Annotated in this window: 46 protein-coding genes and 2 pseudogenes (2 of these 48 running past the window's edge); 22 read left to right on the top strand and 26 right to left on the bottom strand. The window is 73.4% G+C overall.

Features of this window, described 5'->3' with window-relative positions:
* The 6 genes from ABT048_RS16370 to ABT048_RS16345 form a co-directional block, all read right to left on the bottom strand.
* Positions 1-1,366, bottom strand: partial view of an ABC transporter ATP-binding protein gene (locus ABT048_RS16370; RefSeq protein WP_350522056.1) — the 5' portion only. It extends 233 nt beyond the left edge of the window; only the first 1,366 of its 1,599 coding nucleotides appear in the window; its start codon is at positions 1,364-1,366; its stop codon lies off the left edge, out of view.
* Entirely contained in the window at positions 1,363-2,223 is an 861-nt protein-coding gene (locus ABT048_RS16365; protein ID WP_350522055.1) for an ABC transporter permease, read from the bottom strand. Before ABT048_RS16365 ends, ABT048_RS16370 begins: the two co-directional genes overlap by 4 nt.
* A gap of 4 nt (positions 2,224-2,227) precedes the next feature.
* Positions 2,228-3,172 carry an ABC transporter permease gene (locus ABT048_RS16360; protein ID WP_350522054.1) on the bottom strand — a complete coding sequence of 315 codons (945 nt, stop codon included), beginning with the start codon at positions 3,170-3,172 and terminating at the stop codon, positions 2,228-2,230.
* A gap of 24 nt (positions 3,173-3,196) precedes the next feature.
* A complete protein-coding gene (locus tag ABT048_RS16355) occupies positions 3,197-4,795 on the bottom strand; it encodes an ABC transporter substrate-binding protein (RefSeq protein ID WP_350522053.1) in 1,599 nt (532 codons plus the stop codon).
* 157 nt (positions 4,796-4,952) lie between these two features.
* Entirely contained in the window at positions 4,953-5,948 is a 996-nt protein-coding gene (locus tag ABT048_RS16350) for a TauD/TfdA dioxygenase family protein (protein WP_350522052.1), read from the bottom strand.
* A gap of 532 nt (positions 5,949-6,480) precedes the next feature.
* Complete coding sequence (locus ABT048_RS16345; RefSeq protein WP_350522051.1) at positions 6,481-6,702, bottom strand: hypothetical protein; 222 nt, start codon at positions 6,700-6,702, stop codon at positions 6,481-6,483.
* A 377-nt stretch (positions 6,703-7,079) separates the two neighbouring features.
* On the opposite strand from ABT048_RS16345, the gene ABT048_RS16340 reads away from it, so the two are divergent.
* Complete coding sequence (locus ABT048_RS16340) at positions 7,080-7,565, top strand: cysteine/serine endopeptidase inhibitor (RefSeq protein WP_350522050.1); 486 nt, start codon at positions 7,080-7,082, stop codon at positions 7,563-7,565.
* Between the two features lie 320 nt (positions 7,566-7,885).
* Positions 7,886-8,623, top strand: coding sequence for a hypothetical protein (locus tag ABT048_RS16335; protein WP_350522049.1), 738 nt, complete (start codon positions 7,886-7,888; stop codon positions 8,621-8,623).
* Positions 8,624-8,810: 187 nt separating this feature from the next.
* Here the strand turns inward: ABT048_RS16335 and ABT048_RS16330 are convergent, their stop codons facing one another.
* Entirely contained in the window at positions 8,811-9,359 is a 549-nt protein-coding gene (locus ABT048_RS16330) for a TIGR03086 family metal-binding protein (RefSeq protein ID WP_350522048.1), read from the bottom strand.
* Positions 9,360-9,541: 182 nt separating this feature from the next.
* Here ABT048_RS16330 and ABT048_RS16325 point away from each other — a divergent pair, with 182 nt between their 5' ends.
* Positions 9,542-9,913 carry an ArsR/SmtB family transcription factor gene (locus ABT048_RS16325; RefSeq protein ID WP_350522047.1) on the top strand — a complete coding sequence of 124 codons (372 nt, stop codon included), beginning with the start codon at positions 9,542-9,544 and terminating at the stop codon, positions 9,911-9,913.
* Positions 9,910-10,350 (top strand): SRPBCC family protein, encoded by a 441-nt coding sequence (locus tag ABT048_RS16320; protein WP_350522046.1) that lies wholly within the window; start codon positions 9,910-9,912, stop codon positions 10,348-10,350. The genes ABT048_RS16325 and ABT048_RS16320 overlap by 4 nt, the downstream gene beginning before the upstream one ends.
* A gap of 79 nt (positions 10,351-10,429) precedes the next feature.
* Here ABT048_RS16320 and ABT048_RS16315 read toward each other — a convergent pair whose 3' ends face one another.
* Positions 10,430-11,656, bottom strand: coding sequence for a GNAT family N-acetyltransferase (locus tag ABT048_RS16315; protein WP_350522045.1), 1,227 nt, complete (start codon positions 11,654-11,656; stop codon positions 10,430-10,432).
* Positions 11,657-11,882: 226 nt separating this feature from the next.
* Here ABT048_RS16315 and ABT048_RS16310 point away from each other — a divergent pair, with 226 nt between their 5' ends.
* Positions 11,883-14,138, top strand: a complete 2,256-nt coding sequence (locus ABT048_RS16310) for an FUSC family protein (RefSeq protein WP_350522044.1) — start codon at positions 11,883-11,885, stop codon at positions 14,136-14,138.
* Positions 14,139-14,211: 73 nt separating this feature from the next.
* On the opposite strand, the pseudogene ABT048_RS16305 reads toward ABT048_RS16310, so the two are convergent.
* The 3 genes and pseudogenes from ABT048_RS16305 to ABT048_RS16295 form a co-directional block, all read right to left on the bottom strand.
* Positions 14,212-14,566, bottom strand: a pseudogene (locus ABT048_RS16305) (hypothetical protein).
* A 73-nt stretch (positions 14,567-14,639) separates the two neighbouring features.
* Positions 14,640-15,158, bottom strand: coding sequence for an NUDIX domain-containing protein (locus ABT048_RS16300; protein WP_350522043.1), 519 nt, complete (start codon positions 15,156-15,158; stop codon positions 14,640-14,642).
* Positions 15,155-16,417, bottom strand: a complete 1,263-nt coding sequence (locus ABT048_RS16295) for a helix-turn-helix domain-containing protein (RefSeq protein WP_350522042.1) — start codon at positions 16,415-16,417, stop codon at positions 15,155-15,157. Before ABT048_RS16295 ends, ABT048_RS16300 begins: the two co-directional genes overlap by 4 nt.
* A gap of 215 nt (positions 16,418-16,632) precedes the next feature.
* On the opposite strand from ABT048_RS16295, the gene ABT048_RS16290 reads away from it, so the two are divergent.
* The 6 genes from ABT048_RS16290 (at position 16,633) to ABT048_RS16265 (ending at position 20,955) form a co-directional block, all read left to right on the top strand.
* Positions 16,633-17,103: an ATP-binding protein gene (locus ABT048_RS16290; protein ID WP_350522041.1), complete on the top strand. Its 471-nt coding sequence runs from the start codon at positions 16,633-16,635 to the stop codon at positions 17,101-17,103.
* Positions 17,104-17,120: 17 nt separating this feature from the next.
* Positions 17,121-17,612, top strand: coding sequence for a flavoprotein (locus ABT048_RS16285; RefSeq protein ID WP_350522040.1), 492 nt, complete (start codon positions 17,121-17,123; stop codon positions 17,610-17,612).
* Positions 17,613-17,718: 106 nt separating this feature from the next.
* Positions 17,719-19,110 carry an NAD(P)/FAD-dependent oxidoreductase gene (locus ABT048_RS16280; protein ID WP_350522039.1) on the top strand — a complete coding sequence of 464 codons (1,392 nt, stop codon included), beginning with the start codon at positions 17,719-17,721 and terminating at the stop codon, positions 19,108-19,110.
* 315 nt (positions 19,111-19,425) lie between these two features.
* Entirely contained in the window at positions 19,426-19,737 is a 312-nt protein-coding gene (locus ABT048_RS16275; protein ID WP_350522038.1) for a hypothetical protein, read from the top strand.
* The gene (locus ABT048_RS16270) at positions 19,734-20,285 is read left to right on the top strand and encodes an acyl-CoA thioesterase (protein WP_350522037.1); all 552 of its coding nucleotides are present in this window, start codon (positions 19,734-19,736) and stop codon (positions 20,283-20,285) included. The genes ABT048_RS16275 and ABT048_RS16270 overlap by 4 nt, the downstream gene beginning before the upstream one ends.
* 274 nt (positions 20,286-20,559) lie before the next feature.
* Positions 20,560-20,955 carry a DUF2267 domain-containing protein gene (locus ABT048_RS16265; protein ID WP_350522036.1) on the top strand — a complete coding sequence of 132 codons (396 nt, stop codon included), beginning with the start codon at positions 20,560-20,562 and terminating at the stop codon, positions 20,953-20,955.
* An 89-nt stretch (positions 20,956-21,044) separates the two neighbouring features.
* Here the strand turns inward: ABT048_RS16265 and ABT048_RS16260 are convergent, their stop codons facing one another.
* The 6 genes from ABT048_RS16260 to ABT048_RS16235 form a co-directional block, all read right to left on the bottom strand.
* On the bottom strand, positions 21,045-21,977 hold the full coding sequence (locus tag ABT048_RS16260; RefSeq protein WP_350522035.1) for an ROK family protein: 933 nt from the start codon (positions 21,975-21,977) through the stop codon (positions 21,045-21,047).
* 85 nt (positions 21,978-22,062) lie between these two features.
* Entirely contained in the window at positions 22,063-25,107 is a 3,045-nt protein-coding gene (locus tag ABT048_RS16255; protein ID WP_350522034.1) for an alpha-mannosidase, read from the bottom strand.
* A 102-nt stretch (positions 25,108-25,209) separates the two neighbouring features.
* Positions 25,210-26,466: a glycoside hydrolase 5 family protein gene (locus tag ABT048_RS16250; RefSeq protein WP_350522033.1), complete on the bottom strand. Its 1,257-nt coding sequence runs from the start codon at positions 26,464-26,466 to the stop codon at positions 25,210-25,212.
* Between the two features lie 42 nt (positions 26,467-26,508).
* On the bottom strand, positions 26,509-27,462 hold the full coding sequence (locus ABT048_RS16245) for a carbohydrate ABC transporter permease (protein WP_350522032.1): 954 nt from the start codon (positions 27,460-27,462) through the stop codon (positions 26,509-26,511).
* A 4-nt stretch (positions 27,463-27,466) separates the two neighbouring features.
* Positions 27,467-28,339: a carbohydrate ABC transporter permease gene (locus ABT048_RS16240; RefSeq protein ID WP_350522031.1), complete on the bottom strand. Its 873-nt coding sequence runs from the start codon at positions 28,337-28,339 to the stop codon at positions 27,467-27,469.
* Positions 28,340-28,453: 114 nt separating this feature from the next.
* Entirely contained in the window at positions 28,454-29,743 is a 1,290-nt protein-coding gene (locus ABT048_RS16235; RefSeq protein WP_350522030.1) for an ABC transporter substrate-binding protein, read from the bottom strand.
* A gap of 148 nt (positions 29,744-29,891) precedes the next feature.
* On the opposite strand from ABT048_RS16235, the gene ABT048_RS16230 reads away from it, so the two are divergent.
* From ABT048_RS16230 to ABT048_RS16215, 4 genes are all read left to right on the top strand, one after another.
* Positions 29,892-30,974 (top strand): LacI family DNA-binding transcriptional regulator, encoded by a 1,083-nt coding sequence (locus ABT048_RS16230; RefSeq protein WP_350522029.1) that lies wholly within the window; start codon positions 29,892-29,894, stop codon positions 30,972-30,974.
* 151 nt (positions 30,975-31,125) lie between these two features.
* Positions 31,126-33,603: an endo-beta-N-acetylglucosaminidase gene (locus tag ABT048_RS16225; protein WP_350522028.1), complete on the top strand. Its 2,478-nt coding sequence runs from the start codon at positions 31,126-31,128 to the stop codon at positions 33,601-33,603.
* A 39-nt stretch (positions 33,604-33,642) separates the two neighbouring features.
* Complete coding sequence (locus ABT048_RS16220; protein ID WP_350522027.1) at positions 33,643-38,007, top strand: glycoside hydrolase family 38 N-terminal domain-containing protein; 4,365 nt, start codon at positions 33,643-33,645, stop codon at positions 38,005-38,007.
* Positions 38,004-38,702, top strand: coding sequence for a DUF7158 domain-containing protein (locus ABT048_RS16215; protein ID WP_350522026.1), 699 nt, complete (start codon positions 38,004-38,006; stop codon positions 38,700-38,702). The genes ABT048_RS16220 and ABT048_RS16215 overlap by 4 nt, the downstream gene beginning before the upstream one ends.
* Before the next feature lie 89 nt (positions 38,703-38,791).
* Here the strand turns inward: ABT048_RS16215 and ABT048_RS16210 are convergent, their stop codons facing one another.
* Positions 38,792-39,304 carry a GNAT family N-acetyltransferase gene (locus ABT048_RS16210; protein WP_350522025.1) on the bottom strand — a complete coding sequence of 171 codons (513 nt, stop codon included), beginning with the start codon at positions 39,302-39,304 and terminating at the stop codon, positions 38,792-38,794.
* On the bottom strand, positions 39,301-40,383 hold the full coding sequence (locus ABT048_RS16205; protein ID WP_502894017.1) for an NsdA family TPR-like regulatory protein: 1,083 nt from the start codon (positions 40,381-40,383) through the stop codon (positions 39,301-39,303). Before ABT048_RS16205 ends, ABT048_RS16210 begins: the two co-directional genes overlap by 4 nt.
* 170 nt (positions 40,384-40,553) lie before the next feature.
* Between ABT048_RS16205 and ABT048_RS16200 the strand changes: the two genes are divergently transcribed.
* Positions 40,554-41,237, top strand: coding sequence for an ATP-binding protein (locus tag ABT048_RS16200; protein WP_350522023.1), 684 nt, complete (start codon positions 40,554-40,556; stop codon positions 41,235-41,237).
* A gap of 27 nt (positions 41,238-41,264) precedes the next feature.
* Here the strand turns inward: ABT048_RS16200 and ABT048_RS16195 are convergent, their stop codons facing one another.
* Positions 41,265-41,789: a DUF6879 family protein gene (locus ABT048_RS16195; RefSeq protein ID WP_350522022.1), complete on the bottom strand. Its 525-nt coding sequence runs from the start codon at positions 41,787-41,789 to the stop codon at positions 41,265-41,267.
* Between the two features lie 68 nt (positions 41,790-41,857).
* Positions 41,858-42,508: a DUF6368 family protein gene (locus ABT048_RS16190; protein ID WP_350522021.1), complete on the bottom strand. Its 651-nt coding sequence runs from the start codon at positions 42,506-42,508 to the stop codon at positions 41,858-41,860.
* A 121-nt stretch (positions 42,509-42,629) separates the two neighbouring features.
* Here ABT048_RS16190 and ABT048_RS16185 point away from each other — a divergent pair.
* Both ABT048_RS16185 and ABT048_RS16180 read left to right on the top strand, forming a co-directional pair.
* Positions 42,630-43,238: pseudogene (locus ABT048_RS16185) on the top strand (DJ-1/PfpI family protein).
* A 116-nt stretch (positions 43,239-43,354) separates the two neighbouring features.
* The gene (locus ABT048_RS16180; protein ID WP_350522020.1) at positions 43,355-44,764 is read left to right on the top strand and encodes a hypothetical protein; all 1,410 of its coding nucleotides are present in this window, start codon (positions 43,355-43,357) and stop codon (positions 44,762-44,764) included.
* 73 nt (positions 44,765-44,837) lie between these two features.
* Here the strand turns inward: ABT048_RS16180 and ABT048_RS16175 are convergent, their stop codons facing one another.
* The gene (locus tag ABT048_RS16175; protein ID WP_350522019.1) at positions 44,838-46,556 is read right to left on the bottom strand and encodes an FAD-dependent monooxygenase; all 1,719 of its coding nucleotides are present in this window, start codon (positions 46,554-46,556) and stop codon (positions 44,838-44,840) included.
* A gap of 87 nt (positions 46,557-46,643) precedes the next feature.
* Here ABT048_RS16175 and ABT048_RS16170 point away from each other — a divergent pair, with 87 nt between their 5' ends.
* The gene (locus tag ABT048_RS16170; protein WP_350522018.1) at positions 46,644-47,264 is read left to right on the top strand and encodes a CGNR zinc finger domain-containing protein; all 621 of its coding nucleotides are present in this window, start codon (positions 46,644-46,646) and stop codon (positions 47,262-47,264) included.
* A gap of 278 nt (positions 47,265-47,542) precedes the next feature.
* Here the strand turns inward: ABT048_RS16170 and ABT048_RS16165 are convergent, their stop codons facing one another.
* The 4 genes from ABT048_RS16165 to ABT048_RS16145 all read right to left on the bottom strand — a co-directional run bounded on the left by ABT048_RS16165 (position 47,543) and on the right by ABT048_RS16145 (position 52,683).
* Positions 47,543-48,913: an NUDIX hydrolase gene (locus ABT048_RS16165; RefSeq protein ID WP_350522017.1), complete on the bottom strand. Its 1,371-nt coding sequence runs from the start codon at positions 48,911-48,913 to the stop codon at positions 47,543-47,545.
* A 147-nt stretch (positions 48,914-49,060) separates the two neighbouring features.
* Positions 49,061-49,972: a DUF4253 domain-containing protein gene (locus ABT048_RS16160; RefSeq protein ID WP_350522016.1), complete on the bottom strand. Its 912-nt coding sequence runs from the start codon at positions 49,970-49,972 to the stop codon at positions 49,061-49,063.
* Positions 49,973-50,461: 489 nt separating this feature from the next.
* Entirely contained in the window at positions 50,462-51,883 is a 1,422-nt protein-coding gene (locus ABT048_RS16150) for an MFS transporter (protein WP_350522015.1), read from the bottom strand.
* On the bottom strand, positions 51,880-52,683 hold the full coding sequence (locus ABT048_RS16145; protein ID WP_350522014.1) for a glycerophosphodiester phosphodiesterase family protein: 804 nt from the start codon (positions 52,681-52,683) through the stop codon (positions 51,880-51,882). The genes ABT048_RS16150 and ABT048_RS16145 overlap by 4 nt, the downstream gene beginning before the upstream one ends.
* Before the next feature lie 967 nt (positions 52,684-53,650).
* On the opposite strand from ABT048_RS16145, the gene ABT048_RS16140 reads away from it, so the two are divergent.
* From ABT048_RS16140 to ABT048_RS16130, 3 genes are all read left to right on the top strand, one after another.
* On the top strand, positions 53,651-55,687 hold the full coding sequence (locus ABT048_RS16140) for a PEP/pyruvate-binding domain-containing protein (RefSeq protein WP_350522013.1): 2,037 nt from the start codon (positions 53,651-53,653) through the stop codon (positions 55,685-55,687).
* A 174-nt stretch (positions 55,688-55,861) separates the two neighbouring features.
* The gene (locus ABT048_RS16135) at positions 55,862-57,217 is read left to right on the top strand and encodes an ATP-grasp domain-containing protein (RefSeq protein ID WP_350522012.1); all 1,356 of its coding nucleotides are present in this window, start codon (positions 55,862-55,864) and stop codon (positions 57,215-57,217) included.
* A 32-nt stretch (positions 57,218-57,249) separates the two neighbouring features.
* On the top strand, positions 57,250-57,671 hold the beginning of the coding sequence (locus tag ABT048_RS16130; protein ID WP_350522011.1) for a nucleotide disphospho-sugar-binding domain-containing protein. 718 nt of this gene lie beyond the right edge of the window; 422 of the gene's 1,140 nt are visible here — the first part of the coding sequence; the start codon lies at positions 57,250-57,252; its stop codon lies beyond the right edge, outside the window.

Below are 57,671 nucleotides of genomic sequence, written 5' to 3'. Positions count from 1 at the left end.
GGTCGATCACCTGGGCCTGGACCGAGACGTCGAGCGCGGACACCGGCTCGTCGCAGATCAGGACGCTCGGTTCGGGAGCCAACGCCCGGGCGATGCCGATGCGTTGGCGCTGGCCGCCGGAGAAGGCGCGCGGGTGGCGGTCGGCCGCGGCCGGGTCCAGTCCGACCTGGGTCAGCAACTCGGCGACCCGCTCGGCGCGCCGGTCGCGGTCGCCGAGGCCGTGGGCGATCAGCGGCTCGGCGATGATCTGCCCGGCGGTCATCCGGGGGTTGAGCGAGGAGTACGGGTCCTGGAAGACCAGTTGGACCTCACGGTGCGGCCGCGGGCCGGGGTCCTGGCCGCGGAAGCGGATGCTGCCGGCCGAGGGCGCGTGGGCCCGGACCAGCGCCCGGGCGAGGGTGGACTTGCCGGAGCCGGACTCGCCGACCAGGCCGAGCGTCTCGCCGGGGTGGAGGTCCAGGTCGACGCCCCGCAGGGCGGCGGCGGGGCGGCGCCGGGAGCCGTAGCTCTTGGTCAGGCCCCGGACGGTCAGCAGGGGCCGGGAACCCGGCGTGCTGTTGGCGGCGGCCCGGGAGGGCTCGTCCAGGCGCGGGACGGCGGCCAGGAGTTCGCGGGTGTACGGGTGCCGGGGTTCGCTGAGGAGCCGGGCCGTGGAGCCCTGCTCGACCACCCGGCCGTGGCGCATGACCAGGAGCCGGCGGCAGGTCCGGGCGATCACACCGAGGTCGTGGCTGATCACCACCAGCGCGGTGCCCTTCTCCTGGTTGAGCCGGGTGAGCAGGTCGAGGATCTGCCGCTGGACGGTCGGGTCGAGGGCGGTCGTCGGCTCGTCGGCGACCAGCACCTCGGCGTCGTGGGCGAGCGCGAGGGCGATCATGATCCGCTGGCGCTGGCCGCCGGAGAACCGGTGCGGGTGGTCGCGCAGCCGCCCGGCGGCGTCCGGGATGCCGACCAGATCGAGCAACTCGACTGCCCGGGCGGTGCGTTCGGCCTTCGGTCGACGCTCGCCGTGCGCCCGCAGCGCCTCGTCCAGCTGCCTGCCGACGGTGAGGACGGGGTTGAGCGAGGACATCGGGTCCTGGAAGACCATGGCGATCCGGCGCCCGCGCAGGGTGCGCAGCGCCTCCTCGGGGAGGGCGCCGAGGTCCTGTCCGGCGAGTTCGACGGAACCGGCGGTGATCCGGCCGCCCGGCGGCAGCATCCGCAGCAGGGCGAGGGCGGTGGTGGACTTGCCGGAGCCGGACTCGCCGACGATGCCGAGGGTGTCGCCCGCCGCGAGCCGGAAGTCGACGCCGTCCACGGCGGTGGTGTCGTCGAACCGTACGGTGAGGCCGCTGACGTGCAGCACGTCGGGCACGGTGGTCATCGGCGGATCCCCCGGTTCAGGGCCTCGGCGATCAGCGTGAAGCCGAGCACCAGCGCGGTGGTGGCGGCCAGTGGGGCGGCCGCGAAGGTCGGGTCGGTGGCGAGGTAGCCGACGGACTGGCCGAGGATGCTGCCGAGGGTGGGCTCCGGCGGGCGGACCCCGAGGCCGAGGAAGCTCATGGCGCCCTCGATGAACACGCCGAGCGAGAGCGCGACGGCGGTCTGCACGACCAGCGGGTCGACGGCGTTGGGCAGCACGTGCCGCAGCAGCACCCGGCTGCGGGAGGCGCCTGAGACGCGGGCCGCCACGGCGTACTCGCGTTCCCGCTGGACCAGGATCCCGGCGCGCAACTGCCGTCCGAAGCCGGGCACTTCGGCCAGGGCGATGACGATCACCACCGGCCAGCGGCCGGGGCCGAGGACGGCGGTCACGGCGAGGGCGAGGATCAGCCCGGGGAAGGCGAGCAGCAGGTCGAAGGCGCGCTGGACGGCGAGGTCCGCCCACCTGGAGGTGGCCGCGAGCAGCGCCGCCGAGCAGCCGAGCAGCGCGCCGGCCGGGACGGCGGTGACGATCAGTGCGAGGTCGGTGCCGATGCCGTGCAGCACCCGGCTGCAGAGGTCGCGGCCGAGGTCGTCGGTGCCGAAGGGATGGGCGGTGCTCGGGCCGGCCAGGGCGAGCGCGCTCTGGGCGTTCGGGTCGGACCCGGTGAGCAGCGGTGCGAGCAGGCCGGCGAGGGCGACCACGCCCACCAGGACGAGGCCGGTCAGGCCGCGCCCGGTGAGCAGGGCGGAGAGGTGACGGTGCTTCGTCGCGGGGGAAGCGGTCGCGGGGGAAGCGGTGGCGGTGGTGGTGGTCATCGGGTCACTCCCAGCGGATCCGGGGGTCGAGCCAGGCGTACGCGAGGTCGGTGAGCAGCTGGACGGCGACGTAGACCGCCACCACGAGCAACAGCAGGTCCTGCACCACCGGGTAGTCCCGGCGGGCGACTCCCTGCTCGATCAGCCGGCCGAGTCCCGGCCAGGCGAAGATCCGTTCCACCAGGACGGCCCCGGCGACGAGGTGGCCGATCTGCAGGCCCAGGACGGTGACGGTGGAGGGCAGCGCGTTGGGCAGCGCGTGCCGCCACACGATCCGTCGGCGGGAGACGCCCAGCGCCGTCGCGGTGCGGACGTAGTCCTCGGCGAGGGCGCGCTCGATGCCGTCCTTGAGGTGGCGGGCGAGCACGGCGGCGCTGGGCAGGGCGAGGCAGAGCGCGGGCATCGCCAGGTACTGGACGGCCAGGTCGGGTGCGTCCAGCAGGGACTCGTGGCCGCCGGGCGGCAGCAGCCCGAGCGAGACGGCGAACACCAGGACCAGCACCACACCGGTGACGAAGGGCGGCACGGCGAGCGCGGCCGTGGTGAGCGCCCGGACCGCGACGGCGACCGGGCGGCGGCGAGTGGTCGCCCCGGCCAGCGCCAGCGGCAGCGCGATCAGCACCACCAGCAGCAGTGCGCCGAGGGCGAGTTGGGCGGTGGTGCCGAGCCCGTTGCCGATCAGGTCGGAGACCTGGCCGCCGATCGCGTAGCTCGGCCCCGGATCGCCGCTCAGCAGGTGACCGAGCCAGCTGACGTACTGGCCGAGGACCGGCTGGTCCAGGCCGAGTCGGGAGCGGACGGCCTCGACGGTCGCGGGCGAGGCGTCGGGCCCGGCGAGGGTGGTTGCCGGGTCGCCGGGGATGAGGCGCAGGATGAGGAAGACGAGGAAGGAGGCGAGGGCCAGGACCAGCAGTCCGCTGGGGAGGCGTTTGAGGAGGAAGGTGCGCATGGGTCGGGTACCGGGCCGTCCTGCTCAGGCCGTCAGGTGGGCGTCGTCGAGGTTGAGGTAGCCGAACTTGTTGAGCGTGGCGCCCCGGGCCTTGCGGCCCGCGACCTCGACCAGTCCGGCGATGGCGAGGTCGATCACGAACTCCTCGTCCAGGAGCACGTCGGTGATCTGCTGGTAGAGGGCCTTGGCCTCGGGGCTGTCGCTGTCGGCGCGGTTCCAGGCCTGCTGCACCACGTCGGTGTAGGCGGCGGAGGCGAAGTGCGAGCTGTTGCGGGCCTCGTTGAAGGGGTAGGCGCTCACCGCGAGGGTGGCCGGGTGGAGCTGGGCGAAGCCGTGGCTGAGCGTCCAGAGTGCGGGCATCGTCTGGGAGATGAGCTGCTTCTGCATGGTGGGCGAGTCGGTGGGCTGGAGCACCGTGTCGATGCCGACCTGCTGCAGGTCGTACTGGAGGATCTGGGCGATCGCGGTCGAGCCGGGCTCGCTGGAGTGGGCGAAGGGCAGCGTGATCCGTTCCAGGCCGGCCTCCTTGAGCAGGGCGCGGGCCCTGTCCGGGTCGTGGCGGTAGTGGGTGGCGCCGGCCTCGGTGTAGGCGGGGGACGACTTGGGCCAGGGCACGGAGGAGACCGTCCCGTAGCCGCCGAGGGCCTGCCGGACGAGGCGGTCGCGGTCGACCGCCCAGGCGATGGCCTGACGCACCCGCTTGTCGCCGACGTGCTCGGCGGTGACGTTGGCGCCGATGTAGTAGGCGCCGGCACCGGTGTCGTACTGCGTGATCCGGAACTGCGGGTCGGTGCGGAGGGTGGCGACGTCCTTGCCACTGACGTTGTACGACAGGTGCGTCTGGCCGGTCCTGAGCGAGGACAGCAGGGACTCGGCCTGCGGGACGATCCGGATCTCCACGCCGTCCAGGTACGGGCGGCCGCGGTTCCAGTACGCGTCGTTGCGGGCGAGGGTGAGCGAGGCGCCCGGCTTGCGGTCGGTGAGGACGAACGGGCCGGTGCCGATCAGCCTGGTGCCGGCGACGGCGTCCTCGACGGTGCCGGCATCGGGGATGATCATGAACTCGAAGAGGTCGAAGAGGTTGCTGACCGGGTGGGCGAACACCAGGGTCAGCTCGAAGTCGCCGTCCTTGCGGAAGTCGGTGACGGCAGCGGCGGTCGAGCGCAACTGGGCGGAGCGGGCCGGGTTCTGGAGGTTCTTGACCGCGAAGACCACGTCGTCGGCGGTGAACCGGCGGCCACTGTGGAAGGTGACGTCCTCGCGGAGCTTGAGCGTGACGCTCCTGCCGTCCTCGGCGACCTGCCAGGCGGTGGCGAGTTCGGGCTGCGGCCGCAGCCGGTCGTCGTACCTGGTGAGGGTGTTGAAGACCAGGCGCTGGATCAGGGTGTTGGCGCTCTGGGCGAAGAGCAGGCTCGGCGTGACGTCGATGCCGGTGGCGACGGAGAGCACACCGCCCCGGCGGGGAGCGCCCGAACCGTCCACGGTGTCGGCCGCGTTCGCGGCGTTCGAGGCCTCGTCGACGGCGGACCGGCAGGCCGCGAGCGTCAGCAGGCCGGCACCGGCGAGGCCCGCGCGCAGCAGGACGCGGCGGCTCGGGGCGGGAGGACGGGTGAGCGCGGTCATGGCGGTCCTTCGGGAGTCGGCAGGGGGTGGGGGCTGGGGGTGGGGGCAGGGGGCGGAGGAGGGGGGGAACGGCCCGTGGCGCAGCGCCGGTCCCCGCTCCGGACCGTCGTCGGTACGGAGCGGGGCGGTGGCTGTCGTGTTCGCGGGGCCGGTGCGGTCAGTTGGCCGCTTCGAGCTCCTCGGCGGGCACCAGACCGGGCACCCGCGGCGGCTCGGCGGGCTCCAGCAGACGGCTCGGGGTGCCGTCCACCCCCACCGGCAGGTCGCCGTCCAGGGTGATCCGGCGCACCAGGCGGGGCTCGTCGCCGTAGTCCGCGACCGCGTAGTGCTGGGTCGCGCGGTTGTCCCAGATCGCCACGTCGCCGACCTGCCAGTCCCAGCGGACGGTGTTCTCCAGTCGCTCGACGTAGCGCTGGAAGAGGTCGATCAGCGCCTTGCCGTCGTCACCCGAGACGCCCTGGATGCGCTGGGCGAAGGCGCCGAGCAGGAGGGTCTTCTCGCCGGTCACCGGGTGGACCCGGACCACCGGGTGCTCGGTCCTGAAGGCGGTCGAGACGAAGACCTCCCGGAACAGCTTGGCCACCTCGGCGTTGTTCGCCAGCTCCGGGCGCAGCGCGAGCCGGGCGGCGTAGTCGTAGTCGTTGGTGTGCACGGCGCGCAGGCTCTCGGCGAGCGTCTTCAGCGGCGCGGGCAGGTCCCGGTAGGCGGCCGCGGTGTTGGCCCACACGGTGCTGCCACCGGCCGGCGGCACCTCCAGGGCACGCAGGATCGAGGCCTTCGGGTACGACGGGACGAAGGTGACGTCGGTGTGCCAGTTGTTGGCGCGTACGCCCTTCGTGGCGTCCAGTTCGAAGATGTAGCGGCCGTCCGCGCTGGGCACGGTGGGGTGGCCGACCGGGTGGCCGAGGAGGCGGGCGAAGGCCTCCTGCTCGGCGTCGTCCAGGTGCTGCTGGCCTCGGAAGAAGAGCACCTTGTGCTCGTACAGCGCGGCTTCCAGGGCGGCGACGGTCTCGGTGGGGAGCTCGCCGCCGAGGCGTATGTCGTGCACGATCGCGCCGATCCGGCCAGCGGCGGGCGTGAGGCGGAGGGGGGTGGGGGCGGCTTCGGTGGTTGCGGTGGTTGCGGTGGGGGTGGTGGTTGCGGTGGTGGTCATGGCGGTTCGCCTCCGGGGCGTGATGACGGAGAGTGACTGATGGCGGCCGCGCCCGAGTGGGGCGTGGGTGTGCGGGGGTAGCGCCGGACACGGAGTCCGGGAGAGGGAGGTCCGGCCCGGCGGGCGGTCAGGACGCGAGCGCGCCGCGACAACAGCGGCGCGGGCAGCGGCGGGGAACGGGGCGGACGACGGTGTGCATCGGCCCTCCTTCCGGCTCGCTGCGTGTGGGCTCGGTGCTCATCGTGCTGAAGCGCAGGACTGCCTGTCAATCGCCATCTTGCCTGGTGGGAAAGGGTGTTGCTGCTTCGTTTCGGCCGCTTGCGGTTCCTTGCGCCACCTTGCGGCCTGTTGCGTCCCGTTGCGGCGGATTGCGGGGGGACGGCGGTCCGGCGCGCGGTCGGTCGGCCCTGCCGTGCGGGTGCGGCGGTTGCCGACGTGCGGGAGCGGAAATGGCCAGGGCCGGCGCGGGCGGCTCCCGCGCCGGGGTCGACGCCTGGCCGGAGACGGTCGCTCGGTTACGGCATGTGATCGGTCACTGGCCGAGGAGCCGGGCGAAGTCCAGTCCGAGGCTGCCGAGGACGGGCAGTGCACCGAGGTCGGTCACGCCGCCGACCGGGATGCTGTAGCCCTGGTTCACCACGCGGAGCGCGGAGCCGACGACGGTGGGGCTGGGGGCGGGGGCGGCGGCTGACGGCGCGGCGGCGGCCGGGACCAGGGCGGCGCCGAGGAGCAGGGCGGCGAGTGCGGTGCGCATGTGAGGGGACCTCCGGGGCGGACGGGCGGGCACGCGGGCAGCCGGACGGACAGGCGCACAGGGGTAGGGGCGCACGGGCGCACGGGCAGCGAGGCATACCTGCGGATGACGGCCTGTCAACACCCCCGGTGGCGGCGCGGTCACGCATCTTCGCCCCTTCGGCGGCATTCGTAAAGATCCTTGCCTTGTGTTCATGCCAACATCAAGGAGGTCTGGACCATGCCGAGGAAGAGCGCATACGTTCCCTTCACAAGGACGGGCGCCGGACCGCCGAACTGCCGGGCGGCGTCGGCGACTTGTTCCTGTCATGTTCACGCCTGAACTCGGGGCGTCGGACCAGCACGCCCTGTCAGCACTGCAACCGGAGGGAACGAACCATGCGCGCCATCGGCAAGAACCTCAGGATCCTCGCGGGCGCCCCGCTCGCCGCAGCCGCTCTCATCGCCTTCACGGCCGGCACCGCCAGTGCCGCCATTCCGATCAACAAGCCCATGAACGGCAAGGCCACCTACTACAACGACTCGGGCTTCGGTGCCTGCGGCACCCAAATCAACGCCTCGTCGCAGATGCTGGTGGCCGTCTCGCACACCTGGTGGACCACCGCGAACCCGAACAACGACCCGGTCTGCAAGGGCATTTCGGTCAAGGTGACCTATCAGGGAAAGACCATCACCGTCCCGGTGAAGGACCAGTGCCCCTCCTGTGACTCCACCCACATCGACCTCAGCCAGCCGGCCTTCGCCAAGCTGGCCCCGCTGAGCAAGGGCGTCATCAGCGGCCTCACCTGGCAGTTCGTCAAGGCCGGCCTGAAGGGCGAGACCGTCGAGCTCTCCGCCCCGATCGCCGGCTCCACCATCGGCTGACTCCGGCAGACCTGACGCGGCCGTGCCCGCCCCCGCGGCATGACGGGGGCGGGCACGGCCGCGCCGGGGCGGGTGTCGGGGGTCGGCGACCTGGGCTTCTGCCCGACAACTCCTCCGGCCGGGGCGGGACCTGTCGGTGTGACACGTGATCGATGCGGCGTTGCACGGGCGTTGCAGTCCGGTGACACGGAACGCGCCATTCCGTCGACTGTTCGGACTAGTTTCGATCGTGCACGCCCGCTGCGGCGCCGGTGCTTCCCGCACCGGCCGGAACGGGCAACGTTCGCGTCCCCACCCGTACTTCGTTCAGGAGAACCGGCATGTCCCTTTCGACGACCCGTCGCGCGACCACCGTCCGCACGCTGGCCGGAGCCGTCCTGACGGTCGGGCTGCTGGTGCCCGCCGCAACCGCCTGCAGCAGCACGTCGGGTGCCCAGGGCGCGGCTTCACCGGCCGCGACCGCAACCACGGCCGGTACGCCCGGCGCCAGTGCGCCGGCGGCCACGGCCACGACGGCTGCGCCGGCCGCGACGTCCACGGCGTCGCCCGCGTCCACGCCGTCCGGCAAGCCCGGTGGCGGCACCACGGCCGCCAAGCCGGACGCGCACCCCAGCACCACCCAGGCGCCCCCGGGCAAGCCGGCGCCCGGAGCCCGCACCCAGACCCTGCCGGACGGCAGCACGGCGGAGATCCGGGAAGTCGCCCCCCAGCACTTCGTCGCCAAGATCGTCCACGGCGGTGACGTCCTCGCCACGCTGGAGACGAAGGACACCGACGCCGGACTCGACGCCAACGACATGTTCATCGTGCTCTCGCTGGACGGCACGGTCCACGCCTGGATGGGCGGCGGGCACCAGGGCCCCGGAACCTTCAAGCTCCCCGGCGACTGGACGGCCAAGGTCACCAAGACCGGCGAGCTGAAGTACCGCGCGGAGATCCTCGGCCTCGACAACGCGGTGAACGGCACGCTGGAGACCGACGGGCAGGACGTCGGAGTCAACGCCAACGGCATCTACATCGTGCTCTCGGCGGGCGGGCAGATCAGCGCCCACGCCTGACCGCCGCTGTTCCGGCGTGACTGCTTCCCTGGCGGCCTTGCGGCCTTGCGGGCTCGTGTCCTTGCGCCCTTGCGCCCTTTGTGCCGCGGCGGGCTCGGGGCGGGTGGGGCGGGCGGATCGCGTGTCCCCTGCTCGCGCGATCCGCGCCGCCCATGGGCCCGTGGGCCCGGGGCCGTCGGCCGGAGGGTCAGGCGGTCCAGCCCGGGTCGCGGCCGCTGAGGGCGAGCGCGACCTCGAAGGTCGAGGCGTCGGCCGGGGTGGTGACGGCCGGGCCGTAGACGCCGCCGGTGCGGGCCTGGTCGGCGAGTTGCTCGACCACGCCGAGCAGGACGGTGGCGGCCTCCTCGCCGACCGGGAAGGGCAGGTCGGCGGCGCGGGCCAGGTCCCAGCCGTGCAGGGCGAACTCCTGCAGGGTGATGGCGGCGGCCGCGCTCGCGGGCAGGGTGTTGGGGCCGAACTCCGTCTCGCCGGTCATCGCGTCCGGCCGCACCCACGCAGCGGCGGCGCGCTCGGCGCTGGCGGCGACGGCCCGGGGTTCGGCGACGGACGCGGGCTCGGTGCTGCGGGGCAGCTTGGCGGCCGCGCGTTCGGAGTCGGAGAGCACACCGCCGAGGTGGGCGAACAGGTCGGCGACGGTGAACTGCGCGCAGGGGGTGGCGGCGGTCAACCGGTCGGCCGGGACGGCCTGGGCGGTGCGGGCGAACAGGGCGGCGAACTCGGTCATTGCGGTCTGCATCGTCGGTCCTCGGTCCTCGATCTTCAGCACTTGATCTTCAGTGGTCGGAGCTCGGAGCTCGGAGCTCAAGCGCTCGGTGCTCGACGCTCCGGGCCCGGTCGGCGCCGGGCTCATTGCTTAAGTCGAGACTAAAATGACGCGGGCGTGGAGCGCAAGCTGAAGCCTCGACTAAAATGACGGCCATGGAAGCGGTCCAAGTGATAGCCGAACCCCGCCGCCGCGAGATCCTGCGGCTGGTCTGGGAGGACGAGCTGTGCGCGGGCGACATCGCCGAACGGTTCGACGTCACGTTCGGCGCGGTCTCCCAGCACCTGAAGGTGCTGCGGGAGGCCGGGTTGGTCACGCTGCGCCAGGAGGGCCGCAAGCGCTACTACCGGGCCGACCGGGAAGCACTCGGGCCGCTGGCCGCCTACCTGCAGTCGATGTGGGCCGAAAAGCTGGACGTACTGGCCGAGTTGGCGGAAGCGGCCGAGGCCGCGGAGGCCGACGGGACGGCGACGAGGACGGCGGGAGCCGCCGAGCGGGCCGGGGGAACGAGGGGGAGCGCCCGATGAGGACCGACCAGGTGGTGGTGGAGCGGCGGATCGCCGCCCGTCCGGAGACGGTGTTCTCGTTCTTCACCGACCGGGAGCGGTGGCTCTCCTGGATGGGCCGGGACGGCGAGTTCTCCTTCACCCCCGGCGGGAAGTACCGCACCAACGTCAACGCAGACCACCACGCCGCCGGCGCCTTCCTGACCCTGGACCCGTACCACCGGGTCGTCTTCACCTGGGGCCTCGAAGGCGGCGACATGGGCGTCCCGCCCGGCGCCAGCGTCGTCGAGGTCACCCTCACCCCCGACGGGGAGGGCACCCTGCTCACCCTCGTCCACCGTGACCTGCCCCCGGACGCCCGCGCCCCGCACCTCGAAGGCTGGGCCCACTACCTCGACCGCCTGGTCGCCCGCGCCGAAGGGCGCGACCCCGGGCCGGACGAGTGGCTGCAGGCGTAGGCACCCGGGAAGCCACCGGACCGTCGCCCTCGCCGCCTGTGTACCGGCCGGCGGGGCCGACGGGTGTGCGCGGGGCCGGTCAGAACCAGTGCAGGCAGTGCGGGGGGCGCTCGGCGCGGAACAGGGCGTCGGCGAGGGCGGCCGCGTCCGGGCCGTGGGCCCGGATGTGGCCGGCGCGCACGAGCGTGCTCGGAGCCGTACCACCGAGGTAGACCGAGCCCAGGTCGCGCACGTCCAGGGAGAGGTCGGGCTCGCGGTCCGTCGGGACGCAGTCGGCCTTGCCGTCCCGGACGGTCAGCAGGTAGCGGCCGCGCTCGCCGAGGAACGGGTCGTCGACGTCGAGGACGAGCTCCCCGTCGCAGAACCAGCCGCGCGCGGTCAGCGCACGCGGGACGTCCAGGATGCGTACCCAGAGCCATTCGGTGTGCCTGGTGAGCTGGCCGGCGTTGAGGTCCACCAGCCGCCAGCGCAGCGGATTTTCCGGCGGGGAGTGCTTGAACACGACCTCCGAGACCAGGTCGTGGTTGAGCAGGAAGCCGGCCAGGGCCGTGTACACGGTGTCGTCGGCGGCGATGGTCTCGTCGACCAGCAGGGAGTCGGGTTCCCCGATCGAGTAGCAGGCGTACCCGTCCGGGACGCCGTCCGCGTCACGGTGCACGGCGACGTAGCGCGGCGCCGGAGCGATCGGAGGCTGCCCCGCGCCCAGGCTCCACCAGTGCGGCGGCCGGGACAGCGCGCCGGGCTGCGCACGGCGGTACCGGTCGTAGACCGCCTCCAGGATCTCGCCGCACTCCGCACGCCGCAGCACCTCGATCGAGCCGGTGTCCTCACCGGTGCCGGTGCCGGTGCCGCCCGCTCGGGGAGCGGTAAGCGCACCCCGGTGGCGCGGCACCGTGAGCCGCTGCGTGAAGGTCGCCGGCCCGTAGCCGAACCGGCCGTAGATCGTGGCCTCGGACGCCAACAGCACGGACAGGAACTCCCCGCGCTCCCGCACGTCCGTGAACTGATGCCGCATCATCGCGGTGAGCACGCCCTGGCGCCGGTGCGACGGCAGGACACCCACCGCGCTGACCCCGCCGACCGGGGCGAGGCCCCCACCGGGCAGGGTCAGCTCGAACGAGTACGCGGCGGCGGTTCCGACGGGCCGCCCGTCCGGCGCGACGGCGAGCCAGGCGCGGTCCGTCTCCAACGCCGCCCACACCCCGGTGCGCTCCCCGGCCGGTGTCTCCGGGAAGCGCGCGAACGCGGCGTGGAAGGTGTCGACGAAGACCTCGCGGTCCCGGTCGGTCGTGGAACGGATCTCCATCGCTGTGCTGCCTCCCCCAGTGACGGCACCACGACCTGCGATGCCCCGGCCACAGTGCACCGTGGCGGTGCTCCCGGGTCAAACGAATTAGCGGCGGGGCCGCCGGTCCGGGGCGGCGCTCCGGCTGCGGTCCGGCCCGGTGCCGTCCTACCGTGAAGGAGTCCCACGCCCGTACCCGGCCGAGGCTCCGCCCGCCGGGGCGGCACACCCACGGGAGCGAGGTGCGATGCACCGGTCGCGAGGGCCGGCGGACCGGCCGCGTGGCGGGCGTCCCGACGCGGCGGTCGTGCACCGCGCGGTGCGGGTCACCCTGGCCGCCTGCGCGGGGTTCTACACGTTCCGCTACGGCCTGCACCGCCCCGTGTCGGCCACCTACGCGCTCTTCGCGGCGGTCGCCCTCGGCGTCCTCGCCCGGGTCGAGGGAGCGGCCCGGGCACGGGCCCGGACGATCCTGTGGACGCTGCCGTTCGCCTGCGGGCTGGTCTGCCTCGGCACCCTTCTGGCCGTACGCGACTGGGCGGCGGCCCTGGGCATGGTGGGCGTCGGCTTCGCGGTGTCCTTCGGCACCGTCGGCGGCCCCCGGATGGTGGGCCTCGCCAACGGGCTCCAGCTGCTCTACATCCTCCCGTGCTTCCCGCCCTACAGCCCGGACACCCTCCTGCAACGCCTGCTCGGCGTGGTGGTCGGCCTGCTGCTGCTCGCCGGCGCGGAGCTACTGATGTGGCCCGAGCCGGCGACACCGGACTACCGGGGCCGGCTGTCGCGCGCCGCCTCGGCCCTCGCCGACCTGGCCGACCTCGCGGCCGCCGCCTGCGCCGGCCGCGCCACCCCCGTCGGGGCCGTCGCCGAGGCCGCCGAGCGGGCCGACACACACCTGGACGAGCTGCGCTTCAGACACGTCCCACTGATGCAGCGGCCCGCCTCGGCCGGCGCCGTCGACCGGGCCCTCGCCCACTGCGCGGTCGCGCTGCGCTACACCGGCCCGCGGGTGCTCGGCATCCTGCGGCTCGCCGGAGTTAGGCCCGACCCGGCCGCGGCACGGCTCACCGCCACCACCGGACGGACCCTGCGCGCCGCCGCGGCCGGGGTGGTCCGGACCGGACCCGTCCCCGAGACCGGGCAGGTCGACCGGGACCTCACGGCCTTCGACACCGCCCGAGCGGCCGCCTGGGAGGGCGACCGGGACGCCGACGGGGCGGTGGACCGGGCCGCCGACCGGGAACCCGCCGGCCCGGCGGCCGACCCGGAACCCTCCTACCTCGCCCGCCCGGCGCTCGGCACCGCCGCCCTGGACGCCGCCGAGGGCGCCCGCTTCGCCGTCCGGGCGGTGCGGGTGAGCCGCCACGCCGCCCTGCCCCCCGACGACACGCCCGCCGACCAGCGGCCGGGCCCGTTCTGGTACGCCTACGACCCCGCCCCGCTGCTGTGGTGGCGGCGGTTCCGCGCCAACCTCACACCCCGCTCGGTCGCCTTCCAGAACGCGCTGCGCACCGCGGGCGCCCTCGGCGCGGCCCGGCTGCTGGCAGGATCCCTCGACCTCTCGCACGGCTTCTGGGTGCTGCTCGCCACCCTCACCCTGATGCGCACCAGCGCCGCCGACACCCGGATCACGCTGCGCCCCGCGCTGGTGGGAACGCTCGCCGGCGCCGCCGTCACCGCCGCGGTGCTGCTGGGCGTGGGGGAGCGTCCCCTGGTGTACGCCCTCGCACTGCCCCCGGTGATGCTGATCGCCTTCGCCGCCGGACCGGCGTTCGGGCCGGCCTGGGGCCAGGGACTGTTCACCGTCGTGGTCGCCCTCGTCTTCACCCAGCTGGCGCCCGCCGACTGGCAGCTGGCGGAGGCGCGCGTGGTCAACGTGGTCGCGGGCGCGGCGATCGGCATCCTGGCGGGCCTCTGCGCCTGGCCGCGCGGCGGCGGCCAGGACCTGCGGCGGTGCACCGCCGGGATGCTGGACGACAGCGCCGAGGCGCTCCGCGAGACCGTCGCCGTGCTGACCGGCACGGGCCCGGCGGCCGGGGCCCTGCACCGGGCCCGCCGCTCCGCCCTGCTCACCGAGGCGATGTACGCCCAGTACCGCTGCGAACGGCACGACCCGGCCGAGGACGGGCCGAACTGGCAGGCGGCGCTCCTCACCGGCCAGCACACCGTCCGCGGGGCCGAACCACTGCTCGCCCGCGTCCCGCCCGGCACCGCGGCGGTCCACCGGAACGGGCAACAGGTGCTGATGCGCCACGCGGACGACGTGGCGGGGGCCTTCCACCGCCAGGCGGCGGCCCTGCGCGCCCGCGAGCCGGCGGGGTCCGCGCACCCCGCCCTCTCCCGGGCCCGCGGCGCCCTGGCCGCCGAACTCGACGGGGCGGCCGCGCTGCGGGGCGACGGACGGGTCTCGCTCCACTCGGTCGACATCGCGGTCTGGCTCACGGGGCTGCTCGACGACCTCCGGCAGATCCACGACGCCCGGCCGTCGCCCCCGCCCGGCTGAGCCTCGTCGCCAGGCCGTCCCCGTCCCCGTCCCCGGCCGAGGCCGAGGCCGGGGACGGGGCCGGCGAACGACCTCAGACCCGGCGCTCGACGGCCTCGAAGATGTCGGCGTCCGTTTCCTGCTGCCACTTGGGCAGGTCGTCCCAGTCGGCGACGTGGGCGGGCTTGGGGTCGGCGACGTGCTTGTGGATCTGGGCGATCCAGCAGGTGGCGACGAAGCGGCCCTTCTGCTCCCGGCTGAGCTTGGCGGTGCTGCCCGCGCTGACCGCGACGAAGTCGCGGACCTGCCCGAACACCGCTGCCGCGGAAGCCCGTTCAGTCGGGCGTCTCCTCCCAGGGCGTGACGTACCCGGGCTTCGGCTCACCCGGGAAGTGCTTGCGCACCCCGGCGATCCACGCCTCACGGAAGATCCGGCCGTCCTCGGTCATGGTTGTCACCCTTCGGTGCGGTAGCCCAGTTCGCGGTACTCGACCGCCTGGGTCTCGTCGGGGTCGGAGCGGTTCAGACCTGCCATGGCTCTGCTCCGTTGCGCAGGTAGCGGGTCCGGCCGTCGGCGAGCGATCGCAGGGCGCCGCACAGCCGGTCGCGCTGTCGCGGGCGGAGGCGCGCGGCTGCTTCGGGGGCCGGGAGGAAGAGGGCTTCGGAGAGTTCGTCGTCGTGCGGGCGGACGGTGGCGGCGAGGGCGGGGGAGAGGGTGCCGGCGTCGAAGATGAAGGCGAGCTGGTCGTCCCAAGGCTCATGCGGTGCAACCCAGTCCACGACGAGCAGGCGGTGGAGCGTGAGGGTGAGGCCCAGTTCCTCGCGCAGCTCGCGGAGGGCGGCCTGGTCGGGCGACTCGTTGGCCTCCGCCATGCCGCCGGGCAGGTCCCAGCCGTCCTTGTAGGTCGGGTTGACGGTGAGGATCCGGTCGTGTGCGTCGCGCAGGATGACGTCCGCCGAGACGCGCTTGCGGGCCTGCTTGGCGTTGCCCTCGGCGAGGTAGGCGTTCCAGGCTTTGGTGTCGGTGGGTGCCGGCCTCACGATGAACCTCCCCGAGACTCCGGGATGATGTCGGCGAGCAACAGGAGTCGGGTTCTGCTCGCTTCTTCGAATCGTGCCAGGTACGCCCGCACGGGTCCGTAGTCACGGTAGCTGCCGAGGACTTCGGCGAGTTCGTCGAGTTGGTCGACGACCCGAACCGAACCGAGCGTAGGGTCGGTCGCGAGGAGGTCGGCGCCGACCGAGACCGCAGCGTCCAGGTCGTCGCACCGGATGTGCGCGCGGGCGAGGGCGATCCGACTGAGTGCCAGGGAACGTGTGCGGCCTTGCTCCCGGAGGGCCACGGCCCGTTCGGCGGACCGGAGTGCATCGGCGTGCCGTCCGAGGTCGGCGAGGACCAGAGCGGAATCTCCGGCAAGTGTGGCGTCGTCGAACGGGCTCAACCACGGATGCGACTCGTCCGCCTGTGCGGTGAGGGCCGACCAGGCGAGATCGAGTGAGCGAGTGGCGGGTCCGAACTGACCCGCGGCGGCGAGAGCGCGAGCGAGTGCGGCGTGGAGTCGGGCCGTCAGACTCGGCAGGTGAGGCCCGCGGCGTGCCAGTCCGATGCCGGTCGTCGCCCAGTGCGAGGCCACGGACGGATCGCCGTTGTGGAGCGACAGGTGGCTGGTACTGGCGGCGATGTGAGCGGCGAGCGGCAGGTCGCCCGCTACTCGGGCGAGCGCGAACGCGCGGGTGAAGTGGTTCGCGGCGAGTTCGTCACGGCCTGAGTCGTGCGCCATCCAGCCGGCCATCTCAGTGAGGGCGGAGGCGGTGGCGAACACCTGGGAGCCGGCGGCGATGTCGACCAACCGGGGTGCCACGTTCACGGACAGGTGGCGGACCACGGCGGCGTAGAGTCGGCCGCCTCCGGTTTGCCGGTCGGCAGCGCGGAAGGCCTCCATCGCCGCGAGGTCGCCGTCGGCCGCCGGGGGGAGAGCCATGGGCATCGCCGGCCTCACTGCGGTGGTGCGTGGCTCCCACGGGCGTCCGGCGAGGCCCAGCAGCTGGCCGGGGATGTGAAGGGCATCGGCGATCTGCTCGAAGAGTGCCAGCTTCTCCACGCGGGTCTTGCCGTTCATGTAGTCATACAGCCGGCCCTGGGTGATGTCGGCGGCCGCGGCCAGGCGACGGGTGCTGACGCCATGGGAGTTCAGGAGGCGGAACACGGCCCCCATGTCACGCGCCGAGCACACTGCCAGGAAGCGTGCGTCGTCGAGGAGGCCCGCGACGATCTGGCGCGGGTCCGGATGACGGTCCACGGCTCACTCCCTCGAATGTCCGGGTTCGATCGTACGGCCACGGAGAGTGTGATGACCTCGACTTGGAGTCACGGGGTCGGAGTCCCTTCGGTGGCCCGGCAGCGGGTTGGGTGAGTGCGAGTCGTCCGGATCCGGGTCGCCCCGCGGGCCGGAGCGGTCGGCAGGTGATGGCCTCGACGTGGTGAGGCCCCGACCTCACAGAGGAGTGTCCCGTGATGAGCCGGTGTGGCGAAGAGAAGGGCGCGATGGCCGCTTGTCGGCTTGAGGTGCTGTCGGTGGACCAGCCGGACCGGGCGGCGAAGCCGGCGAGTGCGAGGTTGCCGTACCTCCCGGAGTCGGCCTCCGTGGCTCGTCGATTGGTGCGGGAGAAGTTGAGCGAGTGGGACGTGCCGGAGCTGGTCGACGCTGCGGAGTTGATCGTCAGTGAGCTGGTGGCCAATGCGGTCAAGACCGGGTGCCTGACGAGGATGACCGTGACCGTCCGGCGGGTCACCGGCCGGACGGTGCGGGTGGCGGTGCGGGACGGGTCGCGGGTGATGCCCGTGTTGCTGGTGGCGGGGGTGGATGAGGAGGGGCATCGGGGGTTGTCGTTGATCCATGAACTCACGCGGGGGCGTTGGGGTGCGGTGGCGGAGCCGTTTGGGAAGGTGGTGCACGCCGATCTGGTGGTGGGTCGGCGGGGATGAGAAGGGGAGTGCCGGGGATGGCTCGGAAGCCGGTGCTGTACGTGGTGGTGTGTGCGGCGGGGGTTGCGGGTGGGGTGGGGGAGCTGATCGCGGCCGCTCAGGAACAGGGGTGGGACGTGGGGGTGGTGGCGACTCCGCAGGCGATGGGGTTCATCGATCAGGACGCGGTCACCGCGCGGACCGGGTATCCGATCCGTTCCGCCTGGCGCAAGCCCGGGGAGCCGCGGCCGCTGCCGGACCCGGACGCGATCGTGGTCTCCCCGGCGACGTTCAACACGATCAACAAGTGGGCGCTGGGCATCTCGGACACGCTCGCGCTCGGCATCCTCTGCGAGTCGTACGGGTGGGGGATCCCGGTGGTGGTGCAGCCGTGTCTGAGCACCGCGCAGGCGGCGCACCCGGCGTACGAGGAGAGCCTGGCGAAGCTTCGCCGGATGGGGGTGCGGGTCGCGGACTTCGTGCCCGGTTCGTACAGCTGGACGCGGGCGCTGGGGTTGTTGCGGGACTGACAGGGTGGCTGATCGGGGTGGGCGATCCTGGCAGTGTGAGGGGTGGTCGGCGCGGACCGGTCCGGGGTAGCGTCCGGGCAGGTCAGCGACGGTGTGGGAGGTTCCGGTGGCGGCGGTCAACGGCGAGGTGTCGTTCTGGTTCGCGGCGGGTGGGGTGCCGGAGGCGGGCCCCGGGCTGCCGGGGGACCGCGACGTCGACGTCTGCATCGTCGGGGGCGGCTACACCGGGCTCTGGACCGCCTACTACCTGAAGAAGGCCGATCCCTCGCTGCGGATCGCCGTCCTCGAACAGCGCTTCTGCGGCTACGGCGCCTCCGGACGCAACGGCGGCTGGCTGTACAACGGTTTCGCGGGCCGCGGCGCGTTCGCCAAGCGGTACGGGCAGCAGCGGGCGGCGGCGATGCAGCGGGTGATGGACGACTCCGTCGGCGAGGTCGTCGACGTGGCGGACCGGGAGGGCATCGAGGCGGACATCGTGCGCGGGGGTGTTCTCGAAGTCGCCCGCAGCAAGCCGCAGTTGGAGCGGCTGCGGGCTTTCGTCGAGAGTGAGCGCGCGTACGGCGCGGACCGTGTCGAGCTGCTGGGCGCCAAGGAGGCGGGCGACCGCGTCAACGTCGCCGGCACCCTCGGCGGCTCCTGGAGTCCGTACGGCGCCCGCATCCAGCCCGCGAAGCTCGTACGCGGCCTGGCCCGGACGGTGCGCGGCCTCGGAGTCGAGGTGTACGAGGGCACGGCGGTCACCGCGATCCTCCCCGGGAGTGCCCACCGCGGGCCGCGCGCCGTCACCCCGTACGGCACCGTCAGTGCGGACCGCGTGCTGCGCGCCACGGAGGGGTTCACGGCCGGTCTGCGCGGCGAGCGGCGCACCTGGCTGCCGATGAACTCCGCGATGGTCGCCACCGAGCCGCTGCCCGCCGACTTCTGGGCCGACGCGGGCTGGCAGGGGCGTGAGGTGCTGGGCGACTTCGCGCACGCCTACATGTACGCGCAGCGCACCGCCGACGACCGGATCGCGCTGGGCGGGCGGGGCGTGCCGTACCGGTTCGGCTCGCGGACGGACTCGGACGGCAGCACCCAGGTGGAGACGGTGCGCCAGCTCCGCGCCGTCCTGGACCGCTTCTTCCCGGCCGCCGCGCAGGCCCGGATCAACCACGTGTGGGCGGGCGTGCTCGGCGTCCCCCGGGACTGGTGCGCCACCGTGGAGCTGGACCGGCTGACCGGACTCGGCTGGGCGGGCGGGTACGTCGGCAGCGGGGTGACGACGGCCAACCTGGCCGGGCGGACGCTGTGCGACCTGGTGTTGGAGCGGGACACCGAGCTGACCCGGCTGCCCTGGGTGGGGCACACGGTGCGGCGCTGGGAGCCGGAGCCGCTGCGCTGGCTGGGGGTGCACGCGATGTACGCCGCCTACCACGCGGCGGACCGGCAGGAGGCGGCCGGACGTGCCACCACCTCGCCGATCGCCCGGATCGCGGACCTGGTGTCCGGGCGGGGCTGACGGGCGGGGGCGACATGTCCCGCGGGCCGGGGTGGCGGGGCGGTCCACTAGCAGATCCGTGACGCCGGGAAGTCGATCTTGGGCGTCGAGTCGGCGATACCACTCGAATTGCGGACAGCGTTCGGCTGACGGGGCATATTGTGTACCCCGGCAAACTACTCCGATGGAAGTCAGTTTCCCGTCGCGGTCCGAAAACGATCTGCCGAGCCCCGTCGACTGGGATAGCGTCGAAGGCGTCGGGGGGTCGACACCGATCCGGTGTATTCGAACGCTAGCTACCGGGCCGTAAAGGCCGATTGAGCCCTGGAGAAAAACATGCGGAATTTCCCTGCGGAAAACCGGCCGGACGCACTGGACGATCTGCAGCTCGCGGTGGACTCGCTGGCCGCGTTCCCGTCCCGGAATGCGGCGAGCGGGGCGGACGTGACCGAGCGCCTCGCGGCCGTCGCCGACCTGTGCCGCTCGGTCGACGCGGTGCTCGACAGCCTGGTCGTCCAGGCGGCCGCGGAGGCCGCCGAAGAGGGGTGGACCGCGGCCCGGATGGCGGCCGAACACTCCGCCTACTACGCCAGGTTGCAGCGTGCGCTGCTCCCCGCCACTGCCGGCGCCGGGCTGACGCAGCAGTGAGCGCGGCGCAGCCGGGCGCGCACGTGCTGGCCTGCCCCACCCGGTGGAGCGACGTCGACGAGAACGGGCACATCAACAACGCCCGGCTGGTCGGCTACATCCAGGAGGGGATTTACGACCTGTTCTGCCACCACGCGACCGCGGTCCGGGAATCCCTGTTCCCGTCCGGATTCATTATCGCGCGGCACGAGATCGATTATCTTGAGCAGTTGCACCACCGGCCCGAGCCATTGTCGGTGCGGCTCACCGTGGAACGGCTCGGGCGGAGTTCCGCGCATGTCGAGGTGAATGTCTGCCGGGACCCGCTCACCTTTATGCGGGCGCGGACCGTCGTGGTCGCCCGGGACCGCGAATCCGGCCGCTCGCGCACCCTGAGCCCGAACGAGCGGCGCTTTCTCTCGGCGTTTATGCCGGACGCGGCGCGTGCCGACGGCGCCCTGGCCACCGCGACGGCGACGACGCCGGCGCAGCGGGTGTCGCCCGGGGCCGTCGGCGGGACCGCCTCCTCGCGCCGGCCGCGCCGGCGGTGCCGGGCCTCGGCGGGCTGAGGGCCGCGCCGAGCGTCCGGGCCGCGCTCGTTCCCGGGCGAGCCCCCGGCCGGCGGCGGGATCGACGACGGCGTCGATCCGCCGGGCCGGAATCCCGGCGTCCGGCCGGGCCCGACGCCGTCGGGCCGGTTCCCGGGGCGCCGGGCCGCGCTACGCTGAGCAGCACGGGCACCGGTACGCCCCACGGTGGTCGCGGGCTGCGACGCCACCTCCCTGGCCCGGGCGCGGAGCGCCGTCGGTCCTGCCGGATCCCGCCCACCGTAAGGAGGACGCGATGACCATCTCCTGGGAGGACTTCCTCGCCCGCGTCGTGGAGCGCGGCGAGTACCGGGGCGAGGCGGAGGCGGACCACGCCGCCCGGGTCGTCCTCGTTCTGCTCGGCGAGCACCTGGTGGGGTCCGAGCGGGGCGAACTCGCCGACGCGCTGCCCGAGATGTACGCCTCGCTGCTGCGCGACGCGAAGCCGGCGGCCGAGCCGCTGACCGCGGAGCGCTTCGTCCAGGCCGTGGGCGGGTGGATCGACGGGGCGACCACGGCGACGGCGCAGTGGGACATCGGGGCGGTGCTCAGCACGGTGGCCGACCTGGTCCCGGGGGAGCTGATCGACCGGGTGATCGAGCAGCTCCCGGAGGGCTACGACCTGCTGTTCGGGCATCCCACACCGGCCTGAGGGCACGCGGCTCCCGGCCTGAGCGGTGTGCGGCACCCGGCCTGAGGGGCACGCGGCACCGCCCGGGGCGCTCTGCGGCGGCGGCCCGCTCAGCGGCAGAGCGCGGCCGCGCCGATCAGCCCGGCGTCGGTGCCGAGTTCGGCCCGGCGCACGTCCAGGCCGCGGATGTACGAGAGCGCGGCGTAGCGGTCCAGGTGGCGGGCGAGCGGCGCGAACAGCACCTCCCCGGCAGTGGCCACGCCGCCGCCGACGACGACGCGGTCGAGGTCCACCAGGGCGGCCGTGGCGGCGATGCCGGCGGCCAGGGCCTGGGCGGCGCGGTCGAAGGCGGCGAGCGCGACCGGGTCGCCCGCGGCGGCGCAGGCGGCGACGGCGCGGGCCGTCCGGTCGTCCGCCGGGGGCCGCCAGCCGTCGGCGAGCGCGCGGCGGGCGATCGCGGTGCCGCTGGCCAGGCCCTCCAGGCAGCCGCGCGAGCCGCACGGGCAGGGCTCGCCGTCCAGGTCGACGCTGATGTGGCCTAGGTGTCCGGCGTTGCCGCTGGGGCCCGGCCGCACCGCGCCGTCGAGCACCAGCCCGGCGCCGACGCCGGTCGACACCACCAGGCAGAGCGCGTCGGCGGCGCCCCGGGCGGCGCCCTGCCAGTGCTCGGCGGCGGCCATCGCGACGCCGTCCCCGGCGAGGCGGACGGGCAGCGCGCGGGCGGCCACCGACGGGTGCGCGGCGACCTCGGCGACCAGCGGGAAGCCGCGCCAGCCGGGGATGTTGACCGGGCTGACGGTGCCGTCGGCGAGGTCGACCGGGCCGGCGCTGCCGATCCCGACAGCCGTCACGGCGGCCCAGTCGGGCGTGTCGGCGAGCCGGTCCAGCACCCGGTGCACGACGGCGAGCACGGCCGCGCCCGGGGCCGTCGCCGGGGTGGGCAGCTGGAGCCGGTGCCGCAGCCGTCCGTCGCCGTCGACCAGCGCGCCGGCGATCTTGGTGCCGCCGATGTCGACGGCGGCGAACAGCGGGGTGAGCGGCACGGTGGGCTCCAGCGGAGGTAGGGGTCGGCGCCCCGGCCGGGGAGGGCCGGGGCGCCGCACAGCGTAGAACAGCCCCGGACCGGCCTCAGCCGGCGGTCCGCAGCCGCAGGGTGACCAGCTCGAACGGCCGCAGCGCCAGGCGCACCGCGCCGTCCTCCACCGTCACCTCGCCGCGGGTGCCGTCCCAGGGCCGTTCGAGCAGGTCACAGGGGACGGCGTCGGCCAGCGGGAAGGAGGTGGTCAGCCGGCCCCGGGCGCGGCCGCCGCCCGCCTCGTAGACGCGGACGACCAGGTCGCCGCTGCGGTCGTCGGCGAGCTTGACGGCGCTCACCACGAGGGCATCGTTGTCCAGTGCCACCAGCGGCGCGACCCGCTCCACGCTGCCGCGCATCCGCCGCTCGGGCAGGCCGATCCGGTAGCCCTCGCGCACGGCGTCGCCGATCGCCGCGCCCGGGACGAGGGCGTGCCGGAAGCGGTGCAGCCCCTGGTCGGTCTTCGGGTCGGGGAAGCGCGGGGCGCGCAGCAGCGAGAAGCGGACCGTGGTGGTGGTGCCGCCGTCGGTGTCGCGCACGGTGCGGGTGACGTCGTGGCCGTAGGTGGAGGCGGTGACCAGGGCGACGCCCCAGCCGGGCTCGTCGAGGTGGACGAAGCGGTGGTTGCAGGCCTCGAACTTGGCGGCGTCCCAGCTGGTGTTGGTGTGGGTGGGGCGGTGGAGGTGGCCGAACTGGGTCTCGGCGGCGTAGCGCTCGGTGTGGATGTCGAGCGGGAACGCGGCCTTGAGGAACTTCTCGGTCTCGTGCCAGTCCACCAGGGTCTCGATGTCCAGGCGCTGCTCGCCCGCCCGCAGGGTGAGCGTCTGGACGGCGGTGGACGAGCCGAAGGAGCGCACCACCCGGACGGAGACCTTCTCCGCCGTCTCCGCGAAGACGGTGAGCGAGTCCACGCCCGTCAGGTCGGTGACGGTGTTGCGGTAGAACCGGTCGACGTCCCAGGCGTCCCACATGTTGGGGAAGTCGGGGTGCAGCTGCAGCAGGTTGGCGCGGGTGCCGGGGGCGACGCTCTCCCGGCCGCTCGCGACCTCGACCACCGACGCCACCAGGCCGTCCGCGTCCACCACGACGTCCAGCAGGCCGTTGCGCAGCAGGTAGCCGCCCTCGGGGCGCTCGGCCAGCGTGCAGCCCTCCGCCGGCGGAGCCACCACGGCGGCGCCGCCGGCCGGGACGGTGGAACGCGGGTGCGGCGCCGCGTTGAACACCAGCTCGTGCCCGCCCCGGTGATCCCCGGCGAGGGCCCGCTGCGCCGACGCGATCAGGTTCACCAGCTCCCCGGCCAGTGCCGCGTAGGTCGCCACGGCCTCGCGGTGCACCCAAGCGATGGACGAACCGGGCAGGATGTCGTGGAACTGGTGCAGCAGCACCGTCTTCCAGATCCGGTCCAGCTGCTCGTACGGGTACTCCGCGCCGGTGCGCAACGTGGCGGTGGTGCACCAGAGTTCGGCCTCGCGCAGCAGGTTCTCGCTGCGCCGGTTGCCCTGCTTGGTCTTCGCCTGGCTGGTCAGGGTGGCGCGGTGCAGCTCCAGGTAGAGCTCGCCGACCCAGACCGGCGGGTCCGGGTACTCGGCCTCGGCCTCGGCGAAGAACTCGGCGGGCTTCTGCCAGCGGACGGTGGCCGAGCCCTCCAGGTCCCTCAGCCGGGCCGCCTTGGCGACCATCTCGCGGGTGGTGCCGCCGCCGCCGTCCCCCCAGCCGGTCGGGGCGAGCGAGTGCCTGGCCACCCCCTTGTCCTTGAAGTTCCGTGCGGCGTGGGCGATCTCGCTGCCCTTCATGGAGCAGTTGTAGGTGTCCACCGGCGGGAAGTGGGTGAAGATCCGCGTCCCGTCGATGCCCTCCCAGAGGAAGGTGTGGTGCGGGAACCGGTTCACCTGGCTCCAGGAGATCTTCTGCGTCAGCAGCCACTTCGAGCCCGCGTTGCGGATGATCTGCGGCAGGCCGCCGGTGAAGCCGAAGGTGTCCGGCAGCCACGCCTCGTGGTTCTCCACCCCGAACTCGTCCAGGAAGAACCGCTTGCCGTGCACGAACTGCCGGGCCATCGCCTCCGAGCTCGGCATGTTGGTGTCGGACTCGACCCACATGCCGCCCGCCGGGACGAACCTGCCCTCGGCGACGGCCTTGCGGACCTTGGCGTACACCTCGGGGCGGTGCTCCTTGATCCAGGCGAACTGCTGGGCCTGCGACATGGTGTAGAGGAAGTCCGGCTCGTCCTCCAGCAGCGCGGTCATGTTGGCGGTCGTGCGGGCCACCTTGCGGACGGTCTCGCGCAGCGGCCACAGCCAGGCCGAGTCGATGTGCGCGTGGCCGATCGCGCCGATCCGGTGCGCGGACGGCGCGGCGGGTGCGGCCAGCACCTCCTCCAGCTGCGAACGGGCCCCCGCCGCCGTACCGTTGACGTCCTGGAGGTCGACCGCGTCGAGCGCCCGCTCGATCGCGCGCAGCAGCTCCCAGCGGCGGGCGCCGTCCGTCGGCAGCTCGGCCATCAGCTCGCCGAGCACCTCCAGGTCCATCACCAGCTGCCAGACCGTCTCGTCGAAGACGGCGAGGTCCATCCGGGCGAGCCGGTACTGCGGGCGGTCGCCGGCCGTCTCCTTGTCGCCCAACTCGGTGGGAAGGAAGGGGTGGTAGTCCAGGATGACCGGGTTGGAGGCGGCCTCGACGTGCAGCAGCACCTGCTCCCCGCCGGCCGCCGGGGCGGCGATCCGCACCCACTGGTTCTGCGGGTTGAGGCCCTTCACCGGGGTGCCGTCCGGCCGGTAGACCAGGCCCTCGCACTGGAAGCCGGGCATGTTGGCGTCGAAGCCGAGGTCGATCAGCGCCTCGACGGTGCGGCCCGCCCAGGCCTCGGGCACCGCACCGGTCACGGTGATCCAGCTGGTGCCCCAGGGCGCGCCCCAGGCGTCGCCGACGGCGATCGGGGTGCGCGGTGCGGCCAGGCCCTCGGCGACCGGGACGGGCTCGCCCGGCGCCGTCCAGATGCCGACCGTCAGCGGGACGGACTCGGGGTACACGGCCGGGCGGATGCGCTCGTCCAGGACGCGCTTGAGGCGGGCCTCGACCAGGGTGCGGTCATCGTGCATGTCAGCGGCCTCCGTCGGGTGGCTGGGGAAAGCGGGCTGCGGGAAAGCGGGCTGCGGGAGCGGGTTGCGGGGGGAGCGGGCTGCGGGCCGTGGGAAAGCCGGCTACCGGGACCGTACGTCCTCGGGGCGGACCACCTCGGTGATGCCGCGCGCGGCCAGGTGGTCGCGGTCCGCGGCGCGCTCGGCGAGTACGGCGGTCGGCCGGGCGCCCGCCTCGGCGAGCCGCATGAACGCCTCGAACACCGGGCCGCCCGGGCCGCAGACCGAACGCCCCGGGGAGGTGGCCTCGTCCCCGGTGGCGACCACCACGGCGGTGGTGCGCGGCTTCGGCGGCTGCCAGTTGCGGCGGGCCTCGGCGGCGGCCGCGGCGAGCCGGGCCCCGGCCGGTTTGACCGTCCCGTCCGTGGTCAACAGGCCCAGGCCGTATTCGAGTTCGGGGAAGTCGGCGAGCGAGCGGGACACGTCGTGCGAGCACCACCAGGTGACGCCCCAGAGGTCCGGGCAGTCCAGCACGGCCTCGACGGTGGCGCCGGTGAAGCGGGCCGCGTCCTCGGGGGCGATGTGTGGGGCGGGCGCGCCGACCTCCTGCAGCCACACCGGGCGGGCCGGATCGTCCGCCCAGGCCTTGGACAGCTCGACCAGGTACGCGGCGTGCTGCGCGGTGGCGGTGGAGCGGGCGCCGTAGCGCTGGGCGGTGCCGTTGAACACCCAGGAGTGCACGGCGGTGGCGGCGCCGAGCCGGGCCGAGTGCCCGGGCGTGAACGGGTGCCCGTCCAGGTACCAGGCGGCGTCGTACGAGGCGTGCAGGTGCAGCCGCCCGGGGGCGCCGCGCTCGCAGGCGTCGAGCATCCGGCGCAGCCAGGCCTCGACCTCGGCGGGGGTGGCCCGGTCCGGGTCGGGGTGGGGGCCGCCGGAGAACTGGTCGATCTCGTTGCCGAGCGTCATCCCGAGGAAGTTGGGCCGCTCGCGCAGCGCTCCGGCGAGGGTGTGCAGGTAGGCGGCCTGGCCGTCGATGACCTCGGGGTCGGTGAAGAGGTTGCGCCGGTGCCACGTCCGGGTCCAGGCCGGCAGGAAGTCGAAGCTCGACAGGTGGCCCTGCAGGCCGTCCACCGCGACGTCCAGCCCGCGTTCCCCGGCCGCGTCCACCAGGGCCGTCAGCTGCTCGACGGCGCGCGGGCGGATCAGGGTGCGGTTGGGCTGGAACAGCGGCCAGAGCGGGAAGACCCGGACGTGGTCCAGGCCGAGGGCCGCGACGGAGTCGAGGTCGGCGCGCACGGCGTCGAGGTCGAAGTCGAGCCAGTGGTGGAACCAGCCGACGCTGGGGGTGTAGTTGACGCCGAAGCGGGGGGCGGTGGTCATCGGGGGGCTTCCTCGGCTCGGTGGGGCGTACGGACGGTGGGGCTATCCCTTGACGGCTCCCTCCTCGACGCCCTTGAAGAAGTAGCGCTGGCAGGCGCCGAACACCACGACGACCGGCAGGAAGGCGATCATGGTGCCGGCCGCGATCAGCCGGGGATTGGCGGAGAAGGTGCCGTTGAGGTACTGCAGCCCGACGGTGAGGGTGTACTTCTGCGGGTCGTTGAGCACGATCAGCGGCCACAGGAAGTCGTCCCAGGCGCCGATGAAGGTGAAGATCACGATCACGCTGATCATGCCGCGCACGTTCGGCAGGCCGACGTGCCACAGCCGCTGCCGGACGTCGGCGCCGTCGATCATGGCCGCCTGGTCGAGCTCGGCCGGGACGGCGGCGAAGGCGGTGCGCATCAGCAGGACGTTGAGCATGGCGATCGAGCCCGGCAGCGCGACGCCGGCCAGGGTGTCGGCCAGGCCGAGGCTGCGCACCAGCACGTACTGGGAGACGATGGTGACCTCGCCGGGCAGCACGAGCGTGGCGAGGAAGAGGCCGAGGACGAGCCGGGCACCGCGGAAGCGCAGCCGGGCGAGCGCGTAGCCGGCCAGCGTGCAGCCGACGACGTTGCCGGTGATGCAGACCGCGGCGACGATCACCGAGTTGAGCGCGTAGGTCCACACCGGGATGGTGGCGGCGACCTTGCCGTAGTTGCCGAGGGTGGGCTGGTCGGGCAGGAAGGCCGGGGTGCGGGTGTAGACGTCCTCGGCGGGGCCCTTGAGGGAGGTGGACAACTGCCACAGGAAGGGGCCGATGACCAGGAGCAGGACGAGCAGCAGGAGCAGGTAGCGGGCGGCGGTGTGGGCGGGGGACGGGGTGTTGAAGCCCCGGGAGCCGCGCGTCTTCCGGGGCCCGCGGGTGCCGCGGGTCTTCCGGGCGCTACGGGCGTCGTCGGGCTCACGCAGGCCCCCGGTGGCCCCGGCGGTCGTCGGCGGGCTGGTGGTCACGGGTTCAGGCCGCCTTCCGGTTCAGGCGCATCAGGAACAGCATCGGGCCGAGGGTGACGACGAACAGCAGCAGGCTGAGCGCCGAGGCGTAGCCGAGGTGGCCGTTGAACCCGCGGCTGTACATCTGGATCAGCATCACCACCGACATGTCCCGCCCGCCGGGGCCGCCCTGGCCGTTGGAGAGCACGTACAGCTCGGAGAAGACGCGCAGCGAACTCACCGAGATCAGTGCGGAGATCAGGATCATGGTCGGGCGCACCCCCGGCAGGGTGACGTGCCGGAACCGGCTCACCGGTCCGGCGCCGTCCACGGCCGCCGCCTCGTGCAGCTCGCGCGGGACGTTGGCGAGGGCGGACAGGTAGATGACCATGTAGTAGCCGAGGCCCTTCCACACGGTCAGGGCGATCGCGCTGAACAGCAGCAGCCAGCGGTCGGTCAGGAAGGAGACCGGGGAGTCGGCCAGCCCGGTCTGCCGGAGCAGGCCGTTGACCAGGCCGCGGTCGTCCAGCACCCAGCCCCAGATCAGCGCCACCACGACGGCGGAGGCGATCACCGGCGTGTAGAAGGCGGTGCGGAAGAAGGTGATGCCGGGGATCCGGCGCTGGACGAGCAGGGCGAGCAGCAGCGGCAGGACGGTCAGCAGGGGCAGGCAGACCAGCATGAACACGATGCTGTTGAGCAGGGCGTCGGCGAGCTGGTCGTCGTCCAGCAGGCGGCCGTAGTTCTCCAGGCCGGTGAAGTGCCCGCCGCCCAGCGGCTTGGCGTCGGTGAAGGACAGGATCACCGTGTTGACGGCCGGCCAGAGGTTGAAGACGGCCAGCCAGACCATCGCGGGCCCGGCGAGCAGCCAGGGGGTGAACCAACGCCGGTGGGTCATGCCGATGCCTTCCTGCGGCCGAGGGGTGGTGCGGCTCGTTCCCGGGGGCGGCGGGTGTGGGGCCCGCCGCGTCGCCGGTACCGGACGGGGCGCGGTGCGGAGCTCCGGCGGGGGTCAGCCCTTGAGCAGCCTGTTGCACTGCTCGACGGCGGTGTCCAGCGCCTGCTTGGAGCTCGTGTCGCCGCTGATGGCGAGGGCGATCTGCTGGTTGACGACGGTGCTCATCGCGTCGTCGACCTGGACAGGCTGGATCAGCTTGGCCTTGGCCAGCGAGGCGAACGCGATCACCCTGGCGTCGCCCGCGTTGGTGCCGTCGCTCTTGCTGAAGAACGGGTCGTCCGACGAGGCCTTGGTGGACGGGAAGATGCTGGTCAGGTGGGCGAAGGCGGCCTGGTTCTCGGCACTGGTGACCCAGCGGGCGAGAGCGACCGCGGCCGCCGGGTTCTTGGTGCTCTTCGGGATGGACATGCCCTGGACGTACAGCGGCGGGGTGGCCAGTGCGGGGGAGGGGACGACCTTCGGGGCGAGCGTCGGGTTGTCGGTGGCGAGGCTGGTGATGTAGTTCGCGCCGGCGGTGGTCCAGGCGGCGGTGCCGGCGTTGAACAGCTTGGTGTTGCCGGCGTAGGTGTTGGACAGGACGTCCTTGGGGAGCAGGCCCTCCTTGAAGGCGTCGCGGTACTTGTCGAGGAGTGCGGCGGCCTCGGGGGTGTTGAAGGTGAAGGACCGGCCGTCGTCGGACATGATCTTCACGCCGGCGTTGTAGAGGTCGCCGATGCCCGGCTTGCGGCTCATCAGGTAGGTCTGGCCGCCGGACTTCTCCTTCATCACCCGGGCCTGGGCGATCAGTTCGTCCAGGCTGGTCGGGGGCTTCTTCGGATCCAGGCCGTTCTTCGTGAGGAGTTCGGAACTCCAGTAGTTCACATCGGTGTTGAGGTACCAGGGGTAGCCGAAGGTGCCCGGGTGGCCGGCGAAGCGGTAGGCGTCGACACCGCCGGCGACGTACTCGTCGGCGAGTTTCGGGTCGGCCTTGGCCACGTCCAGCAGGAGGTCCTTCCGCGCGAGCGGGAGGGCGAAGTCGGGCGGGAGGTTGACCACGTCGGGCAGGGTGCCGGCGGCGGCCTGGCTGAGCACCTTGTCGGAGTAGCCCTCGCCGGGCTGGTCGAGCCACTCGACCTCGACCCCGGGGTACTTCTTCTCGAAGCCGTCGATCACGCCCTGCACGTAGTCGGTGAACTTCGGCTTGAGCGCCCAGGTCTGCAGCGAGACCTTGCCCTTGACCTCGCCGGTGGCGGCCGCACTCGCCACGCTGTCGCCGCTCTTGGTGTCGCCGGAGCCGAGTCCGCAGCCGGTGAGCGCGGCGGCGGTGAAGGCCGTTGTCGTCAGTGCCGCCCAGATTCTTCGCATGAGGGTCTCCCGGTCCTGGGATGGGTGGGGGATCGTGCCGAGCTCGGGGGTTCCGGAACCTGACCTGCTGAACGACTAAACCGGTCTAGCTATGGCAGGGACTATGCTCCGGCCTAAACTTGGCTGTCAAGAGAGGAGTCGGGGTTCCGTGGGCAGACCGACGATCGCCGACATCGCCCGCCGGGCCGGTGTCTCCAAGGGCGCGGTGTCCTTCGCGCTCAACGGCCGCCCGGGCGTGAGCGAGGCGACCAGGGCCCGGATCCTGCGGGTCGCCGAGGAGATGAACTGGCGCCCGCACAGCGCCGCGCGCGCCCTCGGCGGGGCCCGTGCGGACGCCGTCGGCCTGGTGATCGCCCGGCCGGCCCGCACCATCGGCGTCGAGCCGTTCTTCAGCCAGCTGCTCTCCGGCCTCCAGGCCGTGCTCTCGGCCGGCGGCGTCGCACTGCACCTGATGGTGGTCGAGGACACCGCCGCCGAGATCGAGGTCTACCGCCGCTGGGCCTCCGAGCACCGGGTCGACGGCTTCATCGTCGTCGACCTGCAGGTCAAGGACGCGCGACTGCCGGTGCTGGACGAGCTCGGGCTGCCCGCCGTCGTGCTGGGCGGGCCCGGCAAGGGCGGCAACCAGCTGCGGATCTGGGCCGACGACCGGGAGGCGATGCTCTCGATCGTCGACTACCTGGCCGCCATCGGGCACCGCCGGATCGCCCACCTGGCCGGGCTGCCGCACTTCCAGCACACCCAGCGGCGGATCCGCGCGCTGCGCGACGCCTCGCGCCGGCTCGGCCTGGAGGAGGCCGTGTCGGTGCCCACCGACTTCAGCGACGCCGAGGGCGCGGCCGCCACCCGCACGCTGCTGTCCCGCACCCGCCGGCCCACCGCGATCGTGTACGACAGCGACGTGATGGCCGTCGCCGGGCTCGGCGTGGCGGGCGAGATGGGCGTCGCGGTGCCCGGCGAGCTCTCCATCGTCTCCTTCGACGACTCGGTGCTCGCCAGGATCGTCCACCCGCCGCTGACCGCGCTCAGCCGGGACACCTTCGCGCTCGGCGAGCAGGTCGCCCGCAGCCTGCTGGAGGCACTGGACGAGGCAGGGCCCGGGCGCGACCTGCAGATGCCCACACCGCGGCTGACCGTCCGGGAGTCCACCTCGCCGCCGGGAGCCGCACCGTCCGCACCGGCGGGTGCGGTTGCTGCGCGAGTCGTTGACACGGGTTCTGAACCGGTTTAGCCTCGCTGCGCCGAGGGGGCCGGTCCTGTGCACCGCCCGTTGTCACGTTCGTTGAACTCCCCTCGATGAGCACCGCCACGCCCGCATGCACCCGGGCCTGCCGCTGCCGGTGGGCCCGGCCCCACCCACTCCGCTCGATCGGAGCCACCGCATGTCAAGACGTCTCCCCCTGCTGCTCGGCGCCGCGCTCGCGACGGCCTCGCTGGGCGTCGTGCCTGCCGCCCGTGCCGTTCCCGTTCCGGTGGCTTCGGCTGCTTCGACTGCTTCGGCCGGGTCCGCCGCGGCGTCGGCTGCGGCCGCCGCCGGGAACCAGCCCTTCGCCTCGTACTGGTACCCGAGCACCATCGTGAACTGGGACCCGGCCACCGACCCGGACGCCCGCTTCAACCGCTCCCGCGTTCCGCTGCAGCCGCGCACCGGCGACCCGGCGCTCAGGGCCAACCCCAACGCCCGGACGGGCGAAGGCAAGATCGCCTCGCTGGTCTCCTTCGGGCCCACGTCGAACAACCCCTCGCAGGGCTCCGCCGACCCCAACTACTACGCCTTCGGCTACTGGCAGTACGTCGACAAGCTGGTGTTCTGGGGCGGCTCGGCCGGCGAGGGCCTGATCCTCGCCCCCAACCCGACCGTCATCGACGCCGCCCACCGCAACGGCGTCAAGGTCTACGGCACCGTCTTCTTCCCGCCCGGCGCGTACGGCGGCCAGCTCCAGTGGGTCCGCGACTTCGTCCAGAAGTCCGGCAGCCGCTACCCCGTCGCCGACAAGCTCGCCCAGGCCGCCCGGTACTACGGCTTCGACGGCTGGTTCATCAACCAGGAGACCGGCGGCGGCGATCAGGCCCTCGCCGGCGAGCTGCGCAACCTGATGCAGTACACCAAGGCGCAGAGCGGCACCGAGTTCATGTGGTACGACGCGATGACCACCTCCGGCGCGGTGAACTGGCAGAACGCCCTGACCTCCGCCAACTCGCCCTTCCTGCAGGACGGTTCGAAGCGCACCTCGGACTCGATGTTCCTGAACTTCGGCTGGTCCGCGAGCGGCCTCGACTCCTCGCGCACCCTGGCCCGGCAGCTCGGCCGCAGCGAGTACGACCTCTACTCCGGCATCGACACCGAGGCCGACGGCTACAACACGGGCGTGGACTGGAACACCCTCTTCCCGTCCGGCGGGCCGCACACCACCTCGCTCGGCCTCTACCGCCCCGAGTGGACCTGGAAGTCCGCCACCGACCGCGCCGACTTCTACGCCAAGGACGCGCGCTACTGGGTCGGCGCCGCGGGCGACCCTTCGCGAATCGACCTCTCGTCGAGCTGGCCCGGCCTGGCCGGCTACGTCGCCGAGTCCTCGCCGATCACCGCCAAGCCCTTCGTCACCAACTTCGACGCCGGGCAGGGCGACTTCTACAACGCCGGCGGCACCCGGGTCGCCACCGGCGGCTGGAACAACCTGTCGCTCCAGGACGTGCCGCCCACCTACCGCTGGGTGGTCGACTCCGCCGGCAGCAGGCTCACCCCGTCCGTCGACTTCACCGACGCCTACCAGGGCGGCTCCTCGCTGCGACTGACCGGCACCCTGGACGCCGCCAACACCGTCCGGCTGTACCAGACCGCGCTGCCGGTCGCCGCGGACACCAGGCTCGACCTGGTGGTCAAGACCCCGGCCGCCGGGCCCACCAAGCTCAAGGCCGCCGTCGCCTTCACCGACGCGCCGAACAGCTTCACCACGATCGACGTCGGCGCCGACTCCGGCACCGGGTGGGAGCGCCACAGCCTCGACCTCTCCCCGTACGCGGGCCGCACCATCGCCCAGATCGCGCTGCGGGTCGACGGCTCCGACCCCGCCTACGACCTCCGGGTCGGCCAAGTCGCCGTCTACGACGGGGCGGTGGAGAAACCGGCGGCACCGAGCGGCCTCACCGTGCTCGGCGCGAGCGACCTGACCCCGGGTTCCAGCCAGTCACTGCGACTGTCCTGGACGGCGGCGCCCGGCGGCAACGTCCACCACTACGAGGTGTACCGCCGCAACGCGGACGGCACCCGGACCTTCCTCGGCGCGACCCCCAACGACGCGTACTTCGTCGGGCGGCTCGACCGGGCGGGCGGGGAGAGCGCCACCACGCTCGACGTCGAGGCGGTGTCCACCACCTACGGGCGCTCCGACGTGGCGTCCACCAGCGTGAGTTGGAACAGCACTCCGCCGGCGACCAGCAACCTGGCGTTGAACCGCGCGGCCACCGGCTCCGGCCAGTGCAACGCCAACGAGGGCCCGGCCAAGGCCGTCAACGGCAGCGTCAGCGGCGGCAACGGCGACAAGTGGTGCACCCTGACCTCCGCCAAGTGGCTGGAGGTGGACCTCGGTTCGGTGAAGCAGCTGTCGAAGTTCGTGGTCAAGCACGCCTCGGCCGGCGGCGAGAGCAGTTCGTACAACACCCGCGACTTCTCCGTCCAGGTCCGCGCCAGGACCACCGACCCCTGGACGACGGTCGTCGGCGTCACCGGCAACACCGCCGGCACCACCACCCACCCGGTGAACACGAGCGCCCGCTACGTCCGGCTGGTGGTCACCAAGCCCACCCAGACCACCGACCCGGCCGCCCGCATCTACGAGTTCGAGGCCTGGGGCGCGTAGCCCGCCCGCCCCTCCGGCTCCCAGGAAAGGACGCACCCCGTGCCGGTCACCATCACCGCCGTCGAGAGCACCGACCTGTTCGTCGGCCCCGAGGACGCCCCGCGCCAGATCCTGCGGGTGACGACCGAGGGCCCCGCCGCCCGGATCACCGTCGACGGCCCGGGCGTCCACGGCGAGGCGACCGGCACGGGGGCGGTCGAAGTCCCCCTGGAGATCACCCCCGGCGCCCGGCCGGGCTCCCGACTCCCCGTCACGGTACGGGCGGAGGCCGCGGCCCTGGACGCCGTGGTGGAGGTCGCCGAGCCCGGCTGGACGGTGTACCTGGTCTCGCACTTCCACTACGACCCGGTCTGGTGGAACACCCAGGCCGCCTACACCTCCCCCTGGGAGCTGCTCTCCGCTGACGCCACCACCCGGCCGCGCTGGGAACGCAACGGCTTCGCGCTCGTCGACGCCCACCTGGACCTCGCCCTGCGGGACCCGGTGTACCGCTTCGTGCTCGCCGAAGTCGACTACCTGAAGCCCTACTTCGACCAGCACCCGGAGCGCCGCGAGACGCTGCGGCTGCTGCTGGAGCGCGGACAGGTCGAACTCGTCGGCGGCACCTACAACGAGCCGAACACCAACCTCACCGGCGCCGAGAGCACCATCCGCAACATCGTCCACGGCATCGGCTACCAGCGCGACATCCTCGGCGCGGACCCCCGGACCGCCTGGCAGCTCGACGTGTTCGGACACGACCCGCAGTTCCCCGGCCACCTCGCCGCGGCCGGCCTCACCGGCAGCGCCTGGGCGCGCGGGCCGTTCCACCAGTGGGGCCCGATCCAGAAGAACTTCCGCGAGGCCAAGGACGACGCCCGGGTCATGCAGTTCCCGAGCGAGTTCGAATGGATCGCGCCCGGCGGCGAGGGCGTGCTCACCCACTACATGCCGCACCACTACTCGGCCGGCTGGTGGATGGACTCCTCGCCCGACCTCGCCACCGCCGAGCAGGCCGTCTACGAGCTGTACCGCAAGCTCAAGCCGGTCGGGGCGACGAAGAACCTGCTGCTGCCCGTCGGGACGGACTACACCCCGCCGAACAAGTGGGTCACCGGGATCCACCGCTCCTGGGCCGCCAAGTACCGCTGGCCGCGGTTCGTCTGCGCCACCCCGCGCGACTTCCTCGACGCCGTCCGGGCCGAGCTCGCCGCCACCGGGCGCCGGCCCAGCCCGCAGACCCGCGACATGAACCCGGTCTACACCGGCAAGGACGTCTCGTACATCGACACCAAGCAGGCCCAACGGGCGGGCGAGGTCGCGGCGGTGGACGCCGAGAAGCTCGCCACGCTGGCCGGCGTCTGCGGGCTGGGCCGGTACCCGGCCGCGGCGCTGGACAAGGTCTGGCGCCAACTCGCCTACGGGGCGCACCACGACGCGATCACCGGCTCGGAGTCCGACCAGGTGTACCTGGACCTGCTGGGCGGCTGGCGGGAGGCGTACGACCTGGCGGGCGCGGTGCGGGACGCGGCGCTGGACGCCCTGGTGGGCCGCATCGACACGGCGGGGGTGGGCGGCTCGGGGGTGGGCGGTTCGGCGGGGGACGGCTCGGGGGTGGGCGGCTCGGTGGTGGGCGGCTCGGTGGTGGTGACCAACACGCTGTCCTTCGACCGGACGGACCTGGTCTCGGTCGAACTTCCCGCCGGTGTACGGTCGGTGCGGGTGCTGGACGACGCCGGCGAGCCGGTGCCGAGCACCGTCGACCGGGGGACGCTGCGGTTCCTGGCCACGGACGTGCCCGCGCTCGGCTGGCGCACCTGGCGGCTGGTGGCGGGTCCCGTCGGGAGCATTGCCGAGGGCGCGGTGGAGGGCCCCGCCGAGGGCGCCGGCGAGCCGCCGTGGACGGCGGCCGAGGGGGCCGAGGGGGCCGTCATCGCCAACGACCGGTACCGCGTCACCGCCGACCCGGCGCGCGGCGGCGGGCTCTCCTCGGTGTGGGACCTGCGACACGAACGGGAGCTGATCCAGGACGGCCGGATCGGCAACGAGCTGCGCGTGTACGAGGAGTACCCGCAGCACCCCGACTTCGGCGAGGGCCCCTGGCACCTGCTGCCCAGCGGGCCGGTGGTCGGCTCCGCGGAGGCCGCCGCGTCCGTCCGCCGGGAGACCGGGCCGCTCGGCGAGCGGCTGGTGATCGAGGGCACGGTCGACGGCGTCCGGTACGAGCAGACCGTCACCCTGTGGCGCGGGCTCCACCGGGTCGACTGCCGGACCAGGGTCGTCGACCACCGCAGCGCCGACCGGCTGCTGCGGCTGCGCTTCCCCGTGGACGTCCCCGGCGGGCTGCCGGTCAGCGAGGTCGCGGGAGCGGTCGTCGGACGCGGCTTCGCCATGCCGGACGTCGACTCGGCGGAGGCGCCGTGGACGCTGGACAACCCGGCCAACACCTGGTTCGGGATCGGCTCCACCGCGCGCGTCGACCTCACCGACCCGGCGGGGACGGCCGTCGGCTCCCGGGCCCTCGGTGTGGCGGAGGTCGTCGTCCCGACGCTGGACGACGCCGCCGACGCCCGGCCCCTGGTGGTCGCCCTCGCCCGGGTGGGTGTCACCGCCACCACCTCGGGCGCCGACTGGGCGCGCTACGGGTGGCTGGAGGTGGACTCCAACCTGCCGGACTTCCGGGTCCTGGTCGGCTCGCCGGAAGTCAACGACGCCGCACGGGAGTTGATCGAGCGGGCAGGCGAGGAGTACGCGGCCGTGCTGAAGGCGCACGGCGCGGTGTGGGTGCCGGCCCTCGCCCCGCTCCCGGAGGTCTGGCGGCCCGACGCCGACCTGCGCGACCTGCGGACGCTGCCGGCGCTGGTCGTCTCCGACGTGGCAGCGCTGGTCGACGACCTCGCCGACGCCCGGATCAGCGCCCCCTGCCCGGCGCCGGTGCCGGACCGACTCGCCGACCACAGCGTGGCGTTGCTCAGCTTCGGCCTGCCCGGCTTCGCCGTAGACACCACCGGGGCGCTGCACCTGTCGCTGATGCGCTCGTGCACCGGCTGGCCGTCGGGCGTCTGGATCGACCCGCCCCGGCGCACCCTGCCGGACGGGGCCTCCTTCCAACTCCAGCACTGGACCCACGAGTTCGGCTACGCACTGGTCGGCGGGGACGGCGACTGGCGGCAGCAGGCGCTGCCCGCGCAGGGCCAGGAGTTCAACCACCCGCTGTACGCGCGGATCGTCCCCGCCCAGGAAGGCACGCTGCCCGCCACCGTGTCCTGGCTGCGGGTCGAACCGCAGCGGGAGGTGCTGCTCGGCATGCTCAAGCCCGCCGGGAACCCGATCGCCCACGGCTCGGCGGCCTCGGAGGGCGGGCACGACCTCACCGTCCGGCTGCTGGAATCGACCGGCCTCGGACGGACGGCGCGGCTCGGCGGCGCGCTCGGGCTGGGCGACGTACGGCCGGCCGACCTGCTGGAGCGGCCGCTCGACGCCGCCTCCCCGTGCCTCGACCTCCCCGGCTCCCGGATCGCCACCCTGCTCGCCGTGCCCGGAACCGCACCCGGAGCCGTGCCCGGAACCGCACCTGGAGCAGGGGCCGGAGCCGTCCCCGGAGCCGTGGCCCCGGCCGGCGGCCCCGTCCTCGGCCCGGTGGCCGAACCCGCCCAGCCCGTCCACGCCCGCTACTGGCTGCACAACCGGGGCCCGGCACCGCTCGGCTACCTGCCGGTGTCCGTCGGAGCCTCGCCGGGGCTGGTGCGGACAGCGGGGGAGCCGGTGACGCTCTCGATCGCCCTGTCGTCGCAACTGCGGGACACGGCGGTCGAGGGAACGGCGGTCGTGCTGCCGCCCGAGGGCTGGGCCACCGACCTCGGCAGCCGCCCCTACCGGCTGGCGCCCGGGGGCCACCTGCGGTTCGAGGTCACGCTGGTCCCGCCGGCCGGCGCCGAGCCCGGACTGTACTTCGCGGCCGTCCGGATCGAGCACGACGGCCAGCGGATCGAGGACGTGGTGACGATCGCCGTCGGCGACCTCCCGGCGCTGCTACCGGTCGCCGGGGACGCACCCGAGGACTGGACGGCCGCCCAGGGCACCAGGGCGACGGCGGGCCGGGACACCGGCCTGGACGTCGAGGTCTCGCACCGGACCCTGCGCGTGGCCCCCGGCGACCGGGCCGCCCTGGGCGTCACGCTCACCAACCGCACACGCGGCGAGATCCGGGGCGAGCTGCAGCTGGTCTCCCCGTGGGGCACCTGGGAGGCGATCCCCGATCCCGTACGCGGCTTCACCGTCCCGGCCGGCTCCTCGGCGACGGTGGACTTCGACGTCGCGGCCCCGCCGGCGGCCGACCCCGGCTCGTTCTGGGCGCTCGCCAAGGTCATGTGGTTCGGCCGCTGCCAGTACGCCCCGACCGTCGCCCTGGTGGTGGAGGCATGACCCTCGGCCTGCTCGACGGACACCCGCTCCCGCGCACCGCCCTCGACCGCCGTCTCGCCGCCCTGCGCACCGGCCCGCGCGCCACCGCCCTGCCGCAGCCAGGCAGTTCGGAGGACCGCCAGCTGACCCGGTGGGTCGCGCAGGTCCTGCTCACCGAGGCCCTGTGCGAGGCCGTGGCCGTCGAACGCCACCTGCCCGTCGGCCCGGACGGCCCCGCCCGGCTCGACCACCGGGCCGCCGTCGAACTCGGCTCCATCACGGCGGCCGCCTACGAGGGCAGTGCGGCCGTGCGCGCCGTCTGCGCGGCTGTGACCGCCGACGTCGAGCCCTCGCCCGCCGCCATCGCCCACTACCGCACCATGACCGCCACCCGAACGCCGTCCGCGCGCTGGCGACTCGCCCTCCCCGACGGCGAGTTCGAAGCCGACCCCGACACCCTGCCGGCAGCGCTCGCCGAGGCCCTGCGTGCCGCGCGGCCGGGCGAGTGGGTCACCGTGGGCCCCTGGACGGCCGCCGTGCTCGCCACCCGCACCGCCCCGGAGACCCCCGACCCCACTCCTGCGTTACGGGCCGCCGCGCGCCGAGCCGCCTTCGTCCGCTGGCTCGACCACGAGCGCGGTCGGCGCCTCACCCTGGTCGAGGGTTTGGAACACCCCGGCGACCCCGCCCAGCCCGACAACCACCACCGCCACTGAGGGGGATCGGACTCGCCCGCCGCCCCCACTCCGTCGAGCGGGTGGACCAAAAAGGTTTCGCAGTCCGCGAATTGGCTCAGGCCAGCGGGCTACCGAAGGGCGCGGACCATGACGGCGTAGAGCGGGGCGTCCTCGAAGGGGCGGTGCTCGCCGACCTTCCGGTACGCCCAGCGCTCGTACATCGCCTGGACCCGCGGATGGGTGACGTCGACGTAGAGGACGGCAAGAGTCTCACCCCGCCCGGCCAGCAGGGCATCGTGTGTCTGCTCGGCGATGCCGAGCTTGCGCCATTCGGGGCGCACCATGACCTCGGACACGGCGAATGTGGATGCGTCGGAAGGCGCCGGCATGTGCTGACGCCACCACTCGCGACCGTCCTCCAGCGGAGCGCCGTAGGAGTATCCGACCGGCACGTCGCCGTCGTAGGCCATGACGCAGCTGTAGCCGGGCCGGGCGGTCCAGTGCTCGGCGAACCAGGGGAAGCGCTGGACGAAGGGGTCGTCGGATTGCTCGCGGTAGGCGTCCGCGTGGACGTCGATGAGCAGTTGCGTGTGGTCAGCGGGAAGGTTGCCGGCTTCGTAGCGGCGGAGGGCTATCGTCACTGGTTCTCTCCCTGGGCGTGCACTCGGTCGGTCCACTCTCGCGTAACCGCCGAGGTCGTCGCCAGGGTGATCAGGCCACGATGGAAGTCGCCGAGGAGGGTGCGCAACCTGGGCGGAAGCGGGTCGGTGCCCATCAGGTCGTAAACGCCGGCGACGGTGGCGGTGGCTTGTTCGAGTTCTCCTTGTCCGAGCTGGGCAAGCGCGAGGCGGGCGGTCGCGGATGCACGATTGCGGCGGAACTGCGGGGGGATCCCGGCCAGCGCGCGGTGTGATGCGCTCTCCGACTCCGGGCTGTCGGCGAGGTGCTGATGGACGACAGCACTCAGCGCGAAGAGCTCGGCCGGCCCGTAGAAGTCGGTCCACGTCGGACGCTCGCGGCCGTCCGCGCGACCGAGCGCATCACAGGCATGCCCGAGGCACCGCAGGGCGGTCTGCCGGTCGCCCGTGGTCGAGTGGGCAATGGCGGCGCGGGCGTGGGCGAGCGAAGCAAGGAGTGGATCGCGGCGGGCCGCCCGGGCGTCCTGGGCGGCTCGGGCGGCTGACAGGGTGATCGACGGTCGGTTCCGTTGGTAGCCGACCATGGAAAGGCAGTTGAACACGCGCAGCGCAGTCACGTGATCATCTCCGAGACCGGCCAGGCGAAGAGCCGTCTCGAAGTGCCGCTCGGCGTCGTCCAATCGGCGGTCGTCGATACACGAGAACCCGGCAGTGGCGGTGTAGTCGGCGGCGAGACTGTAGAGGCGCCGCTGGACGCTCTCGCTGATGGTCGTGTCCACCTTGCCGAGCGCCTGACGGGCGCCGGTCAGCGCGGCTGTCTCAAGTGATCCGTGCCCGCCTCGGTGATCGTCGAGCGTGGTGAGGGTCCTGAGGCTCTCCTTGAGTCGATCAACGTCGCTGTGGCCGACAGCGTGGCCTCGGAAGGCGCGGTTCGGCGGGAGAGCGGCGGCGGCCGACGCGGCGAGGAAGTTGCGGCGGAGCACGGGTTCCTCCGGGGGTGCTTGGGGCCGGGCGGCGCGAGGCAGGATGAAGCCGAGCTGCTCGGGCGTGCGGTTCAGCGCGCGTTCGAGTGCGGCACGGATCCTGCCCTGGGGCTATCGCGACTGTCCGGCGAGCCAGGTGCCCACGGTCCTCACCGTGAGGGTTCCCGGGCAGCCGAGGGCAACGAGTTCGCGGTTGACCAGGCGCGCCAGGGCGGCCCGTGTGAGCCCCAGATCGGCCGTGACGGCGCGGAGTTCGGGATTGTCCCCCCATGTTCTCAGCGTATCCGGGCGATTGCGGAGCGCGCACGGCCTCATGCGATGGGAAGGTCAGAGTTTTCCTCCGGAGGTGCCTGTGCCAGCCCGGTCTTTCACTTCCCGCGGGTTATGAACGGGAGTTGAGTGGAGGTCGGAACAGGTGCCGGCTGCGGCTGCTTGCCCGTGCCTTGTATGGAGGAGCAGTGGGGTGGAACGTGATCGTTAGCCCGTTCAGGACCGCTCGGTTTCCGGTGCCGCTGGAGTGGGACGTCCGGCCGGGTGGCGAAGCGGTTCCGCCGGCGCGGAGGTTGGTGCTGGACATCGTCCGGGCCTGGGGTGTGCCCCTCGCCAAGGAATCACTGCGGGAGCTCGAACTCTGTGCGAACGAGGTGATCGCCAACGCCATGGAGCACGCGAAGGCGCGCTGTGCGGTGACCGTCCGTCGCGTGGGCGGGCGGCTGCGGGTGGAGGTGTCTGATCCCGAACCGGCCTTCGAACGCTCCGGGGCGGACCCGGAAGCGACCGGCGGGCGTGGGCTGATCCTCGTCGAGGCGTTGGCCGACGCGTGGGGCTGGCATCCGGCGGGAGCGGGCAAGGTCGTCTGGTTCGAGTTCCTGGAGTCCCGCGAGACGCCGAATGGCACTGCCCACGGATGGGGCGCGGCGCGCGGACTCCGCCCCCTCCAGCCGGTGGCGTGACGGCCTTACGGGCTGGGGCCCACGGGGTCAGACGGCGAACTCCTCGTGCGGGGTGCCGGCCGCCCAGACGGCCTCGAAGGCCGTGGCGCAGAGGGTGACCGCAACCTCGTCCTCGGTGAAGGCATGGCCCGCCCAGTCCCCGTCGCCGGTGAACCAGTGGAAGAGCACCAGTCGTCGGTCGATCAGCCAGAAGTCGTTGCCCGGGAGGGCGATGGTCGAGGCCCGGCTCCGGGGGAGCCAGCGGACCTGCTCGCCGGCGGCGAGGTTGACCGGGGTGACGGCGTGCTCGTAGCGGATGTAGTCGGTGACCGGCTCCGAGACGATGCGGGCCCGGCGCATGACGACACCCCGGGAGATCGCGTCCTCCACGAGGGGGATCCAGGTGGGCCAGAACGACGCGGTCGGGTCGTTGTCGACCTCGCCGGTCCTCCGGAACCGCTCGAAGGGCTCGACCTCGTCACCGACCGCGTAGCTGTCGCGCATCTCCAGGTGCACGGCGGAGCGTTCGGCGCCCCTCAGCAGCTCGGCGAAGTCCGGTGCGTTCTGCGTCATCACAAGCCTTCCTCGATGCCGGTCGATTCCCGTGAACCGTACGGCCATTGCTCCCGAGGGCACCACCGCTACTTGACCAGCCGGAACCCCGGCCGCTCTACCCAGGCCCGCAGGAACCCCGCCGTGACCAGGGCCGTCTCCCAGCCGTCGTCGGTGATGCCGAGCGGGCCGGGCAGCCCGGCAATCACCGCCTGCTGGCCGTCCGCCAGTTCGGCCTTGCCCACGCCGCCGATGACGTCGAGGACGGCGGCGGTCAGCAGGGCCGTGGCGACGTGGTCGATCCGGCCGTTGCAGCCGGCGCTGATGTTGACGGCCTGTACCGGCGGGCAGCCGAGCACGGCCGCGATCGCGTCGGTGTCCTCGTCCGCGTGCTCGTCCGCGAAGATGTCGTCGTCCCCGGCGCCCGCCCCCATCAGGTAGAGGTGGAACGGCCGGCGCCAGTCCTCGCGCTGCGGGTCGAAGCCCACCAGGGCGGCGAGCCGTTCGTCCGCAGGCTGCAGCCCGCCGAGCAGCGGCAGCGGCAGCGGATACGGGTGCCGCCGCTCCGCGTCCCGGGTGTCCTCGACGCCCAGTCGCTCCGCGGGCACGTTGACGTCGTAGTACCCGGGGCGCTTCTCCTCGAAGCGGCAGGACAGCCCCACCATCAGCTCGCGGAACTCCCCCAGTACAGCGGGAGAGAGGGGTTCGGCGAGATCGATCACCAAGGTCGGTCCGGACATGCGGGGAGCATAGGGGAGCGAGTTCGACGGGTGCGAGCGCTATTCGAGCCGGTCGGTCCTCGACGGGGACGATGCCGCCGGGGAGACTGGGGCGTCGGTGTCCCGTCCGTGAGGAGTTCTGATGCAGGTAGCCGTGGTCACCTTCGACGGGTTCAACGAGCTCGACAGCTTCATCGCCTCCGCCCTGATCAACCGGTGCCGTGCGGACGGCCTGGAGGCCTTCATCACGACGCCGACTCCGGTGGTCACCTCGATGAACGGCGTCGAGGTGACCGGGCAGCGCCCGATGGAGTTCGTGACCGACGCCGACGTCGTGCTGGTCGGCAGCGGGGTGAGGACGCGGGACGTGGTCGCCGACGACCGGCTGCTCTCCCGGCTGGTGCTCGATCCCGCGCGGCAGCTGATCGGGGCGCAGTGCTCCGGCGCGTAGGTGCTGGCCCGGCTCGGGCTGCTCGACGGCATGCCCGCCTGCACGGACCTCACGAGCCGGCCCTTCGTGGAAGCCCGCGGCGTCACCGTGCTGGACGCGCCGTTCCACGCGGAGGGGAACATCGCCACGGCGGGCGGTTGCCTGGCCTCCCAGTACCTCGCCACCTGGGTGATCACCCGCATGCTCGGGGAGGACGCCGCGCGCGGCGTGGTCGACTACGTGGCTCCGGTCGGCGAGAAGCAGCAGACCGTCGATCGCGCCCTGCGCGCCGTCCGGGCGGGCGAGGTCGCCCTGCCCTGACGGTCCCTGCCCTGACGTCCCTGTCCTGACGGCCCCTGCCCTGACGGCCCCGGGGCTGACGATCCCAAGGCTGACGGCCCCGGGCCCCTGTCATCGGTGCTCCGTAGGCTGTCGACGTGGACATCGAGGACCTTGACTGGCAGGCCGCCTACCGCGCTGGGATCACGCCGCTGATGGTGGAGGCGCTGCTGGCGCGCGGGCAGTCGGAGCTGCTGGTGCGGGCGGCGCGGGAGCGGGGGGAGTGGTTCTGCGCGCAGGCGGCGGTGCGGGAGCTGTGCGCGGCGGGGCAGGCCGAGCAGGCCTGGGAGGTAGTGCGGCCGTTCGCGGAGACCGGGTGGCGGCGTGCGGTGGTGCTGGGCGCGGACGCCCTGGTCCGGTCGGGGCGGATCGAGGAGGCGCTGGCGCTGGTGCACCCGGACGCGGCGCGGCGGGAGCCCGGTCGGCCGGCCGACGAGGTCCGGGGGTGGGGCGCGGATCTCAAGGCCCTGGAGCCGTACGGCGAGTTCGCCGCGGTGCTGGCCGCAGCCGGGCGGGTGGACGAGGCGATCGATGTGCTGGAGCCGTACACCAGGGAGGGGCAGCTGCTGTGGGAGCTGGTGGACGTGACGGAGGGCCGGGGCCGCGACGAGCGGGTCCTGGAGCTGCTCGACCCGCACGCCGAGCGGGTCCTGAAGGCCCGGGTCCTGGAGCGCTCCGGCCGCGCCGGTGAGGCGATCGAGCTGTTCGCGGCGGACGTGGCCGCGAAGCGCTGTTGCTCGCACAACGCCCTGGAGTTCTACGCCGGGCTCCTGGCCCGGCACGGGCGGGTGGAGGAACTGCGCGCCCTGGCAGGCCGGGATGCGGGCGTCTTCCTGGCTCCCTTCGTCACCCTCCTGGAGGAGCTGGGGCGGGCGTCCGAGGCCGAGGCGGTGCTGCGCGCGGGCGCCGCGGCCGCCGACGGCACGGACCCCGGCGACGGTTCGGGGTCCGACACCGACCCCCACTCCCGTCACCGGTCCGGCCTGATGCGGCTGCTGGCCCGGCAGGGCCGCCTGGACGAGGCGGTGGCGGCGGCGCGGCCCACCTTCGGGAACCTCTACGGCTGCGGGAACCTGCTCGAACCGGCGATCCGCCTGCTGTTCGACCACGGGCGTCCGGAGTGGGCGCTGGAACTGCTCGACGGGTGCAGCGAGGAGCTCACCCGGGAGGACCCGGCGTGGGTCCGCTCCAACCGGTGGTGGCTGATGGGGGAGTGCGGGCGGGCCCGCGAGGCCATCGCGGAGATCGACGCCCTTCCGGCGGAGGATGCCGAGGAGCGGGAGGACACCACGATCGCGTTCCTGTTGGAGCGTGACGGCCGGGCGGAGCAGGCCGTCGAGCTGCTGCGCGGCTCCGCCGAGTATGGCGCCCCGCACGACCTGGCGCACCTCCTGATCCGGCTGGGCCGCCCGGCCGAGGCCGTCGACGGTTACCCCTCCCTGGCGGCCCAGCGGGAGGCGGAGGACCGGCGGTGGAACCGCCGGAGGGAGGAACCGGCGGCGGGCTGAAGCGGGCTTGGCGGGCTGAGCCGGCGGCGGGCCGAGCCGGCGGGGCGTCCACCGTTCCGTCCCGCAGGCGATCTCAGGGGTGGGGCGCACCTGCCGACGGGCTCCGCACAGACGACCGGCTCCGTCCTGCTGACAGGATCTGCCGCAGGGCCGTGAGCAGGTACGTCTCGTCGGCGGGCCGGTGCGGTGCCCGCCAGGCGATGTGACCGTCCGGGCGGACGAGGACGGCTCCGGCCGGCGCGTCCGCCCCGAGCAGGGCGGGCGGCAGTGGACGGACGGCGACGGGCAGGCCGGCCGCGGCGGCGGTGTCCGCCTGCGACCGCCACGCCGACTCCGTGGCGGCGGGCGCCAGCAGGGTGAAGCCGGGGCCGACGAGGTCCAGGGTGGAGGCGGGCCCGGTCGGGCCGGCCAGGCGCAGGTGGGGGAGCCGGGTGCCGGGCGCGCCGACGGGGTGCGTGTGCTCGGGGTCCAGCGCCGGCCGGACCGGGGCGGTCGGTTCGGTCGGGGAAGTCGGGTCGGTCGGCTCTGGCACGGTGTCCAGGACGGCGGTCGACCGGTAGGCCGCCGTCAGCAGCAGCTCGTCGTCGATCCGGTAGCCGCTCCGCGCCCGGGAGTTGGCGAGCGAGATGTCGATGACCTGCCGGGCCACCGGTCGGCGTTCGGCCTCGTAGCTGTCCAGCAGTGCCTCGCCCGCCGTCCCGCCGACGACCGCGGCGAGCTTCCACGCCAGGTTGTCCGCGTCGCCGAGGCCGGTGTTCATGCCGTGCCCGCCGGTCGGGGGCACCGTGTGGGCGGCGTCGCCCGCGAGCAGCACCCGGGAGCGGCGGTAGGCGGAGGCGAGGCGGGCGTCCATCCGCCAGGTCATGGTGGAGCGGACGGCGACCGGCAGGTCCGGCAACCCGGCGGCGTCCCGGACCAGCTCGGCCAGCCGCGGCCGGTCCGCGACCAGCCGGGCGACGTCCTCGTGTGCCGGGTCGTACGGGTACTGGTAGATCCAGTGCCGGTCGTTGTCGACGGCGAGGAAGCCGCCGCGGCCCGGCGGGGTGAGGAAGTAGGAGGCGCTGGCGCGGTCGGCGACGACCTCACCGAGGGGAGCCTCGAAGCGGACGCTGAGGTAGTGGCCGAGACCGGTCGGCCCCTCCATGGCGATCTCGGCCCCCTCGCGGACGGTGCTCGCCGCGCCGTCGCAGCCGACCAGCCAGTCGGCGCGCACGGTGTGCCGCTCGCCGGTGGTGCCGTCCTCCACGGTGGCGTGAACGCCGCCCCCGGGCGGGCCGTCCGGGGGCGGCTCGTCCGTGTGCGGGCCGCCACCGTGGAAGCCGTCCGCGTGGAAGCCGTCCGCGCGGACGCCGCCGCCGTGTTCGGCGAAGGCGACCAGGCGGGTGGCGAACCGGACGCCGTCCGGGGCGAGTTCGCGGGCCCGCCGCAACAGGACGGGCTCCAGGGCGTCCTGGGAGCAGATCAGCCCCGGGGAGGGGGTGCGTTCGACGCCGCCCTCCTGCCCGGAGACCCCGGTGCGGACGAAGTCCGGGTCGACCAGGTCGCGGCCGCGGTAGAAGGACACCTGCGAGGCCGGCAGCCCGGCCCGCCGGATCTCCTCCTCCAGGCCGCACCGCCGGAAGATCTCCATCGAACGCGCGGACACCCCTCGCGCCTTGGGGTGGTGCGAGGTGCCCGGGTGTGCCTCGACCAGCAGGTGCGGCACGCCGTACCCGGACAGCAGGACCGACAGCGTGAGCCCGACCGGCCCCCCGCCGACGATCAGGACGGACGTCGTCTCCGGGAATCGCATGGCACCCCACCCCTTCGTAACGCTCATTGATTCGATTTGACGTTACCATGGTGGGCAGGTGACCACCCGAGACGAAGAGGCGACCCCATGGCGCAGAGCAAGCCCGCGGCCCAGGACCCCGGCGACGGCAACCCCCGAGGCCTCCACTTCCTCGCCGAACTCGCCAACACCGTCCGCGAGGACCCCGCCGCGAGCGCCGCAGACCTCCAGGCGCTCCTGGAACGCCACGGCGGCCCGCCGTTCCGGCTCACCGATGCCGACGCCCACGAACTGCGCGACGCCACCGCCCACGTGATCGCCATCCTCGACACCGACGACCCCGACCGGGCCGCCGAGGCGATCAACACCCTGCTCGACCGCCACCCCGCCAGCCCCCGCCTCGTCCGCCTCCCGGGCCGCCCCTGGTCCCTGCACACCCGGGCCCCCGCCGACGCAGGCCTCACCCACTGGCTGCTCTCCACCGCGGCCCTCGCCCTCGGCCTCTGGCTCAGTGAACGCGGCACCTGCGCCTGGGGCCGGTGCGCGGCCCCCGGCTGCGGCCGCTTCTTCATCGACACCGGCCGTCGCACCCCCCAGCGCTACTGCACCCCCCGCTGCGCCACCCGCGTCCGCGTCGCCACCCACCGCGCCCAGCGGGCAGCGGAGTCCGGCGAAGCGTCAGGCAGTGCGTCCCGACAGGGTCCGGGCACCGGACACGGTCAGTCATGACGGGGATCTCCTTCCCGGCCGCTCCCTCGGCGGCTTCCGATGTCCCCCAGCGTTCCGCATCGACACCGTCGCCCGGCAGTTGCCGATCGGCACATTTCCGCAGTCCGCAGCCCCGCGGCACCTGCCGATCGGCAGGGTCGGACAGCCGGACAGCCGGACAGCCGGACAGCCGGACAGCCGGACAGCCGGACTGCCGGACAGCGGACTGCCGGACAGCCGAGCACTACTTCACCGGCGTCGCGATGCGCTACATCGGCTGCCGCCGCCCCGCCCGCGGGTCAGTTGCCCCCGATCCGGGCCAGGTAGTGCGCCAGGTACGGCGGGGTCCGGAGGTCGCGGATCCCGTCGAGGGGGACCATGCGGACGGCCCGGCCCTCGCCGAGGACGAGGTCGGACTCCGGTCCTGCGTACGTCCCGTGGAGCACGACGGTGGACTCGTGGATCTCGGGGTGCCGGGGACCGGGCACGGCGCGCAGCCCCTCGACCCGGATGCCGGCCTCCTCCAGCACCTCCCGCGCCCCGGCCTCGTACGCGCTCTCCCGGCCCTCGCGCCAACCGCCGATCGGGGTCCAGAGCCCGGGGTGGGCGATGCCGGGCACGTCGTCGCGCAGGTTCAGCAGCAGGCGCCCGCCGTCCGGACTGGTCACGAACGTCATCACGCCCTCGAAGTCCCGTGCGATGCCGTGCTCGTCGACGGCGCCCGTCGCCGGCCGCTCGCCGAAGAGCGTGAGGTCGGAGCGCCGGGCGCGGTCGACCAGCATCAGCCGGCGGTAGTCGGCGGGCCGCATGACGGAGTGCCAGTCGTGCAGGCTGCGGGTGGCCCACTCGGTGTGCTCGGAGGAGAGCCGGATCCGGCCCAGTTGCTCGTCGTCGAGGCGTCCGCCCCAGAAGACGTGGCCGACCTGGTGCAGCGGCCAGTAGGCGCCGGGGGAGAAGTGCACCACGGCGAGCAGCTGTTGGCGGGCGACGATCCCGGGGTTCTCGACCGCGAGGTCCAGGCCGAGTTCCTCCCGGGCCTCGCGCAGCGCGGTGTCCCACGGGGACTCACCGGGGTCGGTGTCGCCGCCGGGGAACTGCCAGCGCTCCGGGTCGAGGGCGTTGCGCAGGCACAGCGCCCGCCCGGCCGAGTCGGTGAAGTAGAACGCCCCGTACAGGTTGGACAGGGCGATCCCCCCGACGTACCGGCTGATCGGCCGCCAGCCCGGCACCGCCCGGTGCCGCCGGACGAAGTCGAGCACCTCGCGGTAGCCGTCGCTGGTCGGCGGCGGGTCGTCGAGCTCCGCCCACACGAAGCGGTCGTGCTCGGTGAGCGCCACGGGGGTGCCGTCGGGCACGGTGGCGGTGAACACGAAGTGGCGGAACCGGCGGCCCGCGGCGTCGACGAAGTCCAGTGACCGCAGGTACTCCAGGCCGTCGGCGGCCACCGTGATGCCGGCCTCCTCGGACAGCTCGCGGAGCGCGCCCGCCTGCACGCCCTCCCCGGGTTCCAGCCCGCCGGCCGGGTAGTCCCAGAGCCCGGGCAGCGCGTCGTCCTCGCGGCGGCGCAGCATCAGCACCCGCCCGGACACGTCGAGGACGACCACGCCGACGGACAGCCGCTCGAAGCCCAGGGCGAGCGCGGTACGGGCCAGGAGGTCGTAGTCGATCACGGTGTGCAGCCTTCCGCCGGGTCGGTGTCGGTGTCCAGCCCGTGCCCTACCCACCCCGGTGCGGGACGCAACGGATCACCACGACGTTCCGCGATCGGCCCGCGTGGCCCGCACGGCCCCTGCGCCGCCGATCACCGTCAGGCGCCGTCAGTCCCACCAGAAGGACCAGCAGTTCTCCAGGAGGAGCTCCTGCGCGTAGTCGACCAGGCTCTCGGTGCCCTGGAAGACGATGTCGGGGCAGAACGCGAGGTGCTCGGCCGCGATCAGCAGCGCCTCGTCCAGGTCGTCCGGCTGCGCCGTGGCGCTCAACCGCAGCCCGTCGGGGCCGACTTCGACGACCCGGGCGCCGAACCTCCGCTCCCAGCTCCGCAGGACGGCGGCGAGCTCGCCGGGATCGTGGTTGCCGGCCGCCGTCCAGCCGCAGACGGCCAGCGCCTCGGCGCCGCTGCCGGCGCGGACGAGTCCGATCCGCAGCCCGGGGTCGTGCCGCAGCAGCCAGCGCGCCACGGCGGCGGCCGCCGCATCCGGGTCGCCGTCCTCCGGGTCGCGGTCCTCCGGGTTGCCGTCCTCCGGGTCGCCGTCCTCGGGGTCGTCCTCCGCCGGGCGCGGGGCGGGGGCCAGGCCCGGCCAGTCGACCCCGAACGGCTCCAGGATCCGCCGGCGATCCTCGGCCTCCTCCGGGTCGTCCACGGGGAACTCGGCCTCGAAGATCCACCAGCCCTGCAGGAGGGCGGCGGGGTCGTGGAAGTCGAGCAGGTCCGCCCGGACCGGGTGGAGTTCGCCGGTGGCCCAGGGCCGGAACTCCTGGTCGCCGGCCCGACGGGTCAGCAGCAGCGGCCACAGCCCCGACCGCGGGTGCTCCCGCTGCAGCTCCTCCCACAGCCCGGCGGGCGCCGGCCCGTCGCTCAGCCACATGACCGGGGCGTCACCGCCGTGGCCGTCGCCCCCGGCCGGAACGATCAGGCGGCCCGGCGGCAGGGGCGTGGACAGGGCGGCCTGCGCGACGCCGTCGGGGAACAGCGGACGGAGGTCGGCGGGGACCGGGGCGCGATCGATCACGCTCCCACGGTAGGGGCCGGGTCGGACAGGCCCGCACGGCGGCCTCCGGGCGAGGACCCCGTGGGGCCGGCCGGACGCCACGATCGGGGCTGTCCGCAGGGGGCCTTGTTGGTGCCGCACACGGGTATCCAGCGGCAGCCACTCCCGGGCATGACCGGCGGGCGTCGGCTGCGGGACGGGCACGGGGCCGCGATGCTTCCGACGCCTGAGGATCCGCTGGAACGTCCGCGACGACCTCGACGAGGCGTTCCTCAAGCCCGCCCGCTGCATGATCACGTACCGATGCGTCCGAGCCTGGTGTCAGCTCCTCTCGGAGCGTGCTCGGCCGTCAGGTGGCGGCGTTCCCGGGTGCGTCGCCGGGGACGGCGCACGGTCCGGCCGGCGTGCCGCCTGTGCCGTCCGTACTACCCACTGCGTCGGCGCCCCTGCCGCCCGGGCGGGACGGGCCCCGCAGCCCCCGACCGGCGGGAGGCGGCAGGGCCCCGTCCGTCAGATCCGCTCGGGCACCGGGTTCCCGACGGCCTCGATGGCGCGCCGGACCGGGACCTTCGCCAGCACGGCGAAGCCGATCACGAAGAACACCAGCAGCGAGATGATCGCCGACCGGTAGCTGCCGGTGAGCTGGTACGCGAGGCCGAAGACCAGCGGGCCCATCCAGCTGGTGCCGCGGTCGCTCACCTTGTAGAGGCTGAAGTACTCGGCCTCCCGCCCGGGCGGGATGAGGTGGGAGAACAGGGAGCGGGAGAGCGCCTGGCTGCCGCCCAGGACCAGGCCGATCATGGCGGCCAGGCCGTAGAACCAGACGGGCTGGTGGGCGGGCATGAAGTAGCCGAGGGCGAGGGTGACCACCCAGCCGACCAGGGAGCCGAGGATGGTCCGCTTGGCGCCGTACCGCTGGGCGATCCGGCCGAGCGTCAGGGCACCGCCGATCGCCACGATCTGGACGATGAGCACGGCGGTGACCAGCGCGCCCTGCTCCATGCCGAGTTCCTCGCTGCCGAAGAGCGAGGCCTGGGAGACGACGGTCTGGATGCCGTCGTTGTAGCAGAGGAAGGCGCCGAGGTAGAGCAGCGTGAGCGGGTGCTTGCGCATGCCCTTCAGGGTGCGGCCGAGTTCCCGCAGGCTGCCGGCGGCGGGCTGGTCGGCGGGCCGGTCGGCCGCGGCGCGGCCGGACACCGCGCCGGCCCGGGAGGGCAGCCGCAGCAGCGGGACGATCGTGAACAGCGCCCACCACAGGCCGGCCGAGGCCAGGCAGATCCGTACGGCGGTGCCGGAGGTCACGCCGAGCGCCTCGTGGCCCTGGAAGAGCGCGAGGCTGGCGATCAGCAGCAGTCCGCCGCCCGCGTAGCCGTACGCCCAGCCCTTGGAGGAGATCGCGTCGCGCTCGTCGGCGGAGGCCAGGCCCGGGAGGTAGGCGTAGGAGAGCGCGACCGAGACCGCGTACGAGATGTTGGCGACGACCAGCAGGGCGCCGCCGAGCAGGTAGCGGTCGCCGTCGAGGAAGAACATCCCCATCGTGGCGAGCGCGCCGACGTACGCGAAGCCGCACATCAGTTCCTTGTGCCGCCCGGTGCGGTCCGCGACGGTGCCGGTCAGCAGCATCACCGCGACCGAGATCAGCACGGAGAAGGAGACGGTGTACGGGAAGAACGAGCCCGCGCGGATCGACAGGCCGAGCGGGTGGACGTCGCCGGCCGCGTCGGCGGCCTCCTTGGCCACCGAGGTCAGGTACGGCCCGAGGAACACCGTCAGGACGCTGGCGGAGAAGGCGGCGTTGGCCCAGTCGTTGACGTACCAGCCGAACCGTATCCGCTCCAGGGCCCGGCCGTCGGCGTCGGCGGGTGCCGGGTCGGGCGCCGGCCTGGTCGGGGGGTCGTCCGGAAGGTGCGTCGCGGAGTTCGTGGTGCTCATGGGGTTCCCATCACCGTGCTGGAGCCGGTACTGCCGTCCGTCCAGCAGCCGCGCTCGCCCAGGACGTCCCGCAGGACGTCGATGCGATCGGCCATGATGCCATCCACACCGAGGTCGAGGAGAGCCCTGATCCGTGTGGGATCGTCCACAGTCCAGACGTGGACCTGCAGGCCGAGGCGATGGGCGGCCCGGACGAAGGCCCGGTCGACCACCCGCACGCCCATGTGGCGCTCCGGCACCTGGGCGCACAGTCCGGCGAACGGCGCCCCGCGCCCCGGCAGCAGCGGCCCGGCCAGCGAGCGCAGCCGCAGCCTGGCCACCTCGCGCGGGCCGAGCGAGGTGGCCAGCCGGGGGCCCGCGGCGGCGCGGACGGCGGCCAGCCGGCTGTCGGAGAAGCCGCCGACGCAGACCCGGTCCCAGGCGCCGGTCCGGCGGACCGCCTCGACCAGCGGGGCGACGGCCGAGGCCGCCTTGACGTCGATGTTGAAGCGGGCCTCGGGGAACGCGCCGAGCAGGTCCTCCAGCAGTGGCACGGGCTCGGTGCCCCCGATCCGGGCCTGCCTGACGTTCTCCCAGGGCAGCTCCGCCACGGCGCCCGTGCGGTCGGTGACCCGGTCGAGGCGGGAGTCGTGGAACGCCACCAGCACGCCGTCCCGGGTGGTGTGCACGTCCGTCTCCAGGTAGCGGTACCCGAGCGCGACGGCGGCCTCGAAGGCCCTGAGCGAGTTCTCGGGGTGCCCGAGGTCGCCGCCCCGGTGCGCGAAGGCCAGCGGCCCCGGATGGTCGAGGAAGGCGTGCATGTCGTGCTCCGAGCTGCTGGGGGAGGAAGCCGCGCGGGGAGGGAGCCGCACCGCCCGCTCCGACGCCGTCCCGGACCGCGCCCGACCGCGCGCGTTACAGTATTACGCACTCTGTCAAGCGGTAATGCGGTCACGCCGATCGGCGGACAGGAACACTCGGACAGGAGCGCTCGGGCAGGAGCACTCGGGCGGGGGTTCGAAGACCGCAGGCGGTTCGAGGTCCGCCGAGATCTCCGGCGCGTCGATGTCCGCGACGTACTGACCGGGCTTCACGTCGTCGTAGTAGGGCCCTGGTGCAGCTCATTCGACCAGGTCAACAGCTGCGTGGTTGTGGTCCGAATGTCCGGGATGTATACGATTCATGTGCCTGCCGGAATCGTCACCGTCGGTCAATTCACCGGAAGTTCGTCACTCGTGGTCATGTGTTTCCGGGCTCGGAAATGAATGCGTCAACTGACCGGCGATCCCCCTGTGGCCGGCGGGGCCGGAAATCGGCCGGGGAGCGGACGGGATGGATGGGGCGAATGAGGTGGATAGGGCGGATAGGGCAGATGGGGCGGCCGGGGCGGGTGTGTCGGCGTCCTCCCGGAGCGGGGTCCCGGTGTCGATCCCTCCGCGCCGACGCCGGTTTTTGTGAACATGACATCGAATCGATCAGGAAGTTCCGCTTCCGGCTGTGGGTGGGCGGACGGCATCTCGCCCGGGTCGTGCAGGAATCAACATTTCAGGCGTATTTCAAGCGGTCGGGTCGATCGGGCACCGACCTCCTGTGATCCCCGTCACGGAACGGCGTGTCGCACGCTTTCCCGCAGCCCGTGTTCATGGCCGAAACAATCCGCAGTGGCCTGATGTCGCCTGAATATTCGTCAGATGTTCGGAATCGATGGCAGTGTGTGTGTAGCCGTACCAACTTCTGACCTGGTGCACACCGATCGTGTACACGATGACGAATGGCTGAACTGTGCGCATGACCCGTTCGGATCGCAACGAAGCGACCACGCGGCCCCGCCTCACCGGCGAAACGCTCACCATCCAGGAGTTCTCCCAGCTCGCCGGCAACGTCGGCGGCTACCCCTATGTGAAAATCGTGCTCGACCGCGCCGAGTCGGTGCTCCACTTCATCGACAGTGCGGACGGAACACTCCACGTCCGCTACATCGCGTGCGACGTACTCGGCATGTCGATCGACGAACTCGCCCGCGGGCTCGACGCGTTCAACGACGACGTCTACCGGAATCCCGACCGCCGTTTCTATCTCGGCACCCTCGCCCTGCACGACCGCAGCGGCACCGGCGAGGGCGGGCGAGCGGAAGGCCCCTTCCTCTCGCTGGAGACCGTCGACGTCGACACCATGTCCCAGGACATGCTGCGCTCCTTCTACCACCGGGTGCGCGCCCACATCGACCCCGCGCTGCCGCTCGTCCTCAAGCCGGCCAACCACCGGCAGGAGGCGTACGTCGCCGCGATCCCGGAGGACGAGATACCGCGCGTCCTGGCCCACGAGCTGTACTCCACCGCCGCGTTCGTCCCCCTGAACCCCGGGGAGGCTCACGGGCGGCTGCGGGTGTTCCGCTCGGAGGAGGAGTACCGGGCCGACCCCGAGCCGCTCCAGTGGCACGACATCGTGGTGATGCCCCGGGTGCCCGAGGACGTCCCCCGGGTGTCCGGCCTCATCCACACCGAGCACACCACCCCGCTCTCCCACATCAACGTGATGGCCACCGGGTGGCGGATACCCAACGCGGTCCGCATCGGAGCCGCCGAGCGGATCGAGGAGGCCGGGCTGGCCGGCCGGTGGGTCCGCTACCGGGTCGACGCCGACGCCGGCGACTTCCGGCTGGAAGCCGCGCCGCCGCGCCACGAAGGCGACCGGCCGGAGCCGGCGCCGCGGGCCGAACGCGTCACCGTGGACCTGCCCGACCTCACGCCCACCCCCGTCACCCCGCTGACCGAACTGCGCGCGGGCGACCACGTCCGGTTCGGCACCAAAGCCGCCAACCTCGGCGAGCTCGCCCACCTGCTGCAGCACGGCTCGCCGCGCTGGCTCGGCTTCTACCGCGTGCCGCGGCCGCCCCGGGACAACCTGCTGCGCTACCTCGCCCGTCAACTCGGCCTCCCGCAGGACGCGGACGACACCGAGCTGGCCGACGCCGCGCAGCGCCTGGTGAAGGAGTACGCCCACGTGCCGCGCGGGATCGTGCTGCCGTTCTCCCTCCAGCAGCGGTTCCTGGACTCCTCGGCGGAGCTCCGGGACGCCCTCGACCGGCTCGACACCGTGCTCCGGGACGGGACCGCGGACACCGCGGAGACCGCCGGAGCCTGCCTCGAAGCGCAGCGGCTGATCCGCACCGCCCCGCTGCCCGAGCCGGTCCGCGCCGAGATCGACCGGGCGCTCGACCGGCACCTGTACGGCGCGGCCGAGCTGGTCGTCCGCAGCTCCTCCAACGCCGAGGACCTGTCGGGCTTCTCCGCCGCGGGACTCTACGAGTCGGTGGCGCACGTCAGCGGCACGGACGCGGTCGTCGAGGCGGTCCGGGAGGTGTGGGCCTCGCTGCTGTCGCCGCGCGCCGTGCAGCTGCGGCACCAGGCGGGCATCCCGCTGGACCACTGCCGCATGGGCGTGGTCGTCCAGGAGCAGGTCGGCGCCACCGTCGGCGGCGTCCTGGTCACCTGCAACCCGCTGAGCCCGCAGGACTTCCGCAGCGTCTACCTCAACATCTCGCCGCGCTCGGTCACCGAGGTGGTCACCGGCGAGGGCGCCCCCCTCCAGTACCTGTGCAACACCATGGAGGGCGGCAGCCGCACGGTCTCGCTCGGCACCGCCACCGCCGACCTGGACGCCACGACCAAGCAGCTGGTGGGCCGACTGGCCCTGATCAGCCGGCTGCTGCAGTCGCACTTCTCGCCCGACGAGAGCTACGCCGCCCCGGTCGACATCGAGTGGGCCATGGAGGGCGACCGGGTGAGCCTGCTGCAGCTGCGCCCCTTCCGCACCGCCGGCTGACGCCGGCCGCCCGCGACGGCACGGCCGCGAACGACGCGGCCGTGCCCGTCGGCGCGGGCCCACGCGGCCGCCCGCCGCACGGCGGGGCACCCCGCGGGCCGAGCGCCCAGGCCGGGCCCGCCCGCCCGGGGCGAACACCCCCGGGCCAGTGAACTTCCCTCAGGAGAGAGCACGTTGAACCGGATCCTGTACGTCTACGTCAAGGGCGGAGCCCCGCTCGACTACGCCTTCCCGCGCATCGCCGCCTGCGGCGAACTGCACGTCCTCGCGCTGGCGCCGCTGCCCACCGCCGCCGAGGAGGTGTGGCGCCCCAGCTGCACCAGCATCGAAACGGTCCCCGAGGCGCCGCGCGGCGACGACCTGGTCGAGCTGATCGTGGAGTACGCGAAGGCCATCGGGGCCGACGCGGTGCTCACGCTCTCCGAGTTCGCGGTGCTCGCCGTCGCGCACGCCGCGAGCCGGCTCGGCCTGGCCGGCGCGGGCGAGGGGATCGTCCGCGCCCGGGACAAGCGGCTGATGCGGGAGGCGTGGGCCGCCGCCGGGGTGCCGATCCCCGGCTTCCGCCGGGTCGACAGCCTCGCCGACCTGGACGCCGCCCTCGCCGAGTTCACGCCCCCGCTGCTGCTCAAGCCGGCCTGGGGCGCCGGCTCGGTCGCCCAGATCGTGCTGGAGCGGGCCGAGGACGCCGCGCCCGCGTGGGACGAGATCGAGCGCGGCCTGCAGGCCGGCAGCAAGGTCGGCATGAACGAGCTCTACGCCCCCGACACCGACCGGGACCGGCTGGTCGAGGAGATCGCCCAGGGCTCCACCGACGGCTGGTACGAGGAGTCCGGCTACGGCGACTACGTGAGCGTGGAGGGGATCGTCGCCGACGGCGTCTACCGCCCGCTGGCCATCACCGCCAAGCTGCCGACCGTCCCGTCCTTCGTCGAAGTGGCCAGCACCTCGCCCTCCGTCATGGCGGTGCCCCTGCAGCGCCGGATCGAGGAGGTCTCGCGGCAGGCCGTCGACGCGCTCGGGCTGGAGAACTGCGGCACCCACACCGAGCTCAAGCTGATGAAGGACGGCGAGCTGGTGGTCATCGAGACCGCGGCCCGGTTCGGCGGCCTGCTGACGACCCGGCAGGTCCACGAGGTGTTCGGGCTCGACCCGATCGGCATGCTGGTCCGGCAGCTGCTGGGCGAGCGCGTCGACTACCCCGGGGCCATGCTCACCGACGGGGTCCGGGCGGCCGCCTCGGTGGCCGTCGTCCCGGCCGACGCGTTCGGCCTGCCCTGGCGCACCCGCCCGGTCTGGGACCCGCAGGCCGTGGACTGGCAGAGCCTGCTGTCCCCGGGCAGCACCATCGAGGCCGTCCCCGGATTCGCCATGCCGGCCGGACAGCCGGTGCCCGCCTTCGACCCGAACGCCGGGTCGCGCAACTGGCTCGGGGTCTACCTGCTGAGCGCCGTCGACGCCGACACCCTGCAGCGCGACTGCAACGCGGTGCTGAACGGCCTGGAAGCCGCCCTGCACCGCGCCGCCGGCTGACCCCCGCCCCACCCGACCACCGAGGTACTTCGATGCGTGTACTGTTCGCCGGCGCACCCGGCGTCGGCCATCTCTTCCCGCTGGTTCCGCTCGCCCGGGCGGTGCGCGGGCTCGGCCACGAGGTCGCGGTGGCCTCGATGGACGGCGGCGAGGCCGTCGCCGCGTCCGGGCTGCCGTACCTGCCGCTCGCCTCCGGCGTGGACTGGCGCCTGGAGATCCGCGAGGCCGGCCGCACCCGGCGGCCCGACCTGATGCGGCGGGTCGTCGAGACCAACGCGGCCGACCGCGAGGCCTTCGTCCCGCTGGCCGCGCACGTCAACAGCACGGTGGCCGACGCCACCGTCGAACTCGCCGCGCAGTGGCGGCCGGACCTGGTGGTGTACGAGTACCTGTTCCCGGTGGCCCTCCTCGCGGCGACCACCCTCGGCGTGCCCGCCGTCCAGCACGACCTCGG

Source organism: Kitasatospora sp. NPDC096140 (assembly GCF_040303045.1).
Lineage (GTDB): Bacteria > Actinomycetota > Actinomycetes > Streptomycetales > Streptomycetaceae > Kitasatospora.
Note: the sequence above shows the minus strand (reverse complement) of the source record. Positions and strands in the feature narration are given on the sequence as shown.

Excerpts from the sequence above, each read along its gene's own strand:
- ABT048_RS16355 (WP_350522053.1), bottom strand. The coding sequence starts at position 4,795 with ATGACCGCGCTCACCCGTCCTCCCGCCCCGAGCCGCCGCGTCCTGCTG.
- ABT048_RS16265 (WP_350522036.1), top strand. The coding sequence starts at position 20,560 with ATGACCATCTCCTGGGAGGACTTCCTCGCCCGCGTCGTGGAGCGCGGC.
- ABT048_RS16330 (WP_350522048.1), bottom strand. The coding sequence starts at position 9,359 with ATGCAGACCGCAATGACCGAGTTCGCCGCCCTGTTCGCCCGCACCGCC.
- ABT048_RS16175 (WP_350522019.1), bottom strand. The coding sequence starts at position 46,556 with ATGCGATTCCCGGAGACGACGTCCGTCCTGATCGTCGGCGGGGGGCCG.
- ABT048_RS16235 (WP_350522030.1), bottom strand. The coding sequence starts at position 29,743 with ATGCGAAGAATCTGGGCGGCACTGACGACAACGGCCTTCACCGCCGCC.
- ABT048_RS16195 (WP_350522022.1), bottom strand. The coding sequence starts at position 41,789 with ATGACGCAGAACGCACCGGACTTCGCCGAGCTGCTGAGGGGCGCCGAA.
- ABT048_RS16145 (WP_350522014.1), bottom strand. The coding sequence starts at position 52,683 with ATGCACGCCTTCCTCGACCATCCGGGGCCGCTGGCCTTCGCGCACCGG.
- ABT048_RS16360 (WP_350522054.1), bottom strand. The coding sequence starts at position 3,172 with ATGCGCACCTTCCTCCTCAAACGCCTCCCCAGCGGACTGCTGGTCCTG.
- ABT048_RS16190 (WP_350522021.1), bottom strand. The coding sequence starts at position 42,508 with ATGTCCGGACCGACCTTGGTGATCGATCTCGCCGAACCCCTCTCTCCC.
- ABT048_RS16290 (WP_350522041.1), top strand. The coding sequence starts at position 16,633 with ATGAGCCGGTGTGGCGAAGAGAAGGGCGCGATGGCCGCTTGTCGGCTT.
- ABT048_RS16345 (WP_350522051.1), bottom strand. The coding sequence starts at position 6,702 with ATGCGCACCGCACTCGCCGCCCTGCTCCTCGGCGCCGCCCTGGTCCCG.
- ABT048_RS16215 (WP_350522026.1), top strand. The coding sequence starts at position 38,004 with ATGACCCTCGGCCTGCTCGACGGACACCCGCTCCCGCGCACCGCCCTC.
- ABT048_RS16250 (WP_350522033.1), bottom strand. The coding sequence starts at position 26,466 with ATGACCACCGCCCCCCGCTTCGGCGTCAACTACACCCCCAGCGTCGGC.
- ABT048_RS16140 (WP_350522013.1), top strand. The coding sequence starts at position 53,651 with ATGACCCGTTCGGATCGCAACGAAGCGACCACGCGGCCCCGCCTCACC.
- ABT048_RS16320 (WP_350522046.1), top strand. The coding sequence starts at position 9,910 with ATGAGGACCGACCAGGTGGTGGTGGAGCGGCGGATCGCCGCCCGTCCG.
- ABT048_RS16150 (WP_350522015.1), bottom strand. The coding sequence starts at position 51,883 with ATGAGCACCACGAACTCCGCGACGCACCTTCCGGACGACCCCCCGACC.
- ABT048_RS16315 (WP_350522045.1), bottom strand. The coding sequence starts at position 11,656 with ATGGAGATCCGTTCCACGACCGACCGGGACCGCGAGGTCTTCGTCGAC.
- ABT048_RS16170 (WP_350522018.1), top strand. The coding sequence starts at position 46,644 with ATGGCGCAGAGCAAGCCCGCGGCCCAGGACCCCGGCGACGGCAACCCC.
- ABT048_RS16240 (WP_350522031.1), bottom strand. The coding sequence starts at position 28,339 with ATGACCCACCGGCGTTGGTTCACCCCCTGGCTGCTCGCCGGGCCCGCG.
- ABT048_RS16310 (WP_350522044.1), top strand. The coding sequence starts at position 11,883 with ATGCACCGGTCGCGAGGGCCGGCGGACCGGCCGCGTGGCGGGCGTCCC.
- ABT048_RS16225 (WP_350522028.1), top strand. The coding sequence starts at position 31,126 with ATGTCAAGACGTCTCCCCCTGCTGCTCGGCGCCGCGCTCGCGACGGCC.
- ABT048_RS16340 (WP_350522050.1), top strand. The coding sequence starts at position 7,080 with ATGCGCGCCATCGGCAAGAACCTCAGGATCCTCGCGGGCGCCCCGCTC.
- ABT048_RS16350 (WP_350522052.1), bottom strand. The coding sequence starts at position 5,948 with ATGACCACCACCGCAACCACCACCCCCACCGCAACCACCGCAACCACC.
- ABT048_RS16365 (WP_350522055.1), bottom strand. The coding sequence starts at position 2,223 with ATGACCACCACCACCGCCACCGCTTCCCCCGCGACCGCTTCCCCCGCG.
- ABT048_RS16285 (WP_350522040.1), top strand. The coding sequence starts at position 17,121 with ATGGCTCGGAAGCCGGTGCTGTACGTGGTGGTGTGTGCGGCGGGGGTT.
- ABT048_RS16275 (WP_350522038.1), top strand. The coding sequence starts at position 19,426 with ATGCGGAATTTCCCTGCGGAAAACCGGCCGGACGCACTGGACGATCTG.
- ABT048_RS16335 (WP_350522049.1), top strand. The coding sequence starts at position 7,886 with ATGTCCCTTTCGACGACCCGTCGCGCGACCACCGTCCGCACGCTGGCC.
- ABT048_RS16255 (WP_350522034.1), bottom strand. The coding sequence starts at position 25,107 with ATGCACGATGACCGCACCCTGGTCGAGGCCCGCCTCAAGCGCGTCCTG.
- ABT048_RS16200 (WP_350522023.1), top strand. The coding sequence starts at position 40,554 with ATGTTCTCAGCGTATCCGGGCGATTGCGGAGCGCGCACGGCCTCATGC.
- ABT048_RS16325 (WP_350522047.1), top strand. The coding sequence starts at position 9,542 with ATGGAAGCGGTCCAAGTGATAGCCGAACCCCGCCGCCGCGAGATCCTG.